The sequence below is a fragment of the Mesorhizobium sp. CA6 genome (genome assembly GCF_020165035.1).
Classification (GTDB): domain Bacteria; phylum Pseudomonadota; class Alphaproteobacteria; order Rhizobiales; family Rhizobiaceae; genus Mesorhizobium.
Window position 1 is genome coordinate 1 of the sequence record NZ_JAIUHI010000005.1, and the last position, 57290, is coordinate 57290.

Consider the following 57290-nt stretch of genomic DNA (forward strand, 5'->3'; position numbering starts at 1 on the left):
GGGATCAAGCCCGCCCCCGCGCCGAAACAAAAACCATCTCAATCAGTTAACAGGCAAATGTGTGGCAGGGCGTCGCATATGCGACGCGTCCGCCGTTATTTGTGCGCCAAGAGCGCCTTGACGAGCGGCGCGTCGATCTCGCCCGTCGGCTTCATCTTGTTGTCGGTCTGGAAGGCCATGATGGCGTTCTTGGTCTTGCCGCCCATCACGCCGTCGGCGCCACCGGCATCGTAGCCGTTCTTGTTGAGGATCAGCTGGATGTTCTTCACCGCCTTCTTCATATCGATGCCGGCGGTCGTCTGGGGAGTGCTGTCCTGCCAGGACTCCGGAACGTCGGCCGAGTTGGCGGCCGCGTTGAGCGGCTTGGCCTTCCACAATTCCGTGGCGGCGCGCGCCCGCTCGAGCTGTTCGGGCCTGAGCGCATTGGCGATCTCGTCGCGCTTGGCCGCAGCGTCCTTGTCGCCGGTCTTGGCGACGAGCGCGAACCACTTGTAGGATTCCTCCAGGTTCTGTTTCATGCCGACGCCCTTGGCGGCCAGGATGCCGAGGTTGAACTGGCTGTCTTTGACGCCGAGGTCGGCGGCTTCCTGGAACCAGTGCGTCGCCGATTCATTGTCGGTCACGCCGTCCGCCGCCATGGCGAACAGCACCGCCAGATTGTGCATGGCGCTGGCATTGCCCTGTTCGGCGGCGAGCTGATAGTAGGTCTTGGCCTTCTTGATGTCGCGCGCGACGCCGATGCCTTTTTCGTAGAAATTGCCGATGCGGTATTCGGCCGGCGCGAAGCCGAGCTCGGCCGACTGCTCGTACCATTTGGCGGCCGCCTTCATGTCTTCCTTCACGCCGCGCGATTCCGCATAGCGGGAGCCGATCTCGAACAGCGCCTTGGCGTCGCCGCCGGCGGCCGCGTCGTGCAGCGCCACCGGACCGATTTCGGAAGGGATATCGAATTTGGCCGCGGCTGCCTGGCTCCCGGCCGGCGGCACGGCGCCTGTCGTGTCGACGGACGTGGCCGTCGGTGTGCTGGCGGCGGCGCCCTCGGCTGCCGGACTGGCCGTCATGGGGTCCTTGGCCATCGGCTGCGTGTCGCCATCCGTATCCGCCGCGGAGACGGCTGCGGCGGCGGGTTCGGGCGGCGTTGCCGAAGCCATGGGAGCCGGCACCGGCGCGGCAGGCGCAGCAAGCGCCACTGGCGCGGGCGCCGCTTCGGCGGGCATGGCTGCGGCATTTTCGGGACTGGAAGACGTAGAAGCGGCGAGTGCCGCGTCCTTGACGGGCTCGGCCTGCCTGACGGGCCGGGCCGGGCCGCTTTCGTCCTGTGCTGTTTCCGTGTCGACCGTCTGCGGAGAGACGACCGGTGCGGGCTGGTTGTTGGCCGTCTCGACCGGATCTGACAAAAAGGCCTTGCCCAGCTGCAGGCCGGCCAGCGCCATCATGATCGCGGCCGCCGCCATCAGGATCGGCTTGCGCCGCGCCTTGAGCAGGTCGCCTATCCTCAGCGCCTTCACCGGGCCGGTCAGGGTCGATTGCCGCTTCAGCGTGTCGGCTTCCGCGGCTGCGGCCTGGGCCGCGCGGCGGGCCGCGGCGATGAAATCGGACTTGGCGGCATCGCTCTCGTTGCGCTTGACCGGCTGGCCGCCGCGCTCGTCGCGGACGCGTTTCATGATAGCGTTGAGGTCCGGCGCGCCGGAACCGGGCTCCAACGGCCGGTTGGCGGCCTTGGGGTCGAGCGGCTCGTCGATGTCGACGCTTGGCACGTCACCGACCGGCGCAGAGCCGGCAAGCGGCTGCGTGTCCGCATCTTTCTTGCCCTTGAAAGCGCGCGCCAGGCCGCTGAACATCGATCTCCTGCGGCCGGCCGTCTCGCTCTTGTCGCCGATCGCATCCGGCCCGAGGGCCGCCATGGCTGCTGCCGCCGCGGCCTCGGCAGGCGTGCGCGGCGCGTCTGGCTCATCGCGCATGATCGCAGCCGCACGGCCTTCGAGACCGGCCATGTCCCCCGTGAGCGGCAGCGGCTGGTCGATATCCATCGAAGGCGCGTCCTGCACCGCGATCTTGCCGCCGCGGCCGCCGCGCTTGCCGGCCGGCTGCGGATCCACCAGTTCGCTGACCGCTTCGCTGGTCTCGTCCGATTCGAGCGAGCCGAGCCTGTCGACGATCTTGAGCAGCGTATCGTGGATCGCCTCGAATGTGCGCGAGTTGCGTTCGTCGGAGCGGCGGGTGAGCGCTTCGAGCGTCTTCAGGTCCTGGGCGAGGCCGGCAACGGCGGTCGCGTTGCTCTGGGCCGTGCTGGACGTCGAGTCGGCAAGCGATCTGACGGCGCTCTCAGCCGCCTCGCGCGCCACGGTCAGGATGGAATCGCGCGTGCCCGCCAGCGACTTCTCAATCTCGTTGAGGCGCGGGCTGATGTCCTCGAATTCGGGCAGCGGCGTGCCGGGCTTGGAAAGATGCGCCGACAGGCCGGCGACCTGCGCCTCCAGGCTGCGGATCAGCGCCGGATCGATGCCCGCGACCTGCTGCGCGGACATTTCCAGCCGGCTGGAAATATCCTCGAGCCGGCTCTCCAGCCCGCGGATCGCCGCGTCGTTGGCGGGATCCGGCGTGCGTGTCTCGATGCGCTTGGCCAAAGCGGTGAAGCGGGCGTCGATCACCTCCATGATGCCGGCGCTCTCATCCTGGCGCATGCGCTGGTCGAGCCGGTCCGCGACCTCGTCCAGCCGACGCTCTAGATCGCGAAACAGCATATTGCCCTGTTCCATCGCATCGCCCTGGCGGCGCTCGATTAACATGGACAGTGCCTCGAAGCGCTGTTCCAGGCCTTGGAAGATATGATCGGCGTCGGGCATGGCCTGCGCGCGGTCCATCTTGTCGGTGATCAAGGCGATCTGCTTGCCGAGCCGCTCCATGGCCTGCTCGGGCAGGTCCGCCCTGCCGGCCAACTGGTCCACACGGCTGGTAAGAAGGTTGAGGTGATCGATGACTTCCGCGCCGGGCCGCGACTGCGCAACCTCTTCGATCTGCGCCGCCAGGGAGGCCATGCGCTTCTCGATCCGGCCGAAGGTCTCGGGGTCGAAGGCATTGGCCTGCGCGGCCACCGTCGAGGCGACGATGGCGCGGGAAATCTCGTCCAGCCGCTCGTCGATCATGGCCAGCGTCTCGCCGCCGCGCATAGTCTGCTGGCTGGCGAAACGGTCGACCGCGCCGGCAAGCGTGCGCACCTTTTCCTCCAGCGAGCGCAGCGAAAGCGATTCCGGCAGGTTGTTGACGGCGCTGCTGATCTGTTCGAGCCGGTCGGTCAGCACCGAAAGGCTCGGGCCTTCCGCGCGCTTGCGCTGGTCGGCGTCGACGCGGTCTTCGAAGGCGCTCCAGCGGCGGTCGAAATCGTCCCAGCGGCGGTCCACCTTCTGCACGCTTTCCTCGCGTGCCAGCGTGTCCAGCGCGCCCTTCACCTGTTCCAGTTCCAGCCGCAGCAGGTTGACGCTGCGGTCGTCGCTCTTTTCGGCCAGTGTCTGGATGGCGCCCGAAAGCCGCTCGAATTCGAGACCGAGCTCGGCGCTGCTCTTATCCGGCAGGCCGTTGGCGCCGCGCTGCATAGCGCGGTCGATGTCCTGGCGAAACGCCTCGAATTCGCGCTGCAGGCCGGCGGTCATCTGGTGGCGCAATTCCTCGCGCAGCCCGCGCAATTCGACGGCGATCTTGCCGACCATGGCGACGCTGTCTTCCTGGCCGCGCACCCGGTCGATGTCACGCGCGATCGCCTGATAGCCCTGGTCGAAGGCGGGCGCGGCGGGCGCCGGATTTTGCGGCGCGCGCGGTTGCGGCCGCTGATACTGTGAGCCAGGATTCTGCGCCGCCGGGTTCTGCTGCGGCCGGTCCAGGGGTCTTTGCGCGGCATAGGTGTCTTCGTACCAGCGCGGCTGGCCGTAAGGCTGCGTGCTTGGATAACGCGGCTCGACTGGCGGCCGCCGCAGGTCGGGGCGATCGGGCATATCGGCGCGCGTGCGGTCCAGCCGCTGCTCCAGGGTTTCGAGCGAGCGGTTCAGTTCTTCGAGCGAGGCGTGCGGCCGGCGTTGCCTGCCGGCATTGAGTGTATCGAGATAGGACCGCTTGCTGTTCATCGATGCGCCCGTGTTCAGAATGGCCGGCCGGAGGCCGGTCTCCCATTAGCCTGCCGGAAACGAAGCGAGCCGAGCGGTTTTGCTGCGGAGGAAGACGGGCTTCCCGGGTTTTCACCCACGCTTCGAAAACCGTGAAAAATTCTCTACAGGATAAACACGGGTGACCGACATGCGCACATTTCGCCCAACGTGGTAAACAAGGCGTTAACCAAGCTTAAGAAGTCGCATAATCGTGAGCCGCCTGGCGGGTGCGGCATAAAGCTCCGTTTTGACAACGCCCTTGCGTCACCCTGCGGCTGTCGTTATAGAATTGACGTAAACGTAAAAGGTGCGAAGCCGTGCCTCTTGCGATTGACTTGTTGCAACCACGATTGGAAGCACGCCCCCGCTTCCATTCAGGCGACGCTTGGTCCCCGACCGCGACGCCACCAGGGGAAAGCCAGTGACCATGAAACTTGTTTCGCCCGGCGAAGCCGCGGCCAATACCAATGACATCCCGGTCGAAGCCGGCGAGGAATTCGTCCGCATCGGCGAGATGGCCAAGAAATACGGTGTGACGCTGCGCACGCTGCGTTTCTATGAAGACAAGGGCCTGCTCAATCCGCATCGCGACGGCTCGACCCGTCTCTATACGCGCCGCGACAAGGCTCGCCTGAAGCTGATCCTGCTCGGCCGCAAGGTCGGGTTCTCGCTGCGCGACGTCAAGCAGATGATGGATCTCTACGATCCGACCGGCACCAACACCAGGCAGTTGCGGCTGGCCCTCGATAAGTCGGAGAAGCAACTCGCCCGCCTGCAGAAGCAGCGTGCGCTGATCGACGACGCCATCGGCGAGTTGAGCAACTCGATGTCCATCGTGCGCCAGATGCTCGTCGAGCGCACCGCGGCGCCGCAGGCCAGCGCCGCCGGGTGAACGCACACGTTCAACCGCGACAATCCGAAAACTGAAAGCCGCGTGGCCATAGCCGCGCGGCTTTTTTGTCGCCACAATGCCTGACCGCTCACAAAAATTTCCAGCTGCGACGAAGTTGACGTTTACGCAAACGTCAATATTTGCTATCGGGGCATCGACATTGGCCCCGGCCTCCTGTCCAGGACGTGGACAGCAACTTGCCGGCCGGCCGGGACTGCAAGGGTGGAGGAAGGCATGACGATCTACAGGGCGCCGATCCAGGACACGCTGTTCGTGCTCAATGATGTGCTGGGCTATCAGCGCTATTCCAATCTTCCGGGCTTCTCGGATGCGACGCCCGACGTGCTCGAGGCGATCCTCGCCGAAGGCGCCAAGCTGGCCGAAAACGTCATGCATCCGCTGAACCGTGTCGGCGACATGGAAGGCTGCGTGCGCCATGATGACGGCTCGGTAACGACGCCGAAGGGTTTCAAGGACGCCTACGACCAGTATCGCGAAGGCGGCTGGATGGGGCTTGCGGCACCCGTCGAGTTCGGCGGCCAAGGCCTGCCCTACACGGTGCACCAGGCTGTTTCCGAATATATGGTTTCCGCCAACATGGCGCTGATGATGTATCCCGGCCTGACGCAAGGCGCGATCGCGGCGATCGTCACCCACGGCACGGAGGAGCAGAAGGCGACATGGCTGCCCAGGCTGATCGAGGGCACCTGGACCGGCACCATGAACCTGACCGAGCCGCATTGCGGCACCGACCTCGGCCTGCTGCGCACCAAGGCCGTTCCCAACGGCGACGGCACCTACAGAATCTCCGGCCAGAAGATATTCATCTCCGCCGGCGAGCACGACATGGCGAACAACATCGTCCACCTGGTGCTTGCCCGCGCCGAAGGCGCGCCGGAAGGCGTCAAGGGTATCTCGCTGTTCATTGTGCCGAAATTCAAGCTCGATGCCTCGGGCCATCCCGGTGAGAGGAACACCGTCTCCTGCGGCTCGATCGAGGAGAAGATGGGCATCCACGGCAACTCGACCTGCGTCATGAATTATGACGAGGCGGAAGGCACGCTGCTCGGCGAATTGAACGGCGGCCTGAAGGCCATGTTCACGATGATGAACGAGGCCCGTCTCGGCGTCGGCCTGCAGGGGCTTTCAATCTCCGAGATCGCCTATCAGAACGCCGTCTCCTACGCCAAGGACCGCCTGCAGGGCCGCTCGCTGTCGGGCGCCAAGGCGCCGGACAAAAAGGCCGACCCGATCATCGTCCATCCCGACATCCGCCGCTCGCTGATGACCATGAAGGCCTTCAACGAGGCCGGCCGCGCGCTGGCGCTGTGGACGGCGATCAAGTCCGACGTCGCGCACCGTTCCGGTGACGACAAGGACCGCCAGGCGGCCGACGACTACACCGGCCTGATGACCCCGGTGGTCAAGGGCGTGCTCACCGACAAGGGTTTCGACCATGCGGTCATGGCGCAGCAGGTATTCGGCGGCCACGGCTACATCGAAGAACACGGCATGAGCCAGTTCGTGCGCGACGCCCGCATCGCCATGATCTATGAAGGCGCCAACGGCATCCAGGCGCTCGACCTCGTCGGCCGCAAGCTGGCGCAGAATGGCGGTCGCGCCGTGCAGGCCTTCTTCAAGGAAGTCGGCGAGTTCTGCGAGGAAAACCGCACTGATGAGAAGATGGCGCCCTTCACCAAGGCGCTGAAGAAGGGCCTCAACGACCTGCAGGCGGCCACCATGTGGCTGGTGCAGAACGCCATGGCCAAGCCCGACAATGCCGGTGCGGCCTCGAGCGACTACATGCATCTCTTCGGCCTGGTGGCGCTGGGCTACATGTGGGCGCAAATGGCGAAATCCGCTGAGGCGAAGCTCGCGGACGGCGCCAACGGAGCTGGCGCGTTCTACGACGCCAAGCTCACGACCGCGCGCTTCTTCATGGAGCGCGTCATGCCGGAAACGGCGGCGCGTCTCGCCCGCATAACGAGTGGCGCGGACACGCTAATGGCGCTGCCGGCGGAAGCGTTCTAGGTTTGGCGGGCCGGCACCGCCGGCCCACAAGTGTCGGAACGCGGAGGAAATCGTGGCGACAAATCCAGCCGAAATTCTTGGTCTTCCAAAGCCCGCCTGGGCGGCGGACGAGGTCGGCATGCTCTACGATCTGGCATCGCGCTTCATGGCCGAGGAGATCGCGCCGCGTTACGACGAGTTCGAGAAGAACGAGATGTTCGACCGCGAGAGCTGGCTGAAGGCGGGAGCGGCCGGCCTGCTCTGCGCTTCCATGCCGGAGCAATACGGCGGCTCGGGCGGCACCTTCGCGCATGAGAGCGCCATCATCGAGGCGATCGGCCATGTCGGCGTCGACGGCTTCGGCATCGGCCTGCACAATTCGATCGTAGCACCCTACATCCTGCATTACGGTTCCGAAGAGCAGAAACAGAAATGGTTGCCCAAGCTCGCGACCGGCGAGCTGATCGGCGCCATCGCCATGACGGAGCCCGGCGCCGGCTCCGACCTGCAGGGCGTCAAGACCCGCGCCGAGAAGGACGGCAACCATTACAAGATCAGCGGTTCGAAGACCTTCATCACCAATGGCCAGCTCGCCAACCTGATCATCGTCGTCACCAAAACAGATCCGGACAAGGGCGCCAAGGGCACGTCGCTGATCGTCGTCGAGACCGAGGAGGTCGAGGGCTTCGAGCGCGGCCGCAACCTCGACAAGATCGGGCTGAAGTCGAACGACACGTCCGAACTGTTCTTCAACGACGTGCGCGTGCCGACCTCCAACCTGCTCGGCGACGAGGAAGGCAAGGGCTTCGTCCAGCTGATGCAGCAATTGCCGCAGGAGCGGCTGCAGATCGGCACCGGGGCGATCGCCATGACCGAGCGGGCGCTGGCGCTGACCATCGACTACGTCAAGGAACGCAAGGCCTTCGGCAAGGCGGTCATCGAGTTCCAGAACACCCAGTTCAAGCTGGCCGAATTGAAGACCGAGGCCACGATCGGCCGCGTCTTCTACAATGACTGCGTCGCCCGCCATATCGACGGCGGCCTCGATCCGGTGACCGCCTCGATGGCCAAATACTGGCTCAGCGATCTGCAGGGCAAAGTCGTCGACGAATGCCTTCAACTGCACGGCGGCTATGGCTACATGAATGAATATCCGATCGCCCGCATGTACCGCGACGCCCGTGTCCAGCGCATCTATGGCGGCACCAACGAAATCATGAAATTGCTGATCGGGCGCTCTCTGTGAGCGCGGCGGCTGGCAAAGCCAAGGAGCACGAAAATGACTGAGGCTTACGTCTATGACGCCGTGCGCACGCCGCGCGGCAAGGGCAAGAAGGATGGCTCGCTGCACGAGGTGCCGGCGGTGCGGCTCGCCGCCAGGACGCTCGAGGCGCTGCGCGATCGCAATGGGCTCGACACCGGCAATGTCGACGACATCATCTTCGGTTGCGTCGATCCGGTCGGCGAGGCGGGCTCCGTCATTCCGCGCGCCGCCGCCTTCGAGGCCGGCTACGACACCAAGGCACCCGGCATGCAGATCTCGCGCTTCTGCGCCTCGGGTCTCGACGCCATCAATTTCGGCGCCGCCAAAATCGCGCAAGGGGCGGACGAGATCGTGATTGCCGGCGGCGTCGAATCCATGTCGCGCGTCGGCATGGGCATGTCCGGCGGCGCCTGGTTCATGGACCCTTCCGTCGGCCTGCCCGGCTGGTTCGTGCCGCAGGGCATCTCGGCCGACCTGATCGCCACCAAATACGGGTTTTCCCGTGACGACGTCGACGCCTACGCCGTCGAGAGCCAGAAGCGCGCCGCCAAGGCCTGGGGCGAGGGTCGTTTCAAGAATTCGGTGATCCCGATCAAGGACCAGAACGGTCTCACCATCCTCGACCATGACGAGCACATGCGGCCCACGACCGACATGCAGTCGCTCGCCTCGCTCAATCCGTCCTTCGTCATGCCGGGCGAGATGGGCGGCTTCGACGCGGTCGCCGTGCAGAAGCATCCCGAGGTCGAGGAGGTCAACCACGTCCACCATGCCGGCAATTCCTCGGGCATCGTCGACGGCGCCGCCGCCGTGCTGCTCGGTTCCAAGAAGGCCGGCAAGGCGATGGGACTGAAGCCGCGCGCGCGCATCCGCGCCTTCGCCAATATCGGCTCGGAACCGGTGCTGATGCTGACCGGTCCGGTCGACGTCACCGAGAAGCTCCTGAAGCGCGCCAAGATGAAGCAGTCGGACATCGACCTGTTCGAGCTCAACGAGGCCTTCGCTTCGGTCGTGCTGCGCTACATGCAGGCTTTCGACATCCCGCATGACCAGATCAACGTCAATGGCGGCGCGATTGCCATGGGCCATCCGCTCGGCGCCACCGGCGCAATGATCCTGGGCACGGTGCTGGACGAGCTGGAGCGCCGCGATCTCAACACCGCGCTGGTCACGCTCTGCATCGGCGCCGGCATGGGCACCGCCACCATCATCGAACGCGTCTGAGGGAGAGAAGAGATGAGCTACACCAATTTCACCCTCGACGTCGACGCCGACGGCATCGCGCTGATCACCTGGGACATGCCGGACCGCTCGATGAACGTCTTCACCGAGGAGGTGATGCGCGAGCTGAACGCCATCGTCGATCATGTGGCCGGCGATGCCGCCGTCAAGGGCGCGGTCATCACCTCGGGCAAGGACAGCTTTTCCGGCGGCGCCGACATCACCATGCTGCAGAAGATGCTGGCGACCTTTGCCGTCGACAAGGAGAATGACCTTGAGAAGGCGACCAAGGCGCTGTTCGACAATGCCGGCTATATGACCGGCCTGTTCCGCAAGATCGAGACCTGCGGCAAGCCGTTTGTGTCGGCGATCAACGGCACCTGCATGGGTGGCGCCTTCGAAATGTCGCTCGCCTGCCATGGCCGCGTTGCCGCCGATTCCGACAAGGTGAAGATGGCGTTGCCCGAAGTGAAGATCGGCATCTTCCCCGGTGCCGGCGGCACCCAGCGCGTGCCGCGGCTGACCGACCAGCAGCAGGCGCTGCAGATGCTGACCACCGGGCAGAACTTGACGCCGCAAAAGGCGAAGGCGATGGGCCTGATCCACGAGATCGCCGAGCCTTCGAAACTGGTCGAGACCGCCAAGGCGATGATCCGGAACGGCCTGAAGCCGGTCGCCCCTTGGGACGAGAAGGGTTTCAAGCTGCCGGGCGGTCCGATCTATTCGGCGGCCGGCGCCAATCTCTGGCCGCCGGCGATCGCCATCCTACGTCGCGAGACCCACGGCAATTATCCTGCCGCGGCAGCGATCCTGAAATGCGTCTATGAAGGCCTGCTGGTGCCTTTCGACACGGCGCTCAGGATCGAGCAGCGCTATTTCACCGAGATCATGCGGTCGAAGGAAGCGGCGGCGATGATCCGCTCGCTGTTCGTCTCGCTGCAGGAGCTGAACAAGGGCGCGCGCCGCCCTGCCGGCGTGCCGGACACCAAGTTCAAGAAGATCGGCATTCTCGGCGCCGGCTTCATGGGCGCCGGCATCGCCTATGTCACGGCCAGGGCCGGCATTCCGGTGGTGCTGCTCGACCGCGATCTGCCGTCGGCCGAGAAGGGCAAGGCGCATTCCGTCAGCCTGATGGCCGATCAGGTCAAGAAGGGCCGCGCCAAACCCGAGGACAAGGACAAGCTTCTGTCGTTGATCACCCCGACGGCGGACTATGCCGACCTTGCCGGCTGCGATCTGGTCGTCGAGGCGGTCTTCGAGGATTCGAGCGTCAAGAAGGAAGCCACGGAGAAGGCCGAAGCGGTGCTGAAATCGTCGGCAATCTTCGCTTCCAACACGTCCACCATACCGATCACCGCCCTGGCGAAGAATTCGGCGCGGCCGAAGAACTTCATCGGCATCCACTTCTTCTCGCCGGTCGACAAGATGATGCTGGTCGAGATCATCCTCGGCAAGAAGACGGGCGACAAGGCCTTGGCGGTCGCCTTCGACTTCGTGCGCGCCATCAAGAAGACGCCGATCGTCGTCAACGACACGCGCGGCTTCTACGTCAACCGCTGCGTGCTGCGCTACATGTCGGAAGCCTATAAGATGCTGATCGAAGGTGTGCCTGCACCGATGATCGAGAACGCCGCCAAGGCTGCCGGCATGCCGGTCGGCCCGCTGGCGCTGACCGACGAGACGGCCGTCGACCTTGCTCAGAAGATCATGAAGCAGACCATCAGGGATCTGGGCGACAAGGCCGTCGATCCCAAGCAGATGGCGCTGATCAACACCATGGTCGACACGCATGGCCGCTTCGGCCGCAAGAACGGCAAGGGCTTCTACGACTATCCGGCCAAGCCGGCGAAGAAGAAGCTGTGGCCGGGTCTGAAGGATCTCTATCCGCAGCTGAAGCCCGAAAAGGTCGACTATGAGGAGCTGAACCAGCGCCTCTTGGTGACCATCGCGCTGGAAGCGGCGCGGGTGATGGAAGAAGGCATTGTCACCGATCCGCGCGAGGCGGACGTCGGCTCGATCCTCGCTTTCGGCTTCGCTCCCTTTACCGGCGGCGCGCTATCCTACATCGACGGCATCGGCGCCAAGCGTTTCGTCAAGATCGCCAAGGGGCTGCAGAAGAAGTATGGCGCCGAGTTCAAGGCGCCGAAGCTTCTGCTCGACATGGCCGAGAAGGGCGAGACCTTCTACCAGCGCTTCGACCCTTACCGGAAGGGCGAGGTCCGAGAGGCGGCCTGATCAACCCAAGATGTATGTCTGGGGGCGAATGGCCCGCACCATGGCCACGGCGTCGGGCCGTGGCCCCTACAGGGTCGGCGACGAGAGCTAGCTAGATTGGTCCGCCGAACCAGGCCCGTTTGCGCGACAGCGTATCACTTTCCATCCCGGTCATCCGCCGCTACCGGTGGACAATGGTGTGGTCGCGCGCTAGACAGGCTTGAGGCATTTTTTCCTGTTTGAAGGAGAGCGCGCGTGCTCTCACACGACCGCGTATGGGCCGCCATTGACGCTCTCGCCGAGCGCTATTCGCTATCGGCTTCCGGTCTTGCCCGGCGCGCGGGCCTCGATTCGACGGCCTTCAACAAGTCGAAGCGCCTGTCTTCCGACGGCCGGCCGCGCTGGCCCTCGACCGAATCGCTGGCCAAGATCATCGAGGCCACCGGCGCGTCGCTCGAGGAATTCACCGGACTGGTCGAAGGGCGCGGTGGCGCCGCCATAGCCCAACAGCGCAGCGCCGTTCCGTTGCTTGGTTTCGCCCAGGCCGGCGCGGGAGGCTTCTTCGACGATGCCGGCTATCCGGCAGGGCAGGGCTGGGATCTGGTCGAGCTTCCGGCGCGGGCGACCGAGACGTCCTACGCGCTGCAGGTGCAGGGCGATTCCATGCTGCCGCTCTACCGCAATGGCGATGTGCTGATCGTCGAACCGGGCGCGCCGACGCGCAAGGGCGACCGTGTCGTCGTCAAGACCACCGCCGGCGAGGTGATGGCCAAGGTGCTCGACCGGCAAACGGTGAAATCGATCGTGCTGGTTTCGCTCAACCCTGCCCATCCGGACCGTGACATTCCGACGCGCGACATCGAATGGATGGCGCGCATCGTCTGGGCGAGCCAGTAGGGCAGGGGCCGGTGCGGCTTCTTCAAACAGCCCTGACGATTCTGGCACTTCCCGTGATGGCGGCTCTCGTTGTTGCCGGCGGACGCACGGTCAAGGGCCACGAAAGCGGCATCACGGTCGATCAGATCGATCCCATCGCCGATGCGCTTCCCACCGGCGGCTACACCCCTTCCGCTTCTGATGCCGCGCAAGAGCCCGCGACCTCGGCCATCCCGGCGCCGGCCGCTCCGCGCCCACTGAAGCCTGCCGCTCATTCGAGGACCATCGATCGCGACGTCGTGGCGCCGCCGGACCTGTCGGACCAGGAACTCGAACGGGTGGAACCGCGCGCGCCGCTCAGTGATCTGGCGCTGGCCGGGCCGCCCAAGCCGCCCAAAACGAAGATGCCAGACGATTGGAACGGCACAAAATTGTTCCAGCCGGTCGCCACCGCCGCCGGGCTCATCGAGTCGAAGGGCTACGCGGTCGCCGTGTCCGGCGTGGACGTCGTCAAGGCCGACGAAACCTGTAGCGACGCGGGCAAGAGCTGGGCCTGCGGCACGCGCGCCAGAACAGCCTTCCGCGCCTTCCTGCGTGGCCGTGCGGTCGCCTGCACGGTGCCGCCGGACGGCGGTCGCGACATCATTACCGCCGAATGCCATATCGGCAACCAGGACATCGGCCAGTGGTTGGTCGAGAATGGCTGGGCGCGCGCGGCGCAAGGCGGTCCCTATGTCGAGGCCGGGGACAAGGCCCGCGCCGCAAGGAAAGGTATTTTCGGCCCGGCGCCGAAGCTTGACGGCCTACCGGCGCTGCCGGCCGCGTCAGGGCCGGCGCCGGTCGCGCCGGATTCGATCCTGCCGGCCGATGGCGGCGCGGTTACGCCGCCAGTTGACCAGCCAGCGCCCGCTCAATGAGCGCGCGTGTTTCGGCGATGCCGTAAAGCGCCGCGAAGGAACCAAAGCGCGGTCCGCGCTCCTGGCCGATCAGCACCTGATAGATCATCTGGAAGAAGGCGACCGACACGCCGGGTCCGCCTTCCGGGCTCTGCTTGGAATGATCCTGGTAGCGCTCGATCTTGCGCGCCACATTGAGCGCGGCGTTCTGGATCGCCTCGCCGTCGGCGCCCTGCGGCAGCGTGCCGAGCGCGTCGGAGAGCTTGGCCAGCGCGTCGCGCTCCACCTCGTCGGCGGCACGGTAGACCTTGGTAGGCTTCACGAAGTCGTCGAAATAGCGGATCGCGTAGCCGGTCAGCCGGTCGAGCTCCGGATGGGTCTTCGGCGTCACGCCCGGCGCATGCCGCGAGATGAAGCCCCACAGCACCGCCTTGTCATGCGCGTTGGAGGCGCTGACCAGGTTGAGCAGCAGCGCGAAAGGCACCGGCAGGTCGATGGCCGGCGGGTTGCCGTCATGCATGTGCCAGACCGGGTTGCCGAGCCGCTCCTTCCAGTCCTGGCGCGGATAGGCGCCAAGGAAAGCGTAATACTCGTCCACCGCCTTCGGGATGACGTCGAAATAGAGCTTCTTCGCCTGCCGCGGCCGCTGGTACATGTAGAGTCCGAGGCTCTCCGTCGGCGCGTAGGTCAGCCATTCGTCGATGGTCAGGCCGTTGCCCTTCGACTTCGAGATCTTCTGGCCTTCCTCGTCGAGGAACAGCTCGTAGACGAAATGCTCCGGCGCGCGTCCGCCGAGGATGTTGCAGATGCGGTCGTAGATCGCCGCGTTGGTCTGGTGGTCCTTGCCGAACATCTCGAAATCGACGCCGAGCGCCGCCCAGCGCATGCCGAAATCCGGCTTCCATTGCAGCTTCACACGGCCGCCGGTGACAGGCAGCGTCGTCTCGGCGCCTTCGTCGTCGAAGGTGATGGTGCCGGCCTTGGCGTCGACATTTATCATCGGCACGTAGAGCACGCGGCCGCTCTTCGGCGAGATCGGCAGGAACGGGCTGTAGGTCGCCTGGCGCTCCGGCCCGAGCGTCGGCAGCATCACGCCCATGATCTCGTCATAGCGTTCGGCGGCGCGCCGCAGCACCTCGTCGAAACGGCCGGCCTTGTAGTACTGCGTCGCGCTGGCGAATTCGTAGTCGAAGCCGAACGTGTCGAGGAAGCGGCAGAGCATCGCATTATTGTGGTCGGCGAAGCTCGCATAGTCGCCGCCGAACGGATTGGGCACCGAGGTAAGCGGCATATGCAGATAGGGCTCAAGCGCGGCGCGGTCCGGCACGCTCTCCGGGATCTTGCGCATGCCGTCCATGTCGTCGGAGAAGCACAGAAGCTTGGTCTTGACCTTGTCCTGCGTCAGCACCCGGAAGGCATGCCGCACCATGGTCGTGCGCGCCACCTCGCCGAAGGTGCCGATATGCGGCAGGCCGGACGGGCCGTAGCCGGTCTCGAACAGGACGATTTCGGGAAAATCCTTGCCCTTGTAGCGAGCGATGACTTTCTTCGCTTCCTCGAACGGCCAGGCCTTGCTCTCGGCCGCCGCGGCAAGCATCTCGGGAGTGAGATCGATGATGTTTGATCCCGTCATGTCAAAGTTCCAGTCATGGCCGTCTTCGTGGCGGATAAGGATTTGTCGATCGGTCTCTAGGCGTGACAGGCTGGAGCGTCAACGATTTGCGGCGCTTTTCCTTGCGACGCCGCGATAGCGCTCTTACGTTCGAGGCCATCATCCAGTGCATGTCATCCAAAAGTGTGTCACGGTTTTGGAGAGATGACATGCATGCTTTCAGGAGTTTTGAATGCCCTCATTGACGCCGCACGAAGCCCTGATCCACCTGATGGTCATCACATCGGCCTCCGATCGCGACATGACCGATGTCGAGCTGCAGCGGATCGGCGACGTCGTCCGCTCCTGGCCGGTGTTCGTCGACTTCAACCAGGACAGGCTGGTTGCAGTGGCGCAGGCGTGTCAGAAGGCGCTGCATGAGAAGGACGGGCTGGAAGGCGTGCTGGCGCGCGTCGCCGAGGCAATGCCGGAGCGGCTGCGCGACACCGCTTATGCCGCTGCTTTCGAGGTTGCCGCAGTCGATCTCGAGATGCGCATGGAGGAGGTGCGCGTCCTGCAGCTCATCCGCCTCAAGCTCGACCTCGACACGCTGACCGTCGCCGCGATCGCCCGCGCGGCCAAGGCGCGCTTGCGCTCGCTGACATGAAGCAATCCAGGAAAAGTGTGAGCGGTTAGGCTCGGCGACTTCGCCGCAGCCTTCTGTTCGGAATTGCTGGATAACCGGCTAGAAAAAACTCACCGGAAAATAGCGCAGGTAGAATTCGGCGAAGGTGCCCTTGATCGAGATTTCCTGCAGCGCGTAGTCGAAGGCGGCGGCAAGCGCTGTGTCGTTCTTGCGGGTGGCGATCGCCATGCCCGAGCCCAGATATTCCGGCGCCAGATACGGACCGCCGGCGAAGCGGCAGCAGCCGGCGGCGTCCGAGCCGCCCAGCCAGAAAGCAAAGCGCATGCCATCGCCGAAGGCGGCGTCGACCTTGCCGGCCTTGAGGTCGGCATAGAGGTCTTCCGGTGTGTCGAAGGTCACCACCTGCACGGTGTTGAAGTAGTCCCGCAGCATTTTCTCATGCGCCGAGCCGGCGACGACGCCGACCCGCTTGCTTCGCAGCTTGTCGAGGATCGGCTCGGCGAAGGCCTTCGCTTTGGGCATGATGAAGCGAGCCGGGAATTGCATGTAGGAGCGCGAGAAGGCGTATTTCTCGCGGCTGTCCGGCGTCGCAGCGATGCCGGCGATGATCGCCTCGCCTTCGCCTTTCTGCAGAGCATCGTCCAGTTCGTTCCACGGCAAAGCCTGGACCTGGCACTTTTCGGCGACGCCCAGTTCCGCGCAGATCGCCCGCGCCAGATCGATGTGGAAACCCGACAGGCGGCCGGCGCCGTCGAGGAAGTTGAACGGCGGAAAATCGGTGGTGGTGAGGAATCTGAGCCGCGGCAGCGCGGAGAGATCGGGTTTCGGCAGCCGCTCCTTGGCGTCCCACAGCACCGGCACCTGCGGCTCCGCCGCCTGAGTCGGTCCGGCAAGGGGCAGCGCGCCGGTCAGTGCCGATATCAGGGCCAGAAATATCCACCGCAATTTCACGATAAGGCTCCGCCCAGACAGCTTTCTTGGCTTTTCGTATGAAAAGGGGGGCAGGCACAACGGTTTTTGATTTCAAGCAGCCAAATTCAGCGTATGCTTTAGCACGTTTGCAAGTGACCTTGCGTGCCGGAAGGGGGAAGCTGCCGGTTTTGCTGAGGAGATTGCGACGCGGGGGTTGATGACGAAGGGGGGTTCGGGCATCTACCGTCGGTAATGAAAAAGCAGAAGCAACATGGGGTAGATGTTGCGATGGGCCTGTTCGACAGAACTCTGGAATACATAGATCAGTTGCAGCATGCTGGCACCGCGGCCGCGGTCTGCGAGAGGCTGCTCGGCATCACTTCGAGCTTCGGCCTGACCGCCTTGATGGCGGGAACCGTGCCGCACCCGGGCACGCCGCGCGGGCGGCAGAAACAGCATGTGATGCTTTGCGATTGGCCCGGCGAATGGCTGGAGCGCTATGTAGCGCGCAATTATGTCGACCACGACCCGGTCGTCAGTCACATGAAGCAGCTTCAGGCGCCGTTCCAATGGCGGGACGCTTCCAAGAACGCCCTGATCGACAAGAACAGCGACGAAGTCATGGGCGACGCGCGCGAGTTCAAGCTGCGCGACGGCCTGGCGTTTCCGCTGGTCACGCTCGACGGCCAGATCGTCATGGTCTCGCTGGGCGGCGAATCCGTTGAATTGTCGGATGCGGAATTCGGAATGGTATCGCTCGCGTCGACCTATGCGATCGGCCGCGCCATGCAACTGCACACCAAGGCCGACAGCGTCATCGATCACATAGAATTGACGGCGCGTGAGCGGGAGTGCCTGCAATGGGCCGCCGTCGGCAAGTCCGAATGGGAGATCTCGCAAATCCTCGGCATCTCGGAACACACTTCCGAGAAACACCTTCTTAACGCCAAGAGCAAACTCGGCGCAGCCAACCGGGTACAGGCAGTCGCGGAGGCGATTAGGCGCGGCTATATTAGCTAGGTCGGCCGTGCCGACCTGGAAATTCTTGCCTGCGCATTCGCGTAATATTTTAAGGGACATCACGGCCGTATCTTCCTCTTAAGCCCAGGAGACGGCTAATGCTTTTTGCCCTTACCACTCAGGAACTGATGGAACGCCCCGACCTTTGGGAGGCGGTCCATCGCTTGCGCTACAAGATCTTCGTCGAGGAGATGGGTTGGACCGATCTCGACCGTCCGGACCAGCTCGAGATCGACCAGTTCGATCATGACGAGGCCGAACACCACCTCGTCATCCGCAACGGCGAACTGGCTGGTTACCAGCGCATGCTGCCGACCACACGGCCGCATCTTCTGACGGATGTTCTGTCGGATCTCTGCGAAGGACCGTCCCCCTCGGGGCCGAATGTGTGGGAACTGACCCGCTACGCGGTGGCTCCGGGTTTTCGCGACGGCAAACGCGGCGTCTCGACGGTCGGCACCGAGCTGATCGCCGGCTTCGTCGAATGGGGCCTGAAGCGCAACGTCAACCAGGTCATCATCGAGTTCGAGCCGATGTGGGTGCTGCGCGCCCTGCAACTGCACTTCCTGGCGACGCCGCTCGGTTACCAGCGCACCTATGGCAACCAGCAGGTCGTGGCGACGCTGCTCACCTTCACCGAGCATACGCTCGATGTCGTGCGGGCCCGCCGCAACCACCATCTGCCGGTGCTGAACCGGGGCTATCCCGGTCTGCTCGGCCTCAAGCAGGCTTCGTGATGGAGGCGGTCATGAGTTTCCATCCCGAACCGGAACTGCGCGGCCATACGCTGGTCGTCACCGTGTCCTCGCATGACGGCCGACCGGTGCTCGACAGGCACGCCTATGCGAGCCTTGCCAGGACCTTGCGCGATGCGGCGGTCAACGACGAGGTCCGCGTCGTCATGCTGCGCGGCCTTGCCGGGTGCTTCTGCCTTGGCGGGGACTTCTCGGAGTTCCTCGACGCCACCAAGCACCGAGAGCTGATCGCCGCCGTCACCGACATGTTCCGCATGTTGGCGACCTTCCCCAAGCCGGTCCTTGCCTGCGTCGACGGCGATGCCGTCGGCGTCGGCTGCACCATCCTGTTCCATTGCGACATGGTGATCGCTTCCAGGGGCAGCACCTTCAGGGTGCCGTTCGTCGATTTTGGCCTGGTGCCGGACGCGGCGACCAGCATTCTGGCGCCCCAGAAGCTCGGCTATGCCGGCGCCTTCCGCTTCTTCTGCCTGGGCGATACGCTGGGCGTCGAAGACGCCAAGGCGCTGGGCCTGGTCGGCGAGATCGTGACGCAAGGCAGCGCCGAGGAAGCAACGTTGGCGAGGGCCAAACAGCTGGCCAAGAAGCCAGCGGCGGCATTGCTCCAGACGCGCAGCCTGCTCAAGGGGGATACGGACGTGTTGTGCGACCGCATCGACCACGAGATCACGCTGTTCCAGCAGGCGCTTCAGGATGACACCACGCTGAAGCGGCTGCAGCGGATTGCTCGCCTGGCCGCCTGAGCGCCCGGCATGAAATCTCAGCGCCGCGCAAGCCGAAAGGCGCGCGGCGCTGTAACTCGTCCGGACCCGCGTTACCCCGCGGGTAGGGCAGGCCAGCGGTTCCAGACGAAGAACAACAACTAGTCTTTCAGGAATTCCGGCCCCTCGCCGATGATCTTCTTGTCGGGCTTGCCGACGGCGTCGAGGTCCCTTCCGTCATAAGGCAGGGAAAGCAGGATACGCTGGATCACCGCGAGCCGGGCGCGTCGCTTGTCATTGGCCCGCACGACGACCCAGGGCGAGAACTCCTTATGCGTGCGCTCGATCATCTGGTCGCGCGCCCTGGTGTAGTCGTCCCACTTGCCGACGCCGGCGATGTCGATCGGCGAGAACTTCCAGTTCTTCAGCGGCGACCAGCGGCGGTCATGGAACCGTTCGAGCTGCGTTTCGCGGCCGATATTCAGCCAGAATTTGAAGAAATGCATACCTTCGTTGCAGATCATCCGCTCGAAATGCGGCGTCTCGTCGAGGAATTTCTCATGCTGCTCCGGCGTGCAGAACCCCATGACCGGCTCGACGCCGGCGCGGTTGTACCAGGAGCGGTCGAAGGTGACGAATTCGCCCGAAGTCGGGAAATGGTCGACATAGCGCTGGTAATACCATTGCCCCGCCTCGGTCGGCGTCGGCTTGGGCAGCGCGACGTTGCGGGCCGTGCGCGGGTTCATATATTGCCGCAGCACGAAGATCGTGCCTCCCTTGCCGGCCGCGTCCCTGCCCTCGAAAAGCGCCATCACCCGCTTGCCGGTGGCCTGCAGCCAGGCCTGCGCCTTGACCAGTTCGATCTGCAGCTCCTCGAGCTCCTTTTCGTAATCCTCGCTTTTCATCTTCTTGTCGTAAGGATAGCCGCCGGCGGTAAGCTTGTTGTCCTCGATCCAGTCAGGCAGCACCGGATTGTCGATGTCGAACTCGCGCTCCTTGCCGCCGATCTTGATCTTGATCGGCGCCGTGGCCGGCACCGCGTCAGCCGTTTCCTTGGCTTTTTTCATCCGGACGAACCTTTCCAGTTTGGGGACTCATGCTATGGAGCCTGTGCAGCGCAAGACGCTGCAGCATTTTGATCTTGCGCATGAACCTTCGCGAAAATCGATCCTGATTTCCAGGGTCCCATGCGTCAGGCCGGTCCAGCGAGCCGGCTGACCGGTCGAACGGGATGCGGGGTGGCGCGGGCCTATGGCAGAGACGGGCACGGGACAAGACAACAAGGGGCGAGCCTTGGCCGGGCGGCTGGCGCGCAACCGCTGGCTGCTTGGCGCAGGCGTTCTCGCGGTCCTTGCCGTTTATTTTTTCGCCGGCTCATCCGCCTATGTGCTGCTGCTGGCCCTGGCCGCGCTGGCGGCCGCGGCGATGCTGCCCGCAGATGCCGAACGCCAGCCGGCCGATGCGGGGGCAGCGATCGAGGCCAGCGGGCTGCAGAGGCTCTCCGGCGAATATCTGGCCGCCGCGGTCGCCGACCCGCTGATCATCTTCGACCATTCCGCCACCATCGTTCACGCCAACGCTGCCGCCTTCGCCGCCTTTGGCGGACTGGCGCCCGGTATGTCGCTGTCGCTCAAGTTCCGCGCCCCGGAGATGCAGGCGCTGCTGGACGGCATCCTTGCCGGGGAAGTCGCTTCCGATGCGGTCGACTACACCGAAAAGCTGCCGGTGGAACGCACATATCGGGTCAGCGCATCCACGGTCGGTCATGCCACAGGCCTTTACGTGCTGGTGTTCAAGGATCAAAGCGAGACGCGTCGCATCGATCGCATGCGCGCCGACTTCATCGCCAATGCCAGCCATGAGCTGCGCACGCCGCTCGCCTCGATCGCCGGCTTCATCGAGACGCTGCGCGGGCCGGCCCGCAACGATCCGGCGGCGCGCGACCAGTTCCTGCAGATCATGCAGAACCAGACCGGCCGGATGGCCCGCCTGATCGACGATCTGCTCTCGTTGTCGCGGTTGGAGATGAAACCCTATCTGGGACCGGGCACGGAAGTCGATCTTCGCCAGACGATCGACAGCGTCATCGATTCGCTGGGGCCGCTGGCCAGTGAGAACGGCGTCGTCATCGAGCGGGAGTTCGCCAACGCGCCGCTTGTCGTCCCCGGCGATCGCGACGAGCTGTTCCAGGTCTTCGAGAATCTCCTCGAGAATGCCTGCAAATACGGCCAGTCAGGCGGGCGCGTCACCGTATCGGTCGCCGGCGGCGAGGATGGCCAGCAGCCGGGCTTCGACGTCACGATAAGGGATTATGGTCCGGGCATTGCCGAAGAGCACATCCCGCGCATCACCGAGCGCTTCTACCGCGTCGATGTCGAAAACAGCCGGGCCCAGAAAGGCACCGGACTTGGCCTTTCGATCGTCAAGCATATATTGACCCGTCATAACGCAAGATTGTCCATCAAGTCGGAAGTCGGCAAGGGCGCGGCGTTCACGGTTCATTTGCCGGCTCGCTGATCGTATATCGGTTACCAACCGGGATTTTCTTCTTTCTGTCATGCGGTTCACGTATCAGTGACGGATTGAGGGAACGCACCAGCCGGCACAAGCCGGGAAGGCATATCCATGCAGTCCGTTCATATCGCCAGTGCCTATGATGAAGAGCTGAAGTTCCTGTCGAAGCGCATCGCCGCGATGGGCGGCCATGCCGAGCGCATGGTCGAACAGGCGGTCGCGGCCCTGGTGAATGTCGACCATGGCCTCGCGCAGAAGGTCATCCAGGACGATCTCGTCCTCGACGAAGGACAGCGCGAGATCGACGACAAGGCCATCATCATCATCGCCAGGCGCCAGCCGATGGCGACGGATCTTCGCGAGATCGTCGGCGCGATCCGTATCTCGGCCGATATCGAGCGTGTCGGCGACTTGGGCAAGAACGTCGCCAAGCGGGTGGCCTCGGTGGACGGCCGCCAGCCGAATAGCCTTTTTCGCGGTATCGAGGCGCTTGCCAATCTGGCGCTGACGCAGCTCAAGGAAGTGCTCGACGTCTATGCCTCGCGCTCGGTCGAGAGGATTGGCCTCGTGCGCGACCGGGACGACCAGATCGACGCCATGTACACCTCGCTGTTCCGCGAGCTCTTGACCTACATGATGGAAGATCCGCGCAACATCACGCCCTGCACGCATCTTCTGTTCTGCGCCAAGAACATCGAGCGCATCGGCGACCACGCGACCAATATCGCCGAGACGATCTATTACATCGTCACGGGCGACCAGATGCCAGCCGACCGGCCGAAAGGCGACAAGACCGACAAGATCGTGCTTCCCGGCCCGGTGCCGGCTAAGTGAACCGCCGCCTCTCGAATGGCTTCCTGATTTAGGATAAGCTCCTCCAGGGACAGCGATTTTGTCAGTCGCAGTCTCGGGAGGTTTGCGATGGAACAAGTTCGAAACCTGACCCCGGCCCCTATGTCGGGCATCATTGCATCCAGCGTCTATTCGGGCGGCAAGCGCATCGCCGACATCGCCATCGAACAGGCCGGCGAATGGGCGGCAAAACCCGGTCATGTCGTCTGGATCGGCCTGCTCGAGCCCGATCGCAACCTGCTGCTCCGGGTGCAGGCGCAATTCCATTTGCATGATTTGGCGATCGAGGATGCCGAGCATCCGCATGCGCGCCCGAAGATCGAGCAATATGGCGACGCCCTCTTCATCGTTGCCCGCACCGCGCAGTTGATCGACGGCCGAGTCACTTTCGGCGAGACGCATCTGTTTGTCGGCGCCGGCTACATTGTCAGCGTCCGGCACGGCCCGTCGACCTCCTACGCCGCTGTGCGCCAGCACTGGGAGAGCTGCCCGCATTCGCTCGCCAAAGGCGAGGATTTCGTCCTCTACGCCATCCTCGACTTCATCGTCGACAACTACATGCCGGTGCTGGAGCAGATCGAGGACGAGGTCGAGGCGATCGAGGACAAGGTGCTTCTGAAGCCGATGACCGGTTCCGATATCGAGCGGCTTTACATGCTGCGCCGCGATCTGCTGCGGCTGCGCAATGCGGCGCTGCCGCTGGTCGAGGTCTGCCGTCGGCTGACCAGCGCCGACCTGCCGCAGATACATGCCGCCATGCATCCGCTGTTTCGCGACGTGACCGACCACATCCGCACCGTGCAGGAAAAGATCGACTCCCTGCGCGAGGTTCTGGCCTTCGCCTTCGAAGCCAGTCTGCTGGTCGGGCAGAGCCAGGAAACCGCAATATCCAAGAAGCTCGCCTCATGGGCGGCCATCCTGGCGGTGCCCACGGCCTTCGCCGGCATCTACGGCATGAACTTCTCCGACATGCCGGAACTGAAGATGGAATACGGCTATCCGGCCGTCCTGGTGGCGATCGCGCTCATCTGCGCGTTCCTGTACTGGCGGTTCAAGAAGAATGGATGGCTGTGAAGGGAGGGAGTAGGGGAGTAGGGCAGTAAAGGGAGTAAGGAGCGAGTAGCGAGTAGCGAGTAGCGAGTAGGGAATAAGTTGCCCTTTTCGCGAAACTCTATCCAGTTCTATTCGCTATTCGCTATTCGCTATTCGCTATTCTCTATTCGCCATTCGCTCAGCGCGCCCTGCGCCGATCCCCGGCCGGCTGGAACGCCACCCGGGAATGATACTTGCAATAGGGTCCCGTTTCGGCAGCGTCGTTGCCGCAGAAGTTGAAGTCTTCCGACAGCGGATCGCCGTTCGGCCATTTGCAGGTGCGTTCGGTCAGCTCGACGAGCTGCAGATGCCGCGAGATCGGCACGACCACGTTCTCGACCGGCCGGATATAGTGGCGCGCGACCGGCTCGGCGTCGAACTGCACCTGCAGCGCGGTGGCGCCGATGGTGGTGGTCACGTGACGCGTGGCACTTGCGGCGCGGGTCACCGATTTCTGCATCGAGGCGCCTTGCGTCGCCTTCTTCTGGCGCGCCGGAGCGGCCGTTGCGCGGCCGCGGCCCGACAGCTTCAGGCGATGCACCTTGCCGATGACGGCGTTGCGGCTCACCCCGCCGAGCTGTGCGGCGATCTGGCTGGCGCTCAGACCCTCCGACCACAATTTCCTGAGAAGTTCGACCCGCTCGTCAGTCCAGTTCATGAGACCGCGCTCCTGCTGAGGCGTACGGCAGTCAGAATCCTTTCCCGCCCCCGGCTCTCGCCGGGCAAACAACACCACATATACCGGGTGATTAGGTCCGCCGCACGAAATCTAGTTATTTCTCGACTACAAATACCTTATGCGCTGACTCGGTGACAAGAGTCCCCAGGGCAACACGATTCGGTTTTTTCGGTTTTCCCCAACTTGCCGGCCTACTTATGAACCGGCGTGGCGTCAGGGGCTTGCCACGCGCTTCTGCGTGACGTTTTCGTTGACTTCATGGCCGAAAAACATGATAAGCCGCAAAGGCCGCCGCATTGGCGGCTTTTTTGATTTCCGGTTCCGGAGACGCATATAATGAGCGGTTCGGCGCTTTACGAGACCTTTGCCCGCGCACCCCTGGCGTTCGACCGTGGGGAGGGGACCTGGCTGGTCACCGACAAGGGCGAGCGATATCTCGACTTCGCCGGCGGCATCGCGGTGAATTCGCTGGGCCACGGCCATCCGCATCTGGTCGCGGCGCTCACCGGGCAGGCCGCCAAGCTGTGGCACGTCTCCAACCTCTATGAGATCCCGGAACAGCGCCGGCTGGGCGAGCGGCTGACTGAGGCGACCTTTGCAGACAAGGTGTTCTTCACCAATTCCGGTGCCGAGGCACTGGAATGCGCCATCAAGACGGCCAGGCGCTATCAATTCGTCAAGGGCCATCCCGAGCGCTTCCGCATTATCACCTTCGAGGGTGCCTTTCACGGCCGCACGCTGGCGACGATCGCCGCCGGCGGCCAGTACAAATACCTCGAAGGCTTCGGCCCGAAGGTCGAGGGTTTCGACCAGGTGGCTTTCGACGACATCGACGCCGCTGAAAAGGCGATCACGCCGGAGACCGCGGCGATCCTGATCGAGCCGGTGCAAGGCGAGGGCGGCATACGCCCGGTGCCGACGCAATCGCTGAAGCGGCTGCGGCAACTCTGCGACAAGCACGGCCTGCTTTTGATCTTCGACGAGGTCCAGTGCGGCATCGGCCGCACCGGCAAGCTGTTCGCGCATGAATGGTCAGGCGTCACGCCCGATCTGATGGCGATCGCCAAGGGCATCGGCGGCGGCTTTCCGATGGGTGCCTGCCTTGCCACCGACGAGGCGGCGACCGGCATGACGGCCGGCGTGCACGGCACCACCTTCGGCGGCAATCCGCTGGCGATGGCCGTCGGCAACGCCGTGCTCGACGTGGTGCTGGCCGACGGCTTCCTCGAGGACGTCCGGCGCAAGGCGCTGCTTCTGAAGCAGGGCCTTGCGGCGGTGGCCGATGAATTCCCCGACGTCATCGAGGGCATCAGGGGAACCGGCCTTATGCTCGGCCTGAAATGCGCCATGCCCAACGCCAAGGTGAACATGGCGCTGCGCGACCAGCACCTGCTTGCCGTGCCGGCGGGCGACAACGTCATCCGCCTCCTGCCGCCGCTCACCGTCACCGACGAGGAGATCGGCGTGGCGCTGGAGCGCATTCGCGGCGGCGCCAAGCGCCTGACCGACGCGATTGCCGCCGAAGCCGCCAAATAATTTCTGGAACCTGCCGATGAGTGTTCGCCACTTCACCGATCTGTCCGCCGTTTCCGCGGGCGACCTGCGCATCATGCTGGACGACGCGGTGGCGCGAAAGACCAGGCTCAAGGCAGGTGAGCGTTCAAAACCGCTCGATGGCAAGGTGCTGGCCATGATCTTCGACAAGCCGTCGACGCGCACGCGCGTGTCCTTCGATGTCGGCATGCGCCAGCTCGGCGGCGAGACTATCATGTTGACCGGCACCGAGATGCAGCTCGGCCGTTCGGAGACAATCGCCGACACGGCGAAAGTGCTGTCGCGCTATGTCGACGCCATCATGATCCGCACCACCTCGCACGACCGGCTGCTGGAGCTCACCGAGAACGCCACCGTTCCGGTCATCAACGGGCTGACCGACGACACGCATCCCTGCCAGCTCATGGCCGACATCATGACCTTTGAGGAGCATCGCGGCCCGGTGTCCGGCAAGACCTTCGCCTGGACCGGCGACGGCAACAATGTGCTGCATTCGCTCCTGGAGGCCGCGGCGCGGTTTAGCTTCAACCTCAATATCGCGGTGCCGGAAGGCAGCGAGCCTTTCGAGAAATATGTCGACTGGTCGAAAGCCAATGGCGGCAAGGTCCGGTTTTCTAGGTCCGCCGAGGAAGCCGTCGACCAGGCCGACTGCGTCGTCACCGATAGCTGGGTCTCCATGGGCCAGGAGCATCGCGCCCGCGGCCACAACGTCTTCCTGCCCTATCAGGTCAATGCGGCGCTGATGGCAAAAGCCAAGCCCGATGCATTGTTCATGCACTGCCTGCCGGCGCATCGCGGCGAGGAGGTCACCGACGAGGTGATCGACGGGCCGCATTCGGTGGTCTTCGACGAGGCCGAGAACCGGCTGCACGCCCAGAAGGCGGTGCTGGCCTGGTGTCTGGGCGCGTGAGAAGGGCTGGACCTGACCGCTTCCGGCCCGATCGGGCTCAACTTGATCTGGGGACATGTGATGCCTATTTGCGGGCCATCACGTAAATCGAACGCGCTTCGACGCATGCGGCTCACCGGGCGGCATGGCTGCGCCCCGGAGTATTGTCATGTTGGAAACCCAGACCTTGGCTGAGCATAAACCCCAACTCGGTGAATTCGGCTTCGCCGGCGACGATCATGTCGTGCCTTATGAGGTCGCGCCGCTCGATGTGCGCGGCCGCACCGTGCAGCTCGGGCCGATGCTCGACGCTATCTTGAGCCGCCACGATTACCCTGAGCCGGTCGCCCGCCTGCTGGCGGAAGCCTGCGTGCTCACCGTGCTGCTCGGCACTTCGCTGAAGTTCGAAGGGAAGTTCATTCTGCAGACCCGCACCGACGGTCCGGTCGACATGCTGGTGGCCGATTTCACCACGCCGCATGCGCTGCGCGCCTATGCGCGCTTCGATGCCGACCGGCTACAGGCGCTGACCGCCGCCGGCGAGACCTCGCAGCAGACGCTGCTCGGCGACGGCGTCCTGGCCTTGACCATCGACCAGGGCGCGCATACGCAGCGCTACCAGGGCATCGTCCAGCTCGACGGCACCTCGCTCGAGGATGCCGCGCGCACCTATTTCCGGCAGTCGGAGCAGATCCCGACCGATATCAAGATGTCGGTCGCCAAGCTGGTCACGCCCGGCCCGGCCGGCGCGCGCGAGCAGTGGCGCGCCGGCGGCATCCTGGCGCAATTCCTGCCGCGATCGCCGGAGCGCATGCGCGTTCCCGATATTTCCGGCGGCGACGGCGATCCGCGTGACGTTGCGGACCAGCCGGCCGACAATTCCTGGCAGGAGTTGCTGGCGCTGCTCGGCACGATCGAGCCGACCGAGTTGATCGACCCGACGGTGGGCGCCGAGCGGTTGCTCTACCGGCTGTTCCACGAACACGGCGTGCGCGTTTTCCGCGGCGTCCCTGTCGCCGACCAGTGCTCCTGCTCGCGCGACAAGATCCGCGGCATTCTCGAAGGCTTTTCGGCTGAGGAGATCAAGGAATCGACCGAGGAGGGCGGCATCCATGTCGCCTGCGAGTTCTGCTCGACCCAATACGACTTCGACCCGGCTGAATTCGCGAAGTGAGCCCTCTTCCTTCTCCCCGTTCCATGGGGAGAAGGTGCCCGAAGGGCGGATGAGGGGCGGCGCCAACGTTGGCGATCATAGCGACACGCCGGCGACGCGGTCGTCCGCCTCAAGGAAAATCTCAGAAGCCCGGCGCCGCCCGTCATTGTCCTGCCGGGCATTTCTCCCCGTGAAGCGGGGAGAAAGAGGCTGTCGCCGACGGCTAATTCACCGTGCGCCTTGTCCCTGGCATGTCGAGCGAGAAAGCCGGAATGGCGATATCGAACGTCTCGCCGCGGCCGTTGCGCATCGTGTAGTGGCCGACCATGATGCCTGACGGTGTCGAGAGCGGGCAGCCCGAGGTGTACTGGTAACTGTCGCCGGGATTGAGTTCCGGCTGGTCGCCGACGACGCCGGCGCCGCGCACCTCCTCGACCCGGCCCTGACCGTCGGTGATGTGCCAGTAGCGCGACACAAGCTGCACGAACTCGTCGGAGCGGTTGTCAATCGTTACCTGATAGCCCCAGACATAGCGGTTCTCGGAGGGATCGGAGCGGTCCTCCAGATAGAAGGGCCTGACCAGCACTTCGATGTTGCGCGTCACTGCGCGATACATGGGCCACTCCGGTTGCCGCCGCGGAAAATATGTCACGCTCCGCTCTTGATAAACGCAGCGCCGACCATCCTGCCAGCCTTGTAAGTGCAGGTGCCGAAAAACAATGTCATTTAGGTGACACATGACAATGTTGGTGTGCACAAACCGTGCCGGGCGACTCGGGCGCTCTGTAACAGTTGAAACGGCCGCGTGCGGCCTAAAGCAATTCCAGGAAAGCGCGAGCGGTTAGGCTCGGCGCCTTCGCCGTAGCCTTCCGTCCGGAATTGCGTGAAAACAAGGAGATGGAGTGGGTCGCCGTTTGCGTGAAACGGTGAAACTCTCTATCGGGGGTGACCAGATCTCGATGAAACTGACTATCGCAGCCGGCCTGGCTTCGTCAGCGCTTCTTTCCTTCAATCTCGCCAGCATCCTGCTCGCCTCGTCGCGGCTGAAGCGGCGGCATGTCATCGCGCCGCCCTCCAGCGCGCGGCCGCCGGTCTCCATCATCGTGCCGTCGCGTGGCGTCGAGCCGTTCACGCCGGAGACCTTGCAGCGCGCCTTCTCGCTCGATTGGCCGCGCTACGAGCTGATCTTCTGCGTCGCGCATGCCGAAGACCCGGTGGTCAAGCTGATCGATGCGGCGATCGCGCGCCACCCCAAAATTCCTGCGCGGCTGCTGATCGGCGACGATCGCGTCAGCGCCAATCCCAAGCTCAACAACTGCGTCAAGGGCTGGCAGGCGGCGAGACACGATTGGGTGATCCTCGCCGATTCCAACGTGCTGATGCCGAGAGACTATGTCCAGCACCTGATGGCGGCATGGCGGCCGGATACCGGCCTCGTCTGTTCGACGCCGATCGGCTCGCGGCCAGACGGGTTTTGGGCCGAAGTCGAATGCGCCTTTCTTAACACGCTGCAGGCGCGCTGGCAGTATGCCGGCGAGGCGGTTGGCCTTGGCTTCGCCCAGGGCAAGAGCATGCTGTGGAACAAACCGATGCTCGATGCCAATGGCGGCATCCAGGCTTTGGCCGCCGAGATCGCCGAGGACGCGGCGGCCACCAAGCTGGTCAACGGCCTGGGGTTCAACGTCAACCTCGTCGCCTCGCCATTCGAGCAGCCGCTCGGCCAGCGCAGGCTCGCCGAGATCTGGTCGCGCCAGACGCGCTGGGCGCGGCTGCGGCGGGTTACCTTCCCTCTGTTCTTCGCGCCGGAGATACTGACTGGCGCTGCGGTGCCGCTGCTGCTGGCGCTGATTGCAGCGGCAAGCGCCGGCGTCAGCCTGCCCACGACGGCCTTGGGCGTGCTGGCGATCGCCTACCTGCCGGAATGGCTGCTGGCCTTTGCGAAGGGCTGGTACCTGTCGCCACGCAGCGTCACCGCGATGATTGTGCGCGATGCCCTGCTGCCGGCCATCTGGGCGCGCGCCTGGTTCGGCGGCGCCGTCGAATGGCCCGGCAACGCCATGACCATCCGCACCAAGGCGATGACCGAGCTGGAGGAGCTCGCCTAGAGCAATTCCAGGAAAAGTCTGAAACGGTTTTCCGTCCGGAATTGCGGCTCTGGAAGGCTCCGGCCGCGGCGTTCTCAGCCTTCTATTTTGCTGCCTTCAGCGCCTGTTCGACGTCTTCCAGCAGATCGTCGCTGTCCTCCAGGCCGACGGAGAGCCTCAGCGTGCCTGGCCCGATGCCGAGCTCGGCGCGGGCCTCGTCGCTCAGGTTCTTGTGCGTCGTCGTCGCCGGATGGGTGATCAGGCTCTTGGCGTCACCGAGATTGTTCGAGATCAGCACGATGTCGAGTGCGTTCTGGAAGGCAAAGGCCGCCTGCTTGCCGCCTTTGACGTCGAGGCAGATCAGCGTCGAGCCTCCCGACATCTGCTTCTTGACGATATCCGCTTGCGGATGATCGGCGCGGCCCGGATAGATGACACGGGCGATCTCCGGTCGGCCGGCAAGGAAATCCGCGATCTTGCCGGCGCTCCCGGTCTGCTGACGCACGCGCAGCGGCAGCGTCTCCAGGCCTTTGAGCAGCGTCCAAGCGTTGAAGGGCGACAGGCTGGGACCGGTGTGGCGGAAATAGTCGTGCAGGTTCTCGTCGATCCACTTCTTGTCCGACAGAATGACGCCGCCGAGGCAGCGGCCCTGGCCGTCTATATGCTTGGTCGCCGAATAGACGACGATATGGGCGCCGAGCAGCAAGGGCTTCTGCTGCAGCGGCGTGGCGAAGACATTGTCGACGATCAGCCTGGCGCCGATCGAATTGGCGAGCCCGGCGACGGCCGCGATATCGACCACCTCCAGCGTCGGGTTGGTCGGGCTTTCCAGGAAGAACAGCTTGGTGTTCGGCCTTATCGCCTTTTCCCAATTGGCGATGTCGGTGCCGTCGACCAGCGTCGCCTCGATGCCGTAGCGCGGCGCCAGCGTCTCGACCACCCAGCGGCAGGAGCCGAACAGGGCGCGCGCCGCGACGATATGATCTCCGGCCTTGGCGCTGCAGAGCAGCGCGGCGGTTACTGCGGCCATGCCGGAAGCGGTGGCGCGGGCATCCTCGGCGCCTTCGAGCGCGCACATGCGCTTTTCGAACATGTCGACGGTCGGGTTGGCGTAGCGCGAATAGATGAAGCCCGGCTCCTCGCCCTTGAAGCGGGCTTCCGCCGCTTGCGCCGTCTCGTAGACATAGCCTTGGGTGAGATACATCGCCTCGGATGTCTCGCCGAAACCGGAACGCAACGTTCCGCCATGTACGAGTGCCGTCTGAGGTTTCCAGTTGCGCTTCTTGGTGCTCATAGCCCTGCTTTCAGACACAAAAAAACCGGCCGCGAAGTCGCAACCGGTCCATATAGCCTTGCGGCTCGACGGTCCTTTAGCGACTTGTTTAACGTGGCTGCAAGCCGACCGGCCAAATCACCACGGGATAACGACCCTTTAGACCCGCGCCGCGCTTGCGTCAATTGCCGGCTTCATTAAGAGGTTTGTACCAGCCGGGCGGCAAGAGCCTGCTTAGATCCTCGCCCGGCCTTGTGAACGGAGCCAGCCTTTGCGGCAAACAGGCATTCTTCCGGATCAGGACATCGCAGCGCTGTTCGAGGCGAAGGCGCTGAAGTCGCCGCGCGCGCTGGACGCCGACCAGATCCAGCCGGCCAGCCTCGATCTAAGGCTCGGCGACAAGGCGTTTCGCGTGCGTGCCTCGTTCCTGCCGGGTCCGGATCATCGGGTCGTCGACAAGCTCGAGCGGCTGAAGCTGCACGAGATCAGCCTTGCAGAGGGCGCGGTGCTGGAAACCGGCTGCGTCTATATCGTGCCGCTGCTCGAGAGCCTGGCGCTGCCGGCGAACGTATCCGCCTCGGCCAATCCGAAGAGCTCGACCGGCCGTCTCGACATATTCACGCGCGTCATGACCGATCGCGGCCATGAGTTCGACAAGATTGCCGCCGGCTACCGCGGGCCGCTCTATCTCGAGGTCAGCCCGCGCACCTTCCCGATCGTCGTGCGCGCCGGCTCGCGGCTGTCGCAGATCCGCTTCCGCACCGGCAACGCGGTGCTCTCGGAGAATGAGCTGCGCGACCTTCACCGCGCCGAGATGCTGGTCGCCACCGAGCCACCCAATATTTCAGGCGGCGGCATCGCGCTCTCCATCGATCTCGACGGCGACAAGGACGGCCTTGTCGGCTACCGCGGCAAGCACCACACCGGGCTGGTCGACGTCGACAAGCGCGCCGCCCAGGATGTCGTCGATTTCTGGGAGCCGATCTACAAGAGCGGCGCCGGCGAACTGGTGCTCGATCCGGACGAATTCTATATCTTGGTCAGCCGAGAAGCCGTGCACGTGCCGCCGCTCTATGCCGCCGAGATGACACCCTTCGATCCGCTGGTCGGCGAGTTCCGCGTCCACTATGCCGGCTTCTTCGATCCGGGCTTCGGCCACTCCGCCGCCGGCGGCAGCGGTAGCCGCGCCGTGCTCGAGGTGCGCAGCCACGAGGTGCCTTTCATCCTCGACCACGGCCAGATCGTCGGCCGTCTCGTCTACGAGCATATGCTGAAACGCCCGCAGGCGCTTTACGGCACCGAACTCGGCTCGAACTATCAGGCGCAGGGCCTGAAGCTCTCCAAGCATTTTCGGGCAGCGCGGTGAGGTCCAAGTGGGGAGATGTCCGGAAGGGGACGCGCCGTCCCATCTGTTCTTCGTCATTCTAGGGCGGAGCAAGGAGCGAAGCGACGCGCGCAGACCCTAGAATCCATGCCGTGACGCCTGAGCGCCGCCACGGTGCCGAACGCTCACCAGCCAATTCCGCGAGAGAACTCGAACCATTCAGGATGATCTTCTGGAGTCTTGGCCGGTCTTGTGCCCGGGCATGCGGTGGGTAAGGTCATTGGCGACACCGAAATAGCGTGCCACCTTCTGGCTCGCGGTCATGTAAACATAGCCTGTCATGTTACGATCTTAGCTGGCGCTGCGCCAACGGTTATTCTGGACGGCAGCAGTCTACGCCCAATGTCACGGCATGGATTCTAGGGTCTGCGCGCGTCGCTTCGCTCCTTGCTCCGCCCTAGAATGACGAAGTGGAAGAGGCAGCTTCCTTCGCGCCCCTCTGGCCTGCCAGTCACCGGGAGATCGGCGCTACAGCGCCTTCACCGCCACTTTGACCGGCTTCTCGATCTCCAGCGGATTGCGCAGCGGCAGGCCGAAATCCGGCGCCTCGATCTCGAACGTATCGCCGGCCTCGGTCCTGATGCCATCGGCGAAGGAGAGCGTCGCGGTGCCGAACATATGCACATGCACGTCGCCCGGCTGGCGGAAGGCCGAATATTTGAAATGGTGGTGCTCGAGATTGGCGATGGTGTGCGACATGTTCGCTTCGCCCGACAGGAACGGCTTTTCCCAGAGCAGCTTGCCGTCGCGCCAGATGCGCGAGGCGCCGCGGATATCGGCGGGCAGCTCGCCGATCAGGATTTCAGGGCCAAACGAGGCGTTGCGCAGCTTGGAATGGGCGAGGAACAGATAGTTCACCCGCTCGGTGACGTGATCGGAGAACTCGTTCGACAGCGTGAAGCCGACGCGGAACGGCGCGCCGTCATCGCCGATGACATAGATGCCGGCGATCTCCGGCTCCTCGCCGCCATCCTGCGCGAAGGCCGGCGACATCAGGGGTGCGCCAGGCGCCACCGCCATCGTGCCGTTGCCCTTGTAGAACCATTCCGGCTGCACGCCGACCTGGCCTTTGGCCGGCTTGCCGCCTTCGAGGCCCATGCGGAACATCTTCATGGAATCGGTGAGTTCCGCCTCGCCGCCCTCGCTGAGCTTCTTGTGCATGGAATCGCGCGTTGCCGCGGAGCCGAGATGCGTGAGCCCGGTGCCGGTGAGATGCAGATGCGCGGGATCCGGATGGTTGATCGGCGAGACCAGCCTGCCCCTCTTATAGGCGGCATCGAGATCGACCGTCTCGCCATAGCCCTTGCGCTCGATCAATGCCTCGAGGCCCGTGCCTGTCCGCGCGGCCTCCATCGCCAGCGAATAGACGCTGCGCGCGCCGTTGATGACCCTGGTCTTGCCGCCGCCATTGCGGGCGACGACGCGGATCGTCTCGGCGTCGTCGAGGATCTGGGAGATCAGCATGTTTGAACCCTCTCTCATCTTGCCTGGCTGCCCGCGGGCAAACCTTGACCGGCGCGGCGCGGAGAAATCCGTGCCACGGTTGAAATTCTTCGTCCGGATTGCGCTCGCGAGCCCGGTCCTTGCCTGGACTTCTTGGCGCCGACGGGTTGCCGGCAGCTTCGCGATCTGAAACCCGTATGCCTCCTTAAATCCGCTTCAGGTCTTCAGGCCTTGTTCTTGTTGTAGACGTCGAAGATGACGGCGCCGAGCAGCACCAGGCCTTTCACCACCTGCTGCCAGTCGACATTGACGCCCATAATCGACATGCCGTTGTTCATCACGCCCATGATGAAGCCGCCGACAACGGCGCCGATCACCTGTCCGACGCCGCCCATTGCCGAGGCGCCGCCGATGAAGACGGCCGCGATGACGTCGAGCTCGCTGCCGAGACCGGCAGCCGGCACGGCCTGGCCGAGGCGCGCCGCGATGATCAGGCCGCCCAGTGCCGAGAGCACGCCCATGTTGATGAAGACCAGCAGGGTCAGCCTTTCGGTGTTGATGCCCGAAAGCTGCGCGGCCTTGGCGTTGCCGCCCATGGCGTAGATCCGGCGGCCGATGGTCATGCGCTTGGTGACGAAGACGAACAGCGAGATCAGCACGCCCATCACCAGCAGCACGACCGGCAGGCCCCTGTAGCTGGCGAACTGGAACACCAGGAACAGCGCCAGCGCGCTGCCCACCAGCGTCTTGACGACGAACAGCGGGAAGGGCTCCGCCTCATAGCCGTGACGCTCGCGCTTGCGCCGCGTCCTGAAGCCGAAATAGGCATAGGCGAGCACCGCGATGAGGCCGAGCACGACCGTCGTCATGTGCAGCGTCAGTCCGCTGCCGACGATCGTCTTGCCGGCGGCATTGACCGTCGGCGGGATCAGCGTCAGCGGGCCGATCACGTCCGGAATGAAGCCGGAACTCAGCGCCTTGAAGCTGTCCGGCAGCGGACCGACCGAGGAGCCACCGCCGAGCAGCGCCTGGCAGATGCCGCGGAAGATCAGCATGCCCGCCAATGTCACGATGAAGCTCGGTATCTTGTGATAGGCGATCCAGTAGCCTTGCGCAGCGCCGATGAGCGCCCCGACGATCAGGCACACGATCGAGACCACCAGCGGATTCGAGAACATCCCAAGCGGCCAGATCACCATCATCATCGCCGCCAGCGCGCCGATAAAGCCGGCGACCGATCCGACGCTGAGGTCGATATAGCCAGCGACGATCACCAACAGCATGCCAAGCGCCATCACGATGATGAACGAGTTCTGCTGCACCAGATTGCTGAGATTCACCGGTTTGAACAGCGTTCCCGACGTCGTGTATTGGAAGAACAGCATGATGACGATCAGCGCGATGATCAGGCCGTATTCGCGCAGGTTCGTCGTCAGCGCCGAGACGGCGACGCGCGGACCCTGCTGCTTGACGTCCTCGGCGAGCCCGCTTTGCGGCGCGGGAGCGCTTTCTGTGCTCATGATGCTTTTCCTTCTCCGCGAACGATGGCGCGCATGATTTTTTCCTGGCTTGCGTCGCTTGCAGCCATTTCGCCGACTATACGCCCTTCGTTCATCACATAGATACGGTCGGAGATACCGAGCAGTTCGGGCATTTCCGACGAGATGACGATGATCGCTTTGCCCTCGGCGGCAAGGCGCGCGATGATCGTATAGATTTCGTACTTCGCGCCGACGTCAATGCCGCGGGTCGGCTCGTCGAGGATCAAAACCTCCGGATCGGCGAACAGCCATTTCGACAGCACGACTTTCTGCTGGTTGCCACCCGAGAGGTTGCCGGTCAGCTGGTAGACGCTGGAGGCGCGGATGTTGGTCTTCTTGCGGTAGTCATTGGCGACGCTCATCTCGCGCATGTCGTCGATGACGCCGCGGCTGGAAACGCCGGAGAGGTTGGCCAAAGTCACATTGTGCTTGATGTGGTCGATCAGGTTGAGGCCGTAGGTCTTGCGGTCTTCGGTGACATAGGCGATGCCGCTCGCCACCGCCTTGCTCACCGATGAGAGGTCGATAGGCTTGCCGTGCAGCGACACCTCTCCGGTGATGTGCCGGCCGTAGGAGCGTCCGAAAAGGCTCATCGCGAATTCGGTCCGGCCGGCGCCCATCAGCCCGGCGATACCGACAACCTCGCCCTTGCGCACATTGAGGTTGATGTTCTTGATCACCTGCCGCTCGGCATGGATCGGGTGGTAAACCGACCAGTCCTTCACCTCGAAGATGACGTCGCCGATCTTCGGCTCGCGCGGCGGGTAGCGGTCGTCGAGCGAGCGGCCGACCATCGAGGTGATGATGCGGTCTTCCGAGATGTCCTTCCTCGGCAAGGTCTCGATGGTGCGCCCGTCGCGGATCACCGTCACCTTGTCGGCGACGCGGTTCACCTCGTTGAGCTTGTGCGAGATCAGGATCGAGGTCATGCCCTGGCGCTTGAACTCGAGCAGAAGGTCGAGCAGCGCCTGGCTGTCCTTCTCGCTGAGCGAGGCCGTCGGCTCGTCGAGGATAAGGAGCTTCACTTCCTTGCTCAGCGCCTTGGCGATCTCGACCAGCTGCTGCTTGCCGACGCCGATATTGGTGATCAGCGTCTTGGGGTCTTCCTTGAGCCCGACCTTCTTGAGAAGGGCGCCGGTACGCGTCTCGTTGGCGTCCCAGTCGATGACGCCGTAGGTGGCGTGCTCGTTGCCAAGGAAGATGTTTTCCGTGATCGACAGCATCGGCACCAGGGCAAGCTCCTGGTGGATGATGACGATGCCGATATGCTCGCTGTCGTGAATGCCTTTGAAATTGCATTCCTGGCCGCGGAAGATGATCTGGCCCTCATAGGTGCCGGATGGATAGACGCCCGACAGCACCTTCATCAGTGTCGACTTGCCGGCGCCGTTCTCGCCGACGACGGCGTGGATCTCACCTTCCTCGACGCTGAGATTGACGTTCGACAACGCCTTCACGCCGGGGAACGTCTTGGTGATGTCGCGCATCTCCAAAATCGTCGAGGCCATCAGGATCTGCTCCCTGGCGCAGGCCTTCCACTCGCGGAAAGCGTCTTGCGCGAAATCAACATGCCACAGTTTCGCTCATGCCTTGGCGGCATATGGCGCTGCGGTAGCCGGCAAAAACAATACCGGGGTCGCTTGCGAACGAAAAGGGGCCCTGCAGTCGCGCAGGACCCCTTCCTTTGAGACCGGATTACTTCAGCTCTTCAGCCTTGATGTAGCCGGAGTCGACGACCAGTTCCTTGTAGTTCGACTTGTCGACCTCATGCGGCGTCAACAGGATCGAGGGAACGACCTTGACGTCGTTGTTGTAGGTCTTGGTGTCGAGGCCGTCCGGCTTGCCGCCGGAGAGCACCTTGTCGACCAGCTGCACGGTGGCCTTCGCCAGCTCGCGGGTGTCCTTGAACACGGTCGAGTACTGCTCGCCCGAGATGATCAGCTTGACCGAGGCGGTCTCGGCGTCCTGGCCGGTCACGATCGGCCAAGGCTGGGCTTCCGTGCCGTAGCCGACGGCGCGCAGCGAGGCGGTGATGCCGCGCGACAGGCCGTCATAGGGAGACAGAACGCCGTCGACGCGGCTGCCGTCCGAGTAGTTGGCCGAGAGCAGGTTGTCCATGCGCGCCTGGGCGGTGGCGGCAAGCCAACGCAGGGTGCCGACCTTGTCCATGCCCATCTGGCCGGACTTGATCTTGATCGAGCCGTCGTCGATCAGCGGCTGCAGGACCGACATGGCGCCGTTGTAGAAGAAGAAGGCGTTGTTGTCGTCCGGGGAGCCACCGAACAGCTCCACGTTCCACGGCTTGGTGTTCGGGAAGCGCTCCTTGAGGCCCTTGACCAGCGAGTTCGCCTGGATCACACCGACGCCGAAATTGTCGAAGGTGGTGTAGTAGTCGACATTCGGGGTCTTCTTGATCAGGCGGTCATAGGCGATGGTGACGACGCCGGCATCATTGGCCTTCTGCAGCGCGTCGGCCATGGTGGTGCCGTCGATCGAAGCGATGATCAGCGCCTTCGGGCCTTTGGTGATTTCGTTTTCCAGCTGGCTGAGCTGGTTCGGGATGTCGTCCTGCGCATATTGCAGGTCGACGGTGTAGCCGAGCGCTTCGAGCTGGGACTTGACGGCGTCGCCGTCATTGATCCAGCGCTGCGAGGTCTTGGTCGGCATCAGCACGCCGACGAGACCCTTATCGGCGGCGTGCGCCGAATAGGTCGTGGCGGCAATGCCAAGGGCCGCGATGGCGGCCAGCGTCTTGATGATCTTCACGATTACTCTCCCTGGTTGATGGACGCGACACCTCGGGGCTTCGCGGGCCGCGTAGTCGAACAGGTGCGCTGGCGCGCCACTGTCGGCTTTATCGATCTCCGGTATCCTCCCAATCGGCCCCGCGGCGCAGTTTCAATCGATACGATTTCGCTCGTCGCCGACCCCTGCGCATCGGAACGCGCGGAGGGTGGGTCGCTTTGACATAACTGTCAAATGCGATCTTTGCTGGTTGCTATATCGATACTGGTATGGCTTAAGCGATCGATAGAAACTCGCACAGGAGACCGAAAATCATGGCGGCGTTGCGCGATCCCGATGCGATTTCAGGTGGTTACGAGAAATTGCCGCGAGATGGCGAGACGTTGCTGCGCAGCGGCCTCAGTCTCCGCCACATGCGCATGATTGCCGCCTTGGACGATCACGGGCGGGTGAGCGCCGCTGCCCAGGTCATGAACATCTCCCAGCCGGCCGCCTCGCGCATGATCGCCGAGATGGAAGCGGTGCTCGACGTGAAGTTGTGCGAGCGGCTGCCGCGCGGCGTGACGCTGACCCCCTACGGCCAGGCGCTCGCCCGGCGCGCCCGCTCCATCCTGCTGGAGATGCGGGAGGCCGACCGTGAGATTTCCGAACTCAAGGCCGGCAAGGGCGGCTCCGTATTCCTCGGCGCGGTCACGGCGCCGGCGATCGAGCTGGCCGTGCCGGCGATCCGTGAGATCCGCCGCATCTATCCGCGCATCGAGATCACAATGCAGGTCGAGACCTCGAACGTGCTCGCCCGCGAGCTGATCGCCTCGCGCCACGACTTCATCATCGCCCGCATCCCGGACGATCTCAATCCGCGGCTCTTCGAATCGCGCGTCATCGGCGTCGAGAAGGCCTGCCTCATCGTGCGCCGCGGCCACCCGCTGGCGAGCGGCAAGATGGTGCGGCTGGAAGACACCGCGGCCTATGACTGGGTGTTCCAGTCCGGGGGCTCGCCATTGCGCCAGGCGATGGAAAGCAACTTTTTGAATCGCGACATTCCGCTGCCCGACCGCATCCTCAACACCTCTTCGCTGCTGCTCACCTTGGTGATGGTGGCGCAGTCCGACGCCATCGCGCCGGTCTCGATCCAGGTCGCCAAGTTCATCCAGGGCGGCGATGGGCTGGCCGGCGCCATCGATGTCGTGCAGACCGAGTTCGACATCGAGGTCCGGCCTTACAGCCTGATCACGGTCAGGAATCGCGCGCTCTCGCCCGCCGCCAAGATGCTGCACGACTTCATTTTGCGCGAGGTGGGCTGATGGAACGAGAATGCTACTTGCACGTTCAAACCGATCGGTCGCTCCCTGGAGCCCGTTGCGGGTGAGGAAGGGCTGCCGTGCCCAACAGCTCGGGAGGTTTTTATGGAACGTCGGTTGTTTCTCACCGGAATGCTTGGCGTTGCGGGGGCGGCAGCGCTTGCAAGCCTGGCCGGACCCAGCAAGGCCGTTGCCGGTATTCCCGCCGGCAACGGAATTCTGGATGAATTGGATAAGGCGGATCCGGCCATCTACGAGGAGGATGACCAGGCCGATCTGCTGCAGCCAGCCCAGTACTACCGCCGTCGGTATTACCGTGATCGGTACTACCGCCGCCGCCGGCGCCACGTTTGGAGAAGGGTCTGCCGGCGCTACTGGCGCCATGGCCGGCGTCATGTCCGCTGCTGGCGCCGCCGCGTCTGGATCGGCTTCCGGCTCTAGAGCATGATCATCTAGGTCGATAGCGACCATGTATCCGGGCTGCCGGGTGAATCGCTGACTGGGGGTCTTGCATGGATGTGCAAGACCCCAACTCTTGCTTTACAAACAGCCGAATTCACCCTCGCGCAAACTGCTCGGCCTGAGGGTCGACCCGATGCAATTCCGCCCCGCGATCGCCGGCAGCCGACCTGAATCGGACGCGCAATTTGGCCCCTTGGTGAGGCCTCACTCAAATCCCTGCGGTGCAAGCTGGAGCGGGTAGCGGGAATCGAACCCGCGCGTTCAGCTTGGGAAGCTGACAAGCTACCATTACATCATACCCGCGTCGGCCACCTCGTTATCATGATGGCAGGGCGTCAAGCAATCGGCAAAGCGGAACCGCGGCTCCATTGCTTGATGCCTTTCCGCGGAATGCGTATCTCTGATATCGCGCCGCCGAATCGGGCAGCTCGAACCGGAGAATGGCCTTGTCCGCACTGACGCGCTTTCTTGGCGACACGCCGCTCAGGGTGTTCCTGAAGCTGCTCGTGGTCTCCTTCCTCGTCGGCCTCGTCATGCATGCCTTCGGCTGGTCGCCGATGGATGTCTTTTACGGTATCCGCCAGTTCTTCGTCGATTTGTGGAATCTTGGCTTCCACGCCATCGACCGCTTCCTGGGCTACATCCTGCTCGGCGCCGCGATCGTCGTGCCGGTGTTCATCCTGCTCAGGATCGCCAGCTACAGGAAATAGCTCGGCGCGGCCTCACGCATATCGCGACGCCACCTCGAACAGGATAGCGTGGCGAGCGGCCAGCGCCGGCACGTCCGTCGAGTAACCGCCGCCGATGACGCCGCACAGCGGCACGCCCTGCTTGCGAAAATGGCCGATGACCATGTCCTCGCGGGCGGCGATACCGTCGTCGGTGAGCGCCAGCCGGCCGAGCCTGTCCTCGGCATGGACATCCACGCCCGCATTGTAGAAGACGATGTCCCAGCGCCTTTGCCCGGAGAGTTCCGGCAGGATGGCGGCGAGCTGTTCGAGATAGGGATCGTCGCCGGTGCCGTCCGGCAAGGCGACGTCGAGATCGGAGGCGATCTTGCGCACCGGGTAGTTGCGCTCGCCATGGATGGAAAAGGTGAAGGCACGCCGCTCGTCATTGAGAATGTCGGCCGTGCCGTCGCCTTGGTGCACGTCGAGATCGACGACCAACATGTTTTCGACGGCGCCTTCGGCCAGCAGCGCCAGCGCGGCGACGGCGACATCGTTGAAGGTGCAGAAGCCGGCGCCTTGCGCACGCCTGGCATGATGGCTGCCGCCGGCGGCGTTGCAGGCAATGCCATGTTTAAGCGCCAGCCTGGCAGCCAGCACCGTGCCCGCGGTGGCGAGCTTCGCCCTCAATGACACGCGCGGACCGATCGGAAAGCCGATCTCGCGCTCTATTTTCGCCGGTACCTGGCAGGCGATCACCTGGTCGACATAGTCGGCCGCGTGCGCAAGCTTCAGCAGTGCAGCCGGTACCGGTTCCGGCATCGAAAGCGCGCCCGGCGCGGCTAGACCGCGTAAGCGCAAAGCCTCCATCAACAGCGGATATTTGCTCATTGGAAAGCGATGGTTGACGGCGAAGCCTGCGTCATAATCGGGGTGATGGACGATCTGCAGCGGCATGAATTGGTGGCTGCGCCAGGTTTGCAATTCGGTTGGCAGCCCGGCGGATATGGTTGCGTGATGCCGGCAAACTGGGGCACATCGGGTCCTCGATCAAGCCGCAATCGGACAGGCAGCAATCCCTTGGACGCGACTCAAGCCAGCGCCAGGTCTTTCGTCGTCACCAACCGCTCGGTGCTGGCGATCGCCGTGCCGATGACGCTTGCCTATCTGACGACGCCGCTGCTCGGCATCGTCGACACGGCGGTGGTCGGCCAATTCGGCGACGCGGCCCTGCTTGGCGGCCTGGCGGCGGGATCGCTGGTCTTCGACGTTGTCTTCACCAGCTTCAACTTCCTGCGCTCCGGCACCACCGGCCTCGTCGCCCAGGCCTTCGGGCGCGGCGATGCGCTGGAGGAGCAGGCAGTGCTGTGGCGCGCCGTGCTGATCGCGGTCGTCGCCGGCGTCATACTTGCCGTCCTTGCGCCGCTCTTTGCCGTCGCCGGCCAATGGTTCATGGGCGCCGAGCCGCGCGTTAGCGAAGCGATGTCGGTCTACATCCGCATCAGGCTGCTCGCCGCGCCCTTCTCGCTGATCAACTACGCCATACTGGGCTACGTGCTGGGGCGAGGCGAAGGCGGGCTCGGGCTGATGCTGCAGGCGGTGCTCAACGGTATCAACATCGCGCTCTGCTTCCTGCTCGGCCTCGAGCTCGGCTGGGGCGTTGCCGGCGTCGCCTGGGCGACCGTCACCGGCGAGTTCCTGGCCATGCTGCTTGGCCTTGCCATCGTGCTCAACCGTTTCCGCAAGCTGGAGCGGCCGTCGCGCCGGCGTATCCTCGATTTGCCGGCGTACCGGCGCATGCTGTCGCTCAACCGCGACATCATGATCCGCTCCTTTTCGCTGCTTGCCGCCTTCGCGCTGTTCACCAGGCAGGGCGCGCAGTTCGGCACGGTGACGCTCGCCGCCAACGCCGTGCTGATGAATTTCTTCCTCATCGCCGGCTATTTCCTCGACGGCTTCGCCACCGCCGCCGAGCAGCTCGCCGGCCGCGCCATCGGCGCGCATGCGCCTGCCCCGTTCAGGCAGGCGGTACGGCTGACGCTGATCTGGGGCTTTGGCCTCGCCGGTATCGCCACGCTCACCCTGCTGACCGCCGGCGCCAGTCTGGTGGCGTTGGTGACGACGTCTCCGGAGGTTCGCGGGGTCGCCGACACCTATCTGCCCTGGGCCGCCTTCACGGCGCTGAGCGGCGTGCTGGCCTTCCAGATGGACGGTGTCTTCATCGGCGCCACCTGGTCACGCGACATGCGTAACATGATGTTGTTGTCGTTCCTCATCTTCAGCGCTGCGCTCATCACCCTGGCGCCGGCCTTCGGCAACAGCGGCCTTTGGGCATCGCTGCATGTTTTCCTGCTGGTGCGCGGCTTGAGCCTGCTGACGGTGCTCAGGCTCAGGATGAAGACAGCTTTCAGCTGATCGGTTTTGAAGCCCAGCGCTCGCAAGCCGAGTCGCGCAGGTCCCTGATCGACCCAAGCCGCTCGCGTTCCATGAACCGCGCCATGCCGGCGACGATGCGCCCGGGCAGCGCCGGCCCGGCATAGATCATGCCGGTGTAAAGCTGGACGAGGTCGGCTCCGGCGCGGATCTTCTCCAGCGCCGTCTCGGCGGAATCGACCCCGCCGACGCCGATGAGGACAATGCTTGGGCCGAGCAGCTTGCGCATACGGGCGAGCACGGCGGTGGAACGCTCGAACAGCGGCTTGCCCGAAAGGCCGCCGGTTTCATTCGCCACGCCGCCGCTTCGCAATCCTGTCCTTGCAAGCGTCGTGTTGGAGATGATGACGCCGTCGATCTTCTTCTCGGCGATCTCGGCGGCGATGTCTTCGAGCTCCGCCTCGACGAGGTCCGGCGCGATCTTGAGGAAAATCGGCGGCTGCGCGGGGGCCGCGGCACGGGCGGCCATCACCCGTGACAAGAGCTCACCGAGCTGCTCGCGCGCCTGCATGTTGCGCAGGCCCGGCGTGTTGGGCGAGGAGATGTTGACGGTCAGATAACTCGTATGGGGCGCGAAGCGGGCGACGCCGCGCTCATAATCGGCGATGCGGTCGGCGCTGTCCTTGTTGGCGCCGATGTTGACGCCGACGATGCCTGGCCGCCCCTTGCGCGCGGCAAGGCGCTTTTCGGCGGTCGCATGTCCCTCATTGTTGAAGCCCAGCCGGTTGATCACCGCCTCGTCCGCCGTCAGCCGGAAGATGCGCGGCTTCGGATTACCGGCTTGCGGCAGCGGCGTGATGGTGCCGACCTCGGCAAAGCCGAAGCCAAGCCCAAGCAGCGCGTCCGGCACTTCGGCGTTCTTGTCGTAGCCGGCGGCCATGCCGAGCGGGTTGGGAAAGTCGAGGCCGCAAAGGCTGATCTTGAGCCGCGCGTCATGCGTCGGGCGCCGCGGCGCCGTCGCGCCGACTGGCAGCCCGCAGCGCAGCGCCGCGATCGACAGGCCATGCGCGGTTTCCGGATCGAAGGAGAAAAGCAGCTTTTGGCCGATCCGGTCGAGCACGCTCATTCGCCCTCCAGCGTCGGGAATTCGTGGCCGCCGGCGCCGAGCGGCAACGGCTTTACCCAGAGAACCGCATCAAGGTCGAGCTCGGCGTAGAGATGCGGGAACAGGGCGCCGCCGCGCGAGACCTCGTATTTCAGCGCATTACCCAGCCTTGCAGCGTCGATCGCGATCAGCAGCAGGTCCGTCTGCTCGGCGAAGTGCTTGGCCGCCGTTTCGCGAACCTGGCCGGCGGTGGAGAAATGGATGAAGCCGTCGGCGATGTCGATCGGCGCACCGGTGAAGCGCCCCTTCCTCTCGGCTTCGCGCCAAAGCGCCTCGGGCGCGATCTTGTAGATAATCTGAGACATTGTCGCGCTATAGTCCTAACCGAAGGTGCGGGGAAGGCTCGAAGCTCGACTCTTCCCCATTTCCGGCGCAACCTGTGATAGCCCGCCTTCACTGGCTCATGGAGGAACAACATGCGTCTGCAGCACATCGTGATCCCCGCGGCGCTTTGCTCGCTGGTTGCCGCTTCCGCCTATTCCGAGGAGACCGACCATTACCGTCTGGAGAAGTCGGCCAACGGCTATGTCCGCATGGACACAAGGACCGGCGCCATGTCGATCTGCGAAGAGCGCGCCGGCCAGCTCGTCTGCAAGATGGCCGCCGACGAGCGGGCCGCCTACCAGGACGAGATCGACCGGCTGGACAATTCGGTCAAGGCGCTCGACGCGCGCGTCGCCAAGCTCGAGAATTCGCTCTCCGCCCGGCTGGAATCGCAACTGCCCAGCGAAGAGGATTTCAATAAGACGATGGGTTACATGGAGCGCTTCTTCCGGACCTTCAAGGACATCGTCAAGGACCTGGACAAGGAAGATGGCGAAGGCAAGCTGAACCAGCAGAAGACCTGATTGCAAAGCCGCCTTGGGGAAAACCCCGCGCGCGGCCTTTGTCGCTTGAAAACGCGCCGCGCCGCCGCATAATCATTCCGGTCCCCGCAAGAAGCACACAATGATGATGGGATCGGGGGAGGACTATTTGCCGTCGGGCCACACTTTCGTCATTGCCGACGACCATCCGCTTTTTCGCGGCGCGCTGAAGGAGGCGCTTGCCGGCATCGGCGACGTTGCCGCCATCCACGAGGCCGGCGATTTCGAAAGCGCCAAGGCGCTGGTGCTTGCCAATGAAGATATCGATATGGTGCTGCTCGACCTGTCGATGCCGGGCGCCAGCGGCCTCTCCGGCCTGATCTCGTTGCGCGGCATCCATCCGGCGGTGCCGCTGGTGGTGGTATCGGCGCATGACGATCCCGTCACCATCCGCCGCGCGCTCGATCTCGGCGCTTCCGGCTTCATCTCCAAATCGGCCAGCATGGACGAGATCCGCGGCGCCGTGCAGGCGGTGCTTGCCGGCGACATTGCCGCGCCGGCCGGCATTGAGCTCGGCGTCGAGCGCGACCCGGAAATCTCCGACCTGATCAAGCGGCTCCAGGCGCTGACGCCGCAGCAGACGCGGGTGCTCGGCATGCTGGCGGAGGGCCTGCTCAACAAGCAGATCGCCTATGAGCTCGGCGTCTCCGAGGCCACCATCAAGGCGCATGTCTCGGCCATCCTGCAGAAGCTCGGCGTCGACAGCCGCACCCAGGCGGTCATCCAGCTGTCGAAGATCGGCGGCGACCCGCTGCAGCCGGTCGGCTGATCGCAGGCACCTCAGGCGAAGCTTTTCACCCTAACTGAACCCGACCAGCGCGGATCGATCATGCGGTCGCTTCGCGTCGGGTCGATGGCTGCGCCCCTCAGCGATAGTTTTCGACGGCCGAGCCCAACTGCGACGCGGCATCATCCTCGGTCGGGCCTGAAGGATTCCGCGCTCGCCCGATCGCGGCGCCGAGGCCCAGCGAAGCGATCGCCACCAGTGGAATGCCGGCGATCCAGGGCAGGCGCGGCGCGAGCGCATAGAGCGCCGTGCCGATCGACGGTCCAAGCGAGTCCTTGAGGTCGACCGCCACAGACGAGGCGGCCATATAGGAAGCGCGTCGCGGCGATGGTGCGAGCGCGTTGACGGCGGTCGGCACGAGCGGCCCGACCAGCATCTGTCCCACCGAGCAGAAGCTGACTGCGGCGACCAGCGAAAGTATCGCCGGCGAGGTCGCCAGCAGGGCAAAGGCGGCGATGGTCGAGATGCCGGCGCCGGCTGCCAGCCAAAGCGCCGATCGCGTCTCGGCGAAGCGGCTGACCAGCATCTGCAAACCGACCGTCAGGGCGGCCGCATAGGCAAACAGCGCGCCGACACCGGACGGGGTGAGCGTGCCGGCATCCTGCGCATAGAGCGGGATGACCGCTTCGATCCAGTTGCCGGAAATCTCGAACAGCACGACCCAGGCGAGCAGCTTTGCCAGGCGGCCGTCGTGGAAGGCCGGCAGCAGCGCCGACAGGCCTTCCTCTTCCTCCGTTTCCCCATGGTCGGCTGCGGCATGGCCGCGCGTCTCGGCGAATGCGGCAAGCATGACGATGCCGCCGAAGAGCAGCATACCGCCGCCGGCCAGGAACACGCTGCCAAGCGAAACGAGCGCCAGCAGCGCGCCGCAGGCCGGGCCGAGGATCTGTCCGGCGCTCGAGCTGACGCGCGCCATGCCGAACCAGCGCGGATGCGCCGACGGTTCCGTCACATCGGCGATAGCTGTGAGGATGGTCGGGTGGAGCACCGACTCGCATATGCCGGTCAAAAGCAGCACGGCCGCGGTGGCGGCGACGCCATGAGCGAAGAACAGCGCGACGAAGCCGCAGCCGACGCCGAGCGACGACAGGATCAGCACCGGCCGCCGGCCGACCCGGTCGGCGATGCCGCCGATCAGCGGCGCTGCGACCAATTCGCCGCCGGCATAGCAGGCAAACAAAAGCCCGATCGCGCCGATCGGAATGTTCGCCTCGCCGCTCGCCCAGAGCGGAAAGAAGGGCACCAGCGCGCCGTCGGCGAAACCGGCGCAGAAGAACAGGAACAGGCCGAGCAGAGCCGGGCGCGGCAGCCCGCGCCAGGACGATGGGAGGAAGGTCATGGATGTCACCTACGCGTCAAAGGCCCGAAGGCCGGGATTGCGCGTTGGTTGACGTAAACGCCTACGGCTGCCTCAGAAGCAGCATGGGGTAGTTTCGAGCAAGCCTTAGCCGAGCCGCATCGACAGCTCCACGTCGTCGCCGAACGGCGTCGACATATAGCCGCCGGCCGGCGCGCGCACCCGTTCCAGATAGTCGGGCGAGAAGTCGGCATTGTCGGCGATGACCAGCGCGCCGGGCCTGAGCCGGCTCTCGACCAGGCTCAGTATCTCCGGATAGAGCGCCTTGGCGCCGTCGAGCAGCAGGAGGTCTATCCGGTCAGGCAGGTCGGTGCTGAGCGTTTCCAGCGCGTCGCCCTCGCGGATCTCCACCAGGTCGATGAGGCCGCCTTCGGTCAGATTGGCCTTGGCCCGGGTTACCTTCGACGGCTCGAATTCCGTCGTGATCAGTCGGCCGCCGCCATTGTCGCGCAGTGCCGCGGCAAGATAGAGCGTCGAGATGCCGAACGATGTGCCGAATTCGACGATGATGCGCGCGCCGGTGCTGCGCGCCAGCATGTAGAGCAGCGTGCCGGTCTCCGGCGAGACCGCAAGCCACAGGTCCTTCAGGCTGCCGTAGAACTGGCGATACTCGGTCTTGCTGTGGAGCAGGCGCGTCCGTTCGTCGCGCGAGTACTGGGCGATCGCCGGGCTGGTCGCCGCGTCGGCTTCCTTGAACAGGCGGGCGAGCAGCGGTGCCAAAGGGGTTGCGGTCAAGGTGGTCATGGCTGTCTCCGGCGGGGTTCTTGTGTTGCTTCCAAAAATACGAATAATCCTTCAGGTTTCCAATTCGCATTTCGGCGCGCGACCATGATCCAACGCTCAAGCCCTTCAATTTCCACTCGAAAACAGCCCAAACAGGCGCGCGCCACGGAGCTGGTCGCGGCGATTTTAGAGGCGGCTGCTCAGGTTTTGGCTGCTGAAGGCGCGCAGCGTTTCACCACCACGCGCGTTGCCGAAAGGGCGGGCGTCAGCGTCGGTTCGCTCTACCAGTATTTCCCGAACAAGGCGGCCCTGCTGTTCAGGTTGCAGAGTGACGAATGGCGCCAGACGACAGAGCTTTTGTGCGGCATTCTCGAAAATACCGGGCTATCCCCGCTCGAGCGGACAAGAACGCTGGTCCACGCCTTCATCCGCTCCGAATGCGAGGAGGCGGCGGTGCGCGGCGCGCTGAACGACGCCGCGCCGCTCTATCGGGATGCGCCGGAGGCTGAGGAGGCGAGGGCGGCGGCGAGCCGGACCGTCGAGACCTTCATGCGCGAGACGCTTCCTGACGCGCCGGATAGCGGCCGCGCCCTGGCCGGCGACCTGATCATCAAGACGCTGAGCGCCGTGGGGGCGGATTTCTCGGAAAAGGAGCGAACGGCCGATGAGATCGAAGCCTATTCCGATGCGCTGGCCGACATGTTCTGCGCCTATCTCCGAAGCCTCGGGCATCGCGGCTGGTAGCAGTGCTTTGTCTCTATTCGGCGGCCGGCGCCAGCGGCCTGACGCGCGCCATCATCGAGCGCAGCACGGCCGGCTTCAGCGGCTTGTTGATCACCGGAATGTCGAGCCGGCCGGCAGCCGCGCGCACCTCGCTGGAGCGGTCGGCGGTGACCAGCACGCAGGGCAGGTCCTGCCCGTAGGCGGCGCGCAGCGTGGCGACCGCATCGAGCCCGGTGCTACCGTCGAGATGATAGTCTGCCAGCACGAGGTCCGGCTTCGGCGCGCCGGGCTTCAGGAGATCGCCTGATCCCGAAGCCGTCTCGACACGGCATCCCCAGCCTTCGAGCAGCAGCCGCATGCCGTCGAGGATGCGCGCGTCATTGTCGATGCACAGCACATTGAGCCCGGCAAGCGTCGAGGCGGAGCGGGCCGGCGCCTTGCCGGCCTCGCGCGGCGGCGCGGCGACCGCCGCGACCGGCAGAATCACGGAAAAGCGCGTGCCCTTGCCGGGGTTGGAGTAGATGCGGATTTCGAGCCTCAGCACCCTGGCGATGCGGTCGACGATGGAGAGCCCCAGGCCAAGGCCTTCGGCCTCGCGCGCGCCCTCGTCGAGGCGCGTGAACTCGTGGAAGACGGTGCTGAGCTTGTCGCCGGCAATGCCGATGCCGGTGTCGATCACCTGGATCTCGGCCAGCTCGCCGCGTCGCCGCACCCCAACCAGAATGCGGCCCTGGCGCGTGTATTTGATGGCGTTGGAAACGAGATTCTGGATCAGCCGGCGCAACAGGTTCCGGTCGGTCATGACGCCGAGCGAGGATGGGATGATCTTCAGATCGAGCTTCTTTTCGGCGGCAAGCGGGCGAAAATCGTTGCCGATCTGACCGAGCAGTCCGCCCAGGTTAAAAGCGGTATTGTCCGGCTTCATCGCGCCGGCATCGAGCCGCGAGATGTCGAGCACCGCGCCGAGGATGGTCTCGACCGATTCCAGCGAGGATTCGATGTTCATCGCGGCCTTGCCGGCCGGTCCCTTGCCCGCCTTCTCGATCAGCGACGAGCAATAGAGGCGGGCGGCGTTGAGCGGCTGCAGGATGTCATGGCCGGCGGCGGCGAGGAAGCGCGTCTTGCCGAGGTTTGCCTCCTCGGCCAGCATCTGCGCCTGCGCCAGTTCCTCGTTGACGCGGGTGAGCTCGACGGTGCGGGTCTTGACCCGTTGCTCCAGCGATTCATTGGCCCGCTTCAGCGCCAGGTCCTGCTCGACCCGGCCGGAGATGTCGGCATAGGTGGCGACGATGCCGCCGTCGGGCATCGGGTTGGAGCGCAGCTCCAGGATGCGGCCGCTGGTCTTGAGCTCCATCTGCCACGGGCCAGCGAAACTGGTCAGCCGGTTGAGCATCGTCACGCGCTGGTCGGCGGGAATATCGCCGCGCTCGGCGAGATGATGGAGGATCCGGTCGAGCGAGACGCCGACCTGGCCCATCTCGTCCGGCAGGTCGAACAGCAGCCGGTATTGCCGGTTCCAGCAGATCAGTCGGAAATCGCGATCGAAGACAGTGATGCCTTGCTCCATCTGGTCGAGCGCGATCTGCAAAAGGTCGCGATTGTGCTGCAGCGCCTCGGTGGCGTCGTCGAGCAGCTTGAAGGCATCCTTTGAGTCGCGATCGTTGCGGCGAAAGAGCAGCGACAGGATCAGCCGCGCCGAGGACGAGCCGACGGCGCTCGCCAGCAATTGCTCAGAGAAGCGGATAACATCCATGCTGGCTTGTTCGGTGCCGTGCAGAGAGACTTTCGCGTCCCTCTCGAAGGATTGGAACGAGCGCTCCGTGCGCTCGACACCGAGATAACGTGAAATCGTATCCTTCAGGTCGTTGACGGTGACGGCGGTGCGGAAGCGGCGCAGGCTGGGCATCGGGCCTGCCTCGCGCGGCACGAAGATCGCCGCCTGGATGCGCTCCAGCGGCACGGACGCGCGGGAGAGGGAGCCGAGGACGAAAAACAGCGCATTGACCGAGAGGCTCCACAGCACGCCATGATTCAGCGGCTCGCCGACGGTGCCGAACAGCGCCTGCGGCCTCAGCGCCTCGAAGCCGAACAGCCCGTGGACGACGATATCGGTAGAGGGGGCGACGAGTGAAGGCAGGAGCAGCGTGTAACCCCAGACGGCGATGCCGGCGACCATGCCGAGGGCTGCGCCCCGGCCGTTGGCGCGGCGCCAGATCAGCCCGCCGACCAGCGCCGGCGCGAATTGGGCAATCGCGGCAAACGACATCAGCCCGATCGAGGACAGCCGCGCGCTATTGGTGCTCTCGCGATAATAGAGGAAGGCGATGAACAGCATTATGAAGATCGAGGCGCGGCGCACATTGAGGATCAGCGTCGACCAGTCCTCGTTCTCCGAAGAACTCGTCTTGAGCACGCGGCGCACGAACAGCGGGATGACGAGATCGTTGGAGATCATGATCGATAGCGCGACGCTCTCGACGATCACCATCGCGGTCGCCGCCGACAGTCCGCCGACGAAGGCGGCCATGGCCAGCACGTCATGGCCGCTGAACAGCGGCAGCGACAAGACATAGAGGTCGCTGCTGGTCTTGCCGCCGACCAGCGACAGGCCGGCAAAGGCGATCGGCAGCACGAAAAGGTTGATCGCCACGAGGTAGAGCGGGAACACCCAGGTCGCCGTGCGCAGTTCCGCCTCGCTGCGGTTCTCGACGATGGTGACGTAGAACTGCCGCGGCAGCATCAGCACGGCAAAGCCGCTCAGGCCGGTCAGCACCAGCCAGGTGGCGAGCGAGGTGCTGTAGCTCATCGCCTGGCGAACCTGGCTGTTTCCGGCAAGCCTGGCGAACATGTCGCCGGGCCCGCCGAAGATCAGGAACATCACCATCAGGCCGATGGCGAGAAAGGCGGCGAGCTTGACCACGGTCTCGACCGCCACCGCCAGAACCAGTCCGTCCTGATGTTCCGTGGCATCGGCATGGCGGGTGCCGAACAGCACCGCGAACAGCGCCAAAAGCATCGCCACCACCAGCGAGATATCGCTGACGAACGGATCGAAAGAGGGGGGCGAGCCCGTATAGTGCTCGACCATCAGGCTGACGGAACCCGAGATCGCCTTGAGCTGCAGCGCAATGTAGGGCACCGCGCCGATGGTCGCGATCAGCGTCGCGATCGCCGCGACGGTGAAGCTCTTGCCGTAGCGGGCTCCGAGGAAGTCCGCGATCGAGGTGATCTTCTCGCTTTTTGCCAGCCGGATCATGCGGTTGAGCAGCGGGAAGCCGAATACGAAGACCAGCACTGGACCGGTATAGATGCCGAGGAATTCGAGGCCGCGCTCGGAGGAAAGGCCGACCGAGCCGAAGAAAGTCCAGGAAGTGCAGTAGATGGCGAGGCTGAGCGCGTAGATGAAAGGCCGCGCCCGGCCGAGCCCGGCTGCCACCGAGCGCCGGTCGCCGACGCTGGCGATGGCGAAAAGCAGCGTCACATAGGCGATCGCGATGATGACGACGAACCAGCCTTGCACGGTCCGCACTTCCTCCCTGGCCGGTTTCCTCATCCGGTCGTTAAGACGCAACCACAGCTTGGAGCCCAAGTCCATCGCGGCTTTTGGCGCATATGCGGCTGACGAGGCAGGTAAGCACAAACCGGTGTCTTCGCCCTTTTTTCCGGTTTTTCAACCGGGGGTTTTTGTTATTGTGGCTTCGGATCGGTGCCGGAGAGCCGGGGCGGCTGCACGGCCGGTCATGGCAAGGAGGGCCGAATGCTGAAAGAATTCCAGGAATTCATTTCCAAGGGCAATGTGATGGACTTAGCCGTCGGCGTCATCATCGGCGCCGCCTTCGGCAAGATCGTCGACTCGCTCGTCAACGACATCATCATGCCGATCATCGGCGCGATTTTCGGCGGGCTGGACTTCAACAACTACTTCTTCGGGTTGTCATCGAACGTCCATTCGGCCACGCTGGCCGATGCCAAGAAAGAAGGCGCCGTCTTCGCCTATGGCAGCTTCATCACGGTCGTGCTGAATTTCCTGATTCTTGCCTTCATCATCTTCCTGATGGTCAAGGCGGTGAACAATCTGCGCAGGCGGCTGGAGCGCGAGAAGCCGGCTGCTGCCGCGGCACCGCCGCCCGCCGACGTACAGCTTCTGACTGAGATCCGCGACCTGCTGGCGAGAAGGTAACTCCTCAACGGGCGCCCTGGACCAAAACCCCGGCCGCTTGCGGCCGGGGTTTTCTGTTTGCGGCTGTCGTAAAAGAGGCTAGCAGTCGCGAAAAAACGGACGGATTCTTGCATGACCCTGATCGAGACCTTGCGCGCCGAAGCCCGCGCGGCGCCCGAAAGCGGCATCGTCGCTGTCGTCAATCATGGCCGCCTGCGCGAAGGCCTGATCCCGCTCTGGGCTGGCGAGGGCGATCTGCCCACGCCGGCCTTCATCAGCGATGCCGCCGCCAAGGGACTGGCCGATGGCGAGACGTTCTACACCTGGCAGAAGGGCATTCCCGAGCTCAGGCAGGCGCTCGCCCGCTACTACGCCAGGCATTTTGGCAAGACCTTCGCCGAGGAGGAGTTCATCGTCACCGGATCCGGCATGCACGCCATCCAACTGGCCATCGACGCGATCGCCGGCAGCGGCGACGAGGTGATCTACCTCTCGCCGGCTTGGCCGAATTTCGCCGCGGCCGCCGGCGTGGCGGGCGCCGTTCCGGTGCCGGTCACCCTCGACCAGTCCGGCAATGGCTGGTCCTGCGATGTCGAAAAGATCGCCTCCGCGATCACGCCGCTCACGAAGCTGTTGTTCATCAACACGCCGTCCAACCCGACCGGCTGGACCGCCGACAGGCAGACGCTGCAGGCAATCCTCGATCTCGCCCGCCAAAAGGGCCTGTGGATCATTGCCGACGAGATCTATTCGCTGTTCCACTACGGCCATGGCCGCGCGCCGTCCTTCCTCGACGTCGCCACGGCCGACGACCGTATCCTGTTCGTTAACAGTTTCTCCAAGAACTGGGCGATGACGGGTTGGCGTGTCGGCTGGATCAAGACCCATCCAGCCTTGCAGCAGGTGTTCGAAAACCTGATCCAGTACTCGACCTCGGGCGTCGCCCAGTTCATGCAGCGCGGCGCGGTTGCTGCCCTCGACGAGGGCGACGGCTTCATCACCGAACAAGTGGAGCGTGCACGCGCCGCTCGCGATCTCGTCTGCGACATACTCGGCGCGACCGGCAAGGCGCGTTTCACCGTGCCGCAGGGCGCGTTCTATCTGTTCTTCAGGGTCGACGGCATCAGCGATTCCCGAACCGCCGCCTTCGACATCGTCGATAACGCCAATGTCGGCCTGGCGCCTGGCACCGCCTTCGGCCCCGGCGGCGAAGCCTTCCTCAGACTATGCTTCCACCGCCGCCTCGATCAGCTCGAGGAAGCGGCGCATCGCCTGGCGAGGTGGATGAAGACGGTGTGAGAGAGGCGGCTTCAGCCGCCCGACTTCGGCACCAGCAGCGGAATGATCCGGTCGCTCTTGGCGACGGCGGGACGGCCGGAGCTGGCATAGGGAATGCCCAGCGCATCCCAGGTCTCGACCAGCGCGTCCTGCAGCTCGGCGATCAGCGCGTCCGAATGGAATGGCGTCGGCGTGATGCGCAGCCGCTCGGTGCCGCGCGGCACCGTCGGATAGTTGATCGGCTGGATGTAGACGCCGTGCACGCCAAGCAGCCGGTCGCTGGCCATCTTGCAAAGCTCGGGGTCGCCGACCAGCACCGGCACGATATGCGTGGCCGATTCCATCACCGGCAGCCCGGCCGCGGCAAGCACCTGCTTGGTTCTGGCCGCCTGGCGCTGCTGCGCGTCGCGCTCGGTCTGCGAGCGCTTGAGATGCCGGATCGAGGTGGTGGCGGCGGCGGCGATCGCCGGCGGCAGCGCGGTGGTGAAGATGAAGCCCGGCGCATAGGAGCGCACCGCATCGATGACGGCGCTGGTGCCGGCGATGTAGCCGCCAAGCGTGCCGAAGGCCTTGGCCAAAGTGCCCTCGATGATGTCGATGCGGTCGGCCAAGCCTTCGCGTTCGGTGATGCCACCGCCGCGCGGTCCGTACATGCCTACGGCATGGACCTCGTCGATATAGGTCATGGCGTTGTAGCGTTCGGCGAGCTCGACGATCTCTCTGATCGGCGCGATGTCGCCGTCCATCGAATAGACGCTTTCGAAGACGATCAGCTTGGCGCGCTCGCGCCCCGCGGCCTGCAAGAGGCTCTCCAGATGCGCGACGTCATTGTGGCGGAAGATCTTCTTCTCCGCGCCCGAGCGCCGCACGCCTTCGATCATCGAGGCATGGTTGAGCTCGTCCGAGATGATCAGGCAGTTGGGCAGGAGCCTGGCGATGGTCGAGATCGAGGCCTCGTTGGAGACGAAGCCGGAGGTGAAGACCAGCGCTGCCTCCTTGTCATGCAGATCGGCGAGCTCCTGCTCGAGCTCGACCAGGGGGTTGGAGGTGCCGGAAATGTTGCGGGTGCCGCCGGCGCCCGAGCCCATCTTGGCGGCCGCGTTCTGGAAGGCGGCAATCACGTCCTCGTTCTGGCCCATGCCGAGATAGTCGTTGGAGCACCATACAGTGATTTCCTGGGCGCGGCCGTTGGAACGCCAGATGGCGCGCGGGAACTTGCCCACGATGCGCTCCAGGTCGGCGAAAACGCGATAGCGACGCTCGGCGTGGAGCTGGTCGATCGCATCCTCGAAGAACCGCTGATAGTTCATGTCGACTTCCCAATTTTGGGCCGGATCATAATCACTGCCCCATGCCGCGTCCACCGCGCCCAACCGGTCAAAATGCCACGCCCGTGCCCTGTTCCTAACGATGCCGGATCGTGGCCTATTCCCTGCTGTTTGAAGCAACTTGGTTTCAGTACGATGCCTCGGGCGCGACGAACTGTTACGGACTTAACACATAGGGAGGCTAGTGGGCTTGCGGCGGGTTTTCCAGCGCGGTGGCTGTTGAGACAGTTTCCGATAAATCTTGATCAGCGAGGTAGATGATGACGGTTTTGGTGACAGGGGGTGCCGGTTATATCGGCAGCCACATGGTCTGGGAACTGCTGGACGCCGGCGAGAGCGTCGTGGTGCTCGACCGGCTTTCCACCGGTTTCGAATGGGCGGTCGCCCCGGAAGCAAGGCTCACCGTCGGCGATGTCGCCGATCGTGATCTGGTCGGCCGGATCATCCGCGACAACAAGGTCGACGCCATCATCCACTTCGCCGGCTCGATCGTGGTGCCGGAATCGGTCGCCGACCCACTTGGCTATTACGAAAACAACACCTGCAAGACCCGCACGCTGATCGAAACGGCCGTGCGCGAGGGCGTGCCGCATTTCATCTTCTCCTCCACCGCCGCCGTCTATGGCGGCGCCGGGCTGGAGCCGGTGCGCGAGGATGCCCGCCTTGCGCCGGAATCGCCTTACGGCCTTTCCAAGCTGATGAGCGAATGGATGCTGCGCGATGCAGCGTTGGCGCACGACATCCGCTATACGGCGCTACGCTATTTCAATGTCGCCGGCGCCGATCCGAAGGGCCGGACCGGACAATCGACGCCCGGCGCCACGCATCTCATCAAGGTCGCCTGCGAGACCGCGCTCGGCAAGCGGCCCTTCATGCAGGTCTTCGGCACCGATTATGCGACGCCGGACGGCACCTGCATGCGCGACTACATCCATGTCAGCGATCTCGCTGCCGCGCACCGGTTGGCGCTGCAGCGGCTGCGTGATGGCGGCGGCAGTCTCGTCGCCAATTGCGGCTACAGCCACGGCTATTCGGTGCTGGAGGTGATCGACAGCGTGCGCCGCGCCTTCGGCCATGACTTCGACGTGCGCATGGGGGACCGCCGGCCGGGCGACGCCGCAGCCGTGGTCGCCAATTCCGAGCTTGCCCGCAAGGAATTCGGCTGGACGCCGCAGCGCGACGATCTCGACCTGATCGTCAACGACGCGCTGGCCTGGGAACGGATCCTGACGACCAAGAACTCCGTTCGAAACTGATCTGTTGGGCCAAGGGCTCGCGGGGCGCCTATAGACGCGGTATTGAGCCTCATGCAGCGGCGGCGCGCGGGCCCGCCGCTGCGATGATGCTTGAGGGAACGGCATGAAGGTCTTGGTTCTCGGCGCCGGCGTGGTTGGCACGGCGGCCGCCTATTATCTGGCAAGGGACGGTCACGAGGTGACGGTGATCGAGCGCCATGAAGCGGTGGCGCGCGGCACTAGCCAGTCGAATGCCGGCCTGGTCTCGCCGGGCGACGCCACCGCCTGGGCTTCGCCCGCGGCGCTGAAGACCTTCCTGCGCGCGCTCTGGAACCACGATCTCGGCATCAAGGTCAGGCTGCGCCTCGATCCCTATTTCTATGCCTGGAGCCTGCGCTTCCTGCGCGAATGCACGGTGACCCGGCTGCGCGCCAACACCGACGTCAAGTTGAGGCTCGCGCTCCATTCTCGCGAGTGCATCAATCAATTGTCGGAGGAAACCGGCATCCATTATGACGAGCGCAA

Annotated in this window: 48 protein-coding genes, 1 tRNA gene and 1 riboswitch (1 of these 50 running past the window's edge); of the genes, 30 read left to right on the forward strand and 19 right to left on the reverse strand. The window is 64.3% G+C overall.

Features of this window, described 5'->3' with window-relative positions:
• Positions 1-95 precede the first annotated feature (95 nt).
• The gene (locus LB526_RS08850) at positions 96-4118 is read right to left on the reverse strand and encodes an SEL1-like repeat protein (RefSeq protein WP_224627304.1); all 4023 of its coding nucleotides are present in this window, start codon (positions 4116-4118) and stop codon (positions 96-98) included.
• Positions 4119-4566: 448 nt separating this feature from the next.
• Here LB526_RS08850 and LB526_RS08855 point away from each other — a divergent pair, with 448 nt between their 5' ends.
• The 7 genes from LB526_RS08855 to LB526_RS08885 all read left to right on the forward strand — a co-directional run bounded on the left by LB526_RS08855 (position 4567) and on the right by LB526_RS08885 (position 13533).
• The gene (locus LB526_RS08855) at positions 4567-5031 is read left to right on the forward strand and encodes a MerR family transcriptional regulator (RefSeq protein WP_224627498.1); all 465 of its coding nucleotides are present in this window, start codon (positions 4567-4569) and stop codon (positions 5029-5031) included.
• 234 nt (positions 5032-5265) lie between these two features.
• On the forward strand, positions 5266-7062 hold the full coding sequence (locus LB526_RS08860) for an acyl-CoA dehydrogenase (RefSeq protein ID WP_224627305.1): 1797 nt from the start codon (positions 5266-5268) through the stop codon (positions 7060-7062).
• 52 nt (positions 7063-7114) lie between these two features.
• Positions 7115-8287, forward strand: a complete 1173-nt coding sequence (locus LB526_RS08865) for an acyl-CoA dehydrogenase family protein (protein ID WP_224627306.1) — start codon at positions 7115-7117, stop codon at positions 8285-8287.
• Between the two features lie 33 nt (positions 8288-8320).
• Positions 8321-9529, forward strand: coding sequence for an acetyl-CoA C-acetyltransferase (locus LB526_RS08870; RefSeq protein ID WP_224627308.1), 1209 nt, complete (start codon positions 8321-8323; stop codon positions 9527-9529).
• A gap of 12 nt (positions 9530-9541) precedes the next feature.
• Positions 9542-11761: a 3-hydroxyacyl-CoA dehydrogenase NAD-binding domain-containing protein gene (locus LB526_RS08875; protein ID WP_224627310.1), complete on the forward strand. Its 2220-nt coding sequence runs from the start codon at positions 9542-9544 to the stop codon at positions 11759-11761.
• Positions 11762-11995: 234 nt separating this feature from the next.
• Complete coding sequence (locus LB526_RS08880) at positions 11996-12637, forward strand: helix-turn-helix transcriptional regulator (RefSeq protein WP_140845691.1); 642 nt, start codon at positions 11996-11998, stop codon at positions 12635-12637.
• A gap of 11 nt (positions 12638-12648) precedes the next feature.
• Entirely contained in the window at positions 12649-13533 is an 885-nt protein-coding gene (locus LB526_RS08885; protein WP_411967309.1) for a thermonuclease family protein, read from the forward strand.
• Here LB526_RS08885 and LB526_RS08890 read toward each other — a convergent pair.
• Entirely contained in the window at positions 13496-15145 is a 1650-nt protein-coding gene (locus LB526_RS08890; RefSeq protein WP_224627313.1) for a lysine--tRNA ligase, read from the reverse strand. The genes LB526_RS08885 and LB526_RS08890 overlap by 38 nt on opposite strands.
• A gap of 211 nt (positions 15146-15356) precedes the next feature.
• On the opposite strand from LB526_RS08890, the gene LB526_RS08895 reads away from it, so the two are divergent.
• Entirely contained in the window at positions 15357-15770 is a 414-nt protein-coding gene (locus LB526_RS08895; protein WP_224627314.1) for a tellurite resistance TerB family protein, read from the forward strand.
• A 78-nt stretch (positions 15771-15848) separates the two neighbouring features.
• Here LB526_RS08895 and LB526_RS08900 read toward each other — a convergent pair whose 3' ends face one another.
• Positions 15849-16700 carry a transporter substrate-binding domain-containing protein gene (locus tag LB526_RS08900; RefSeq protein WP_411965611.1) on the reverse strand — a complete coding sequence of 284 codons (852 nt, stop codon included), beginning with the start codon at positions 16698-16700 and terminating at the stop codon, positions 15849-15851.
• 249 nt (positions 16701-16949) lie between these two features.
• Between LB526_RS08900 and LB526_RS08905 the strand changes: the two genes are divergently transcribed.
• The 3 genes from LB526_RS08905 (at position 16950) to LB526_RS08915 (ending at position 19179) form a co-directional block, all read left to right on the forward strand.
• Positions 16950-17681 carry a LuxR family transcriptional regulator gene (locus LB526_RS08905; protein ID WP_224627315.1) on the forward strand — a complete coding sequence of 244 codons (732 nt, stop codon included), beginning with the start codon at positions 16950-16952 and terminating at the stop codon, positions 17679-17681.
• Between the two features lie 98 nt (positions 17682-17779).
• The gene (locus tag LB526_RS08910) at positions 17780-18418 is read left to right on the forward strand and encodes an acyl-homoserine-lactone synthase (RefSeq protein ID WP_095765902.1); all 639 of its coding nucleotides are present in this window, start codon (positions 17780-17782) and stop codon (positions 18416-18418) included.
• A gap of 11 nt (positions 18419-18429) precedes the next feature.
• Positions 18430-19179 carry an enoyl-CoA hydratase-related protein gene (locus tag LB526_RS08915; RefSeq protein ID WP_224627316.1) on the forward strand — a complete coding sequence of 250 codons (750 nt, stop codon included), beginning with the start codon at positions 18430-18432 and terminating at the stop codon, positions 19177-19179.
• A 119-nt stretch (positions 19180-19298) separates the two neighbouring features.
• Here the strand turns inward: LB526_RS08915 and ppk2 are convergent, their stop codons facing one another.
• Positions 19299-20204: a polyphosphate kinase 2 gene (gene ppk2, locus LB526_RS08920; RefSeq protein WP_224627317.1), complete on the reverse strand. Its 906-nt coding sequence runs from the start codon at positions 20202-20204 to the stop codon at positions 19299-19301.
• Between the two features lie 184 nt (positions 20205-20388).
• Between ppk2 and LB526_RS08925 the strand changes: the two genes are divergently transcribed.
• The 3 genes from LB526_RS08925 (at position 20389) to LB526_RS08935 (ending at position 23577) form a co-directional block, all read left to right on the forward strand.
• The gene (locus LB526_RS08925; RefSeq protein WP_224627318.1) at positions 20389-21654 is read left to right on the forward strand and encodes an ATP-binding protein; all 1266 of its coding nucleotides are present in this window, start codon (positions 20389-20391) and stop codon (positions 21652-21654) included.
• A 108-nt stretch (positions 21655-21762) separates the two neighbouring features.
• Positions 21763-22485 (forward strand): phosphate signaling complex protein PhoU, encoded by a 723-nt coding sequence (gene phoU / locus LB526_RS08930; protein ID WP_224627319.1) that lies wholly within the window; start codon positions 21763-21765, stop codon positions 22483-22485.
• 87 nt (positions 22486-22572) lie between these two features.
• Entirely contained in the window at positions 22573-23577 is a 1005-nt protein-coding gene (locus tag LB526_RS08935) for a magnesium and cobalt transport protein CorA (RefSeq protein ID WP_095765898.1), read from the forward strand.
• 157 nt (positions 23578-23734) lie between these two features.
• Here the strand turns inward: LB526_RS08935 and LB526_RS08940 are convergent, their stop codons facing one another.
• Positions 23735-24253, reverse strand: a complete 519-nt coding sequence (locus LB526_RS08940; RefSeq protein ID WP_224627320.1) for a GcrA family cell cycle regulator — start codon at positions 24251-24253, stop codon at positions 23735-23737.
• Between the two features lie 357 nt (positions 24254-24610).
• On the opposite strand from LB526_RS08940, the gene LB526_RS08945 reads away from it, so the two are divergent.
• From LB526_RS08945 to LB526_RS08955, 3 genes are all read left to right on the forward strand, one after another.
• Complete coding sequence (locus LB526_RS08945; RefSeq protein ID WP_224627322.1) at positions 24611-25810, forward strand: aspartate aminotransferase family protein; 1200 nt, start codon at positions 24611-24613, stop codon at positions 25808-25810.
• Between the two features lie 16 nt (positions 25811-25826).
• Positions 25827-26738, forward strand: a complete 912-nt coding sequence (gene argF / locus LB526_RS08950; RefSeq protein ID WP_224627324.1) for an ornithine carbamoyltransferase — start codon at positions 25827-25829, stop codon at positions 26736-26738.
• Between the two features lie 124 nt (positions 26739-26862).
• Positions 26863-27891, forward strand: coding sequence for an Hsp33 family molecular chaperone (locus LB526_RS08955; protein ID WP_095765894.1), 1029 nt, complete (start codon positions 26863-26865; stop codon positions 27889-27891).
• Between the two features lie 202 nt (positions 27892-28093).
• Here the strand turns inward: LB526_RS08955 and apaG are convergent, their stop codons facing one another.
• Positions 28094-28486, reverse strand: a complete 393-nt coding sequence (gene apaG, locus LB526_RS08960) for a Co2+/Mg2+ efflux protein ApaG (RefSeq protein ID WP_095765893.1) — start codon at positions 28484-28486, stop codon at positions 28094-28096.
• Positions 28487-28829: 343 nt separating this feature from the next.
• On the opposite strand from apaG, the gene LB526_RS08965 reads away from it, so the two are divergent.
• A complete protein-coding gene (locus LB526_RS08965) occupies positions 28830-29975 on the forward strand; it encodes a ceramide glucosyltransferase (RefSeq protein ID WP_224627326.1) in 1146 nt (381 codons plus the stop codon).
• An 82-nt stretch (positions 29976-30057) separates the two neighbouring features.
• Here LB526_RS08965 and LB526_RS08970 read toward each other — a convergent pair whose 3' ends face one another.
• Positions 30058-31248, reverse strand: a complete 1191-nt coding sequence (locus LB526_RS08970; protein ID WP_224627328.1) for an O-succinylhomoserine sulfhydrylase — start codon at positions 31246-31248, stop codon at positions 30058-30060.
• 56 nt (positions 31249-31304) lie between these two features.
• A riboswitch (SAM riboswitch) is annotated at positions 31305-31382 on the reverse strand.
• A gap of 116 nt (positions 31383-31498) precedes the next feature.
• Between LB526_RS08970 and LB526_RS08975 the strand changes: the two genes are divergently transcribed.
• A complete protein-coding gene (locus LB526_RS08975) occupies positions 31499-32593 on the forward strand; it encodes a 2'-deoxycytidine 5'-triphosphate deaminase (protein ID WP_095765890.1) in 1095 nt (364 codons plus the stop codon).
• Positions 32594-33079: 486 nt separating this feature from the next.
• Here LB526_RS08975 and araD1 read toward each other — a convergent pair whose 3' ends face one another.
• From araD1 to chvE, 4 genes are all read right to left on the reverse strand, one after another.
• Positions 33080-34075 carry an AraD1 family protein gene (gene araD1, locus LB526_RS08980; protein WP_095766187.1) on the reverse strand — a complete coding sequence of 332 codons (996 nt, stop codon included), beginning with the start codon at positions 34073-34075 and terminating at the stop codon, positions 33080-33082.
• 203 nt (positions 34076-34278) lie between these two features.
• Positions 34279-35574 carry a multiple monosaccharide ABC transporter permease gene (mmsB, locus tag LB526_RS08985; RefSeq protein WP_224627329.1) on the reverse strand — a complete coding sequence of 432 codons (1296 nt, stop codon included), beginning with the start codon at positions 35572-35574 and terminating at the stop codon, positions 34279-34281.
• Positions 35571-37103, reverse strand: a complete 1533-nt coding sequence (gene mmsA / locus LB526_RS08990) for a multiple monosaccharide ABC transporter ATP-binding protein (RefSeq protein WP_095765888.1) — start codon at positions 37101-37103, stop codon at positions 35571-35573. Before mmsA ends, mmsB begins: the two co-directional genes overlap by 4 nt.
• Positions 37104-37290: 187 nt before the next feature.
• The gene (gene chvE / locus LB526_RS08995) at positions 37291-38361 is read right to left on the reverse strand and encodes a multiple monosaccharide ABC transporter substrate-binding protein (RefSeq protein WP_095765887.1); all 1071 of its coding nucleotides are present in this window, start codon (positions 38359-38361) and stop codon (positions 37291-37293) included.
• 293 nt (positions 38362-38654) lie between these two features.
• Here chvE and LB526_RS09000 point away from each other — a divergent pair, with 293 nt between their 5' ends.
• Positions 38655-39644: a LysR family transcriptional regulator gene (locus LB526_RS09000; protein ID WP_095765886.1), complete on the forward strand. Its 990-nt coding sequence runs from the start codon at positions 38655-38657 to the stop codon at positions 39642-39644.
• 102 nt (positions 39645-39746) lie between these two features.
• Complete coding sequence (locus LB526_RS09005) at positions 39747-40082, forward strand: protamine-2 (modular protein) (protein WP_224627330.1); 336 nt, start codon at positions 39747-39749, stop codon at positions 40080-40082.
• A 250-nt stretch (positions 40083-40332) separates the two neighbouring features.
• On the opposite strand, the gene LB526_RS09010 is transcribed toward LB526_RS09005, so the two are convergent.
• Positions 40333-40406, reverse strand: a tRNA-Gly gene (locus LB526_RS09010).
• 137 nt (positions 40407-40543) lie between these two features.
• Between LB526_RS09010 and LB526_RS09015 the strand changes: the two genes are divergently transcribed.
• Positions 40544-40813 (forward strand): DUF6460 domain-containing protein, encoded by a 270-nt coding sequence (locus tag LB526_RS09015; protein WP_181166832.1) that lies wholly within the window; start codon positions 40544-40546, stop codon positions 40811-40813.
• Between the two features lie 12 nt (positions 40814-40825).
• Here LB526_RS09015 and LB526_RS09020 read toward each other — a convergent pair whose 3' ends face one another.
• Positions 40826-41728, reverse strand: a complete 903-nt coding sequence (locus LB526_RS09020; protein WP_224523453.1) for a histone deacetylase — start codon at positions 41726-41728, stop codon at positions 40826-40828.
• Positions 41729-41851: 123 nt separating this feature from the next.
• Here LB526_RS09020 and LB526_RS09025 point away from each other — a divergent pair, with 123 nt between their 5' ends.
• Positions 41852-43186: an MATE family efflux transporter gene (locus LB526_RS09025; protein ID WP_224627331.1), complete on the forward strand. Its 1335-nt coding sequence runs from the start codon at positions 41852-41854 to the stop codon at positions 43184-43186.
• On the opposite strand, the gene LB526_RS09030 is transcribed toward LB526_RS09025, so the two are convergent.
• Both LB526_RS09030 and LB526_RS09035 read right to left on the reverse strand, forming a co-directional pair.
• Positions 43179-44270: a quinone-dependent dihydroorotate dehydrogenase gene (locus tag LB526_RS09030; RefSeq protein WP_224523456.1), complete on the reverse strand. Its 1092-nt coding sequence runs from the start codon at positions 44268-44270 to the stop codon at positions 43179-43181. The two genes, LB526_RS09025 and LB526_RS09030, sit on opposite strands and share 8 nt — an antisense overlap.
• Positions 44267-44614: a DUF952 domain-containing protein gene (locus LB526_RS09035; protein WP_224523457.1), complete on the reverse strand. Its 348-nt coding sequence runs from the start codon at positions 44612-44614 to the stop codon at positions 44267-44269. The genes LB526_RS09030 and LB526_RS09035 overlap by 4 nt, the downstream gene beginning before the upstream one ends.
• A 111-nt stretch (positions 44615-44725) precedes the next feature.
• Here LB526_RS09035 and LB526_RS09040 point away from each other — a divergent pair, with 111 nt between their 5' ends.
• A complete protein-coding gene (locus LB526_RS09040; protein WP_224523459.1) occupies positions 44726-45157 on the forward strand; it encodes a hypothetical protein in 432 nt (143 codons plus the stop codon).
• A gap of 127 nt (positions 45158-45284) precedes the next feature.
• Positions 45285-45944, forward strand: a complete 660-nt coding sequence (locus LB526_RS09045; protein WP_095766186.1) for a response regulator transcription factor — start codon at positions 45285-45287, stop codon at positions 45942-45944.
• Between the two features lie 97 nt (positions 45945-46041).
• Here the strand turns inward: LB526_RS09045 and LB526_RS09050 are convergent, their stop codons facing one another.
• Together LB526_RS09050 and LB526_RS09055 are read right to left on the reverse strand one after the other, a co-directional pair.
• Positions 46042-47301 (reverse strand): MDR family MFS transporter, encoded by a 1260-nt coding sequence (locus LB526_RS09050; protein ID WP_224523461.1) that lies wholly within the window; start codon positions 47299-47301, stop codon positions 46042-46044.
• A 105-nt stretch (positions 47302-47406) separates the two neighbouring features.
• Positions 47407-48063, reverse strand: coding sequence for an O-methyltransferase (locus LB526_RS09055; RefSeq protein ID WP_224523463.1), 657 nt, complete (start codon positions 48061-48063; stop codon positions 47407-47409).
• 84 nt (positions 48064-48147) lie between these two features.
• On the opposite strand from LB526_RS09055, the gene LB526_RS09060 reads away from it, so the two are divergent.
• Entirely contained in the window at positions 48148-48786 is a 639-nt protein-coding gene (locus LB526_RS09060) for a TetR family transcriptional regulator (RefSeq protein WP_224523465.1), read from the forward strand.
• Between the two features lie 13 nt (positions 48787-48799).
• Here LB526_RS09060 and LB526_RS09065 read toward each other — a convergent pair whose 3' ends face one another.
• Positions 48800-52285: a PAS-domain containing protein gene (locus LB526_RS09065; RefSeq protein WP_224627332.1), complete on the reverse strand. Its 3486-nt coding sequence runs from the start codon at positions 52283-52285 to the stop codon at positions 48800-48802.
• Between the two features lie 237 nt (positions 52286-52522).
• On the opposite strand from LB526_RS09065, the gene mscL reads away from it, so the two are divergent.
• Positions 52523-52945 carry a large conductance mechanosensitive channel protein MscL gene (gene mscL, locus LB526_RS09070; RefSeq protein ID WP_224627333.1) on the forward strand — a complete coding sequence of 141 codons (423 nt, stop codon included), beginning with the start codon at positions 52523-52525 and terminating at the stop codon, positions 52943-52945.
• A gap of 111 nt (positions 52946-53056) precedes the next feature.
• Entirely contained in the window at positions 53057-54223 is a 1167-nt protein-coding gene (locus LB526_RS09075) for a pyridoxal phosphate-dependent aminotransferase (RefSeq protein WP_224627334.1), read from the forward strand.
• Positions 54224-54234: 11 nt separating this feature from the next.
• Here LB526_RS09075 and hemA read toward each other — a convergent pair whose 3' ends face one another.
• Positions 54235-55512, reverse strand: a complete 1278-nt coding sequence (gene hemA / locus LB526_RS09080; protein ID WP_140844007.1) for a 5-aminolevulinate synthase — start codon at positions 55510-55512, stop codon at positions 54235-54237.
• A gap of 278 nt (positions 55513-55790) precedes the next feature.
• On the opposite strand from hemA, the gene galE reads away from it, so the two are divergent.
• Together galE and LB526_RS09090 are read left to right on the forward strand one after the other, a co-directional pair.
• The gene (galE, locus tag LB526_RS09085; RefSeq protein ID WP_095766183.1) at positions 55791-56786 is read left to right on the forward strand and encodes a UDP-glucose 4-epimerase GalE; all 996 of its coding nucleotides are present in this window, start codon (positions 55791-55793) and stop codon (positions 56784-56786) included.
• A 103-nt stretch (positions 56787-56889) separates the two neighbouring features.
• Positions 56890-57290 carry the start of a D-amino acid dehydrogenase gene (locus tag LB526_RS09090; protein WP_224627335.1) on the forward strand. The gene runs 856 nt beyond the window's last position, so the window shows 401 of its 1257 coding nt (coding positions 1-401); it begins with the start codon at positions 56890-56892; its stop codon lies off the right edge, out of view.

What these genes read in the sequence shown, in the direction of transcription:
- LB526_RS08850 (WP_224627304.1), bottom strand. Translation starts at nt 4,118, where the DNA reads ATGAACAGCAAGCGGTCCTATCTCGATACACTCAATGCCGGCAGGCAA.
- LB526_RS08855 (WP_224627498.1), top strand. Translation starts at nt 4,567, where the DNA reads ATGAAACTTGTTTCGCCCGGCGAAGCCGCGGCCAATACCAATGACATC.
- LB526_RS08860 (WP_224627305.1), top strand. Translation starts at nt 5,266, where the DNA reads ATGACGATCTACAGGGCGCCGATCCAGGACACGCTGTTCGTGCTCAAT.
- LB526_RS08870 (WP_224627308.1), top strand. Translation starts at nt 8,321, where the DNA reads ATGACTGAGGCTTACGTCTATGACGCCGTGCGCACGCCGCGCGGCAAG.
- LB526_RS08875 (WP_224627310.1), top strand. Translation starts at nt 9,542, where the DNA reads ATGAGCTACACCAATTTCACCCTCGACGTCGACGCCGACGGCATCGCG.
- LB526_RS08890 (WP_224627313.1), bottom strand. Translation starts at nt 15,145, where the DNA reads ATGACGGGATCAAACATCATCGATCTCACTCCCGAGATGCTTGCCGCG.
- LB526_RS08895 (WP_224627314.1), top strand. Translation starts at nt 15,357, where the DNA reads ATGCCCTCATTGACGCCGCACGAAGCCCTGATCCACCTGATGGTCATC.
- LB526_RS08905 (WP_224627315.1), top strand. Translation starts at nt 16,950, where the DNA reads ATGGGCCTGTTCGACAGAACTCTGGAATACATAGATCAGTTGCAGCAT.
- LB526_RS08910 (WP_095765902.1), top strand. Translation starts at nt 17,780, where the DNA reads ATGCTTTTTGCCCTTACCACTCAGGAACTGATGGAACGCCCCGACCTT.
- LB526_RS08915 (WP_224627316.1), top strand. Translation starts at nt 18,430, where the DNA reads ATGAGTTTCCATCCCGAACCGGAACTGCGCGGCCATACGCTGGTCGTC.
- ppk2 (WP_224627317.1), bottom strand. Translation starts at nt 20,204, where the DNA reads ATGAAAAAAGCCAAGGAAACGGCTGACGCGGTGCCGGCCACGGCGCCG.
- LB526_RS08925 (WP_224627318.1), top strand. Translation starts at nt 20,389, where the DNA reads ATGGCAGAGACGGGCACGGGACAAGACAACAAGGGGCGAGCCTTGGCC.
- phoU (WP_224627319.1), top strand. Translation starts at nt 21,763, where the DNA reads ATGCAGTCCGTTCATATCGCCAGTGCCTATGATGAAGAGCTGAAGTTC.
- LB526_RS08935 (WP_095765898.1), top strand. Translation starts at nt 22,573, where the DNA reads ATGGAACAAGTTCGAAACCTGACCCCGGCCCCTATGTCGGGCATCATT.
- LB526_RS08940 (WP_224627320.1), bottom strand. Translation starts at nt 24,253, where the DNA reads ATGAACTGGACTGACGAGCGGGTCGAACTTCTCAGGAAATTGTGGTCG.
- LB526_RS08945 (WP_224627322.1), top strand. Translation starts at nt 24,611, where the DNA reads ATGAGCGGTTCGGCGCTTTACGAGACCTTTGCCCGCGCACCCCTGGCG.
- argF (WP_224627324.1), top strand. Translation starts at nt 25,827, where the DNA reads ATGAGTGTTCGCCACTTCACCGATCTGTCCGCCGTTTCCGCGGGCGAC.
- LB526_RS08955 (WP_095765894.1), top strand. Translation starts at nt 26,863, where the DNA reads ATGGCTGCGCCCCGGAGTATTGTCATGTTGGAAACCCAGACCTTGGCT.
- apaG (WP_095765893.1), bottom strand. Translation starts at nt 28,486, where the DNA reads ATGTATCGCGCAGTGACGCGCAACATCGAAGTGCTGGTCAGGCCCTTC.
- LB526_RS08965 (WP_224627326.1), top strand. Translation starts at nt 28,830, where the DNA reads ATGAAACTGACTATCGCAGCCGGCCTGGCTTCGTCAGCGCTTCTTTCC.
- LB526_RS08970 (WP_224627328.1), bottom strand. Translation starts at nt 31,248, where the DNA reads ATGAGCACCAAGAAGCGCAACTGGAAACCTCAGACGGCACTCGTACAT.
- araD1 (WP_095766187.1), bottom strand. Translation starts at nt 34,075, where the DNA reads ATGCTGATCTCCCAGATCCTCGACGACGCCGAGACGATCCGCGTCGTC.
- mmsB (WP_224627329.1), bottom strand. Translation starts at nt 35,574, where the DNA reads ATGAGCACAGAAAGCGCTCCCGCGCCGCAAAGCGGGCTCGCCGAGGAC.
- mmsA (WP_095765888.1), bottom strand. Translation starts at nt 37,103, where the DNA reads ATGGCCTCGACGATTTTGGAGATGCGCGACATCACCAAGACGTTCCCC.
- LB526_RS09000 (WP_095765886.1), top strand. Translation starts at nt 38,655, where the DNA reads ATGGCGGCGTTGCGCGATCCCGATGCGATTTCAGGTGGTTACGAGAAA.
- LB526_RS09005 (WP_224627330.1), top strand. Translation starts at nt 39,747, where the DNA reads ATGGAACGTCGGTTGTTTCTCACCGGAATGCTTGGCGTTGCGGGGGCG.
- LB526_RS09015 (WP_181166832.1), top strand. Translation starts at nt 40,544, where the DNA reads ATGGCCTTGTCCGCACTGACGCGCTTTCTTGGCGACACGCCGCTCAGG.
- LB526_RS09020 (WP_224523453.1), bottom strand. Translation starts at nt 41,728, where the DNA reads ATGCCGCTGCAGATCGTCCATCACCCCGATTATGACGCAGGCTTCGCC.
- LB526_RS09030 (WP_224523456.1), bottom strand. Translation starts at nt 44,270, where the DNA reads ATGAGCGTGCTCGACCGGATCGGCCAAAAGCTGCTTTTCTCCTTCGAT.
- LB526_RS09035 (WP_224523457.1), bottom strand. Translation starts at nt 44,614, where the DNA reads ATGTCTCAGATTATCTACAAGATCGCGCCCGAGGCGCTTTGGCGCGAA.
- LB526_RS09040 (WP_224523459.1), top strand. Translation starts at nt 44,726, where the DNA reads ATGCGTCTGCAGCACATCGTGATCCCCGCGGCGCTTTGCTCGCTGGTT.
- LB526_RS09050 (WP_224523461.1), bottom strand. Translation starts at nt 47,301, where the DNA reads ATGACCTTCCTCCCATCGTCCTGGCGCGGGCTGCCGCGCCCGGCTCTG.
- LB526_RS09055 (WP_224523463.1), bottom strand. Translation starts at nt 48,063, where the DNA reads ATGACCACCTTGACCGCAACCCCTTTGGCACCGCTGCTCGCCCGCCTG.
- LB526_RS09060 (WP_224523465.1), top strand. Translation starts at nt 48,148, where the DNA reads ATGATCCAACGCTCAAGCCCTTCAATTTCCACTCGAAAACAGCCCAAA.
- mscL (WP_224627333.1), top strand. Translation starts at nt 52,523, where the DNA reads ATGCTGAAAGAATTCCAGGAATTCATTTCCAAGGGCAATGTGATGGAC.
- LB526_RS09075 (WP_224627334.1), top strand. Translation starts at nt 53,057, where the DNA reads ATGACCCTGATCGAGACCTTGCGCGCCGAAGCCCGCGCGGCGCCCGAA.
- hemA (WP_140844007.1), bottom strand. Translation starts at nt 55,512, where the DNA reads ATGAACTATCAGCGGTTCTTCGAGGATGCGATCGACCAGCTCCACGCC.
- galE (WP_095766183.1), top strand. Translation starts at nt 55,791, where the DNA reads ATGACGGTTTTGGTGACAGGGGGTGCCGGTTATATCGGCAGCCACATG.